Annotated in this window: 57 protein-coding genes, 1 tRNA gene and 1 pseudogene; 44 read left to right on the forward strand and 15 right to left on the reverse strand. The window is 51.0% G+C overall.

Annotated elements, in window-relative coordinates; all coding sequences use genetic code 11:
• Positions 1-168: 168 nt before the first annotated feature.
• A complete protein-coding gene (gene glmS / locus ACM5Q9_RS13600) occupies positions 169-2001 on the reverse strand; it encodes a glutamine--fructose-6-phosphate transaminase (isomerizing) (RefSeq protein WP_418145274.1) in 1833 nt (610 codons plus the stop codon).
• 170 nt (positions 2002-2171) lie between these two features.
• Here glmS and ACM5Q9_RS13605 point away from each other — a divergent pair, with 170 nt between their 5' ends.
• Positions 2172-2636, forward strand: coding sequence for an Lrp/AsnC family transcriptional regulator (locus ACM5Q9_RS13605; RefSeq protein ID WP_418145275.1), 465 nt, complete (start codon positions 2172-2174; stop codon positions 2634-2636).
• Here the strand turns inward: ACM5Q9_RS13605 and ACM5Q9_RS13610 are convergent.
• The 6 genes from ACM5Q9_RS13610 to ACM5Q9_RS13635 form a co-directional block, all read right to left on the reverse strand.
• Positions 2623-3687: a glycosyltransferase family 4 protein gene (locus ACM5Q9_RS13610; RefSeq protein WP_418145276.1), complete on the reverse strand. Its 1065-nt coding sequence runs from the start codon at positions 3685-3687 to the stop codon at positions 2623-2625. The genes ACM5Q9_RS13605 and ACM5Q9_RS13610 overlap by 14 nt on opposite strands.
• Before the next feature lie 156 nt (positions 3688-3843).
• Positions 3844-4632, reverse strand: a complete 789-nt coding sequence (locus ACM5Q9_RS13615) for a glycosyltransferase family 2 protein (protein WP_418145277.1) — start codon at positions 4630-4632, stop codon at positions 3844-3846.
• 8 nt (positions 4633-4640) lie between these two features.
• Positions 4641-6041, reverse strand: coding sequence for an MFS transporter (locus ACM5Q9_RS13620; protein ID WP_418145278.1), 1401 nt, complete (start codon positions 6039-6041; stop codon positions 4641-4643).
• Positions 6038-7414, reverse strand: a complete 1377-nt coding sequence (gene glmU / locus ACM5Q9_RS13625) for a bifunctional UDP-N-acetylglucosamine diphosphorylase/glucosamine-1-phosphate N-acetyltransferase GlmU (protein ID WP_418145279.1) — start codon at positions 7412-7414, stop codon at positions 6038-6040. The genes ACM5Q9_RS13620 and glmU overlap by 4 nt, the downstream gene beginning before the upstream one ends.
• A gap of 98 nt (positions 7415-7512) precedes the next feature.
• Positions 7513-8148: a PhaM family polyhydroxyalkanoate granule multifunctional regulatory protein gene (locus ACM5Q9_RS13630; RefSeq protein WP_418145280.1), complete on the reverse strand. Its 636-nt coding sequence runs from the start codon at positions 8146-8148 to the stop codon at positions 7513-7515.
• A 19-nt stretch (positions 8149-8167) separates the two neighbouring features.
• A complete protein-coding gene (locus ACM5Q9_RS13635) occupies positions 8168-8983 on the reverse strand; it encodes an NUDIX hydrolase (protein ID WP_418145281.1) in 816 nt (271 codons plus the stop codon).
• Positions 8984-9202: 219 nt separating this feature from the next.
• Here ACM5Q9_RS13635 and coxB point away from each other — a divergent pair.
• The 5 genes and pseudogenes from coxB to ACM5Q9_RS13660 all read left to right on the forward strand — a co-directional run.
• Positions 9203-10003, forward strand: a pseudogene (gene coxB, locus ACM5Q9_RS13640) (cytochrome c oxidase subunit II); the annotation flags it as partial.
• A 94-nt stretch (positions 10004-10097) separates the two neighbouring features.
• Positions 10098-11693, forward strand: coding sequence for a cytochrome c oxidase subunit I (gene ctaD / locus ACM5Q9_RS13645; protein ID WP_418145282.1), 1596 nt, complete (start codon positions 10098-10100; stop codon positions 11691-11693).
• A gap of 27 nt (positions 11694-11720) precedes the next feature.
• Entirely contained in the window at positions 11721-11828 is a 108-nt protein-coding gene (locus ACM5Q9_RS13650) for a cytochrome oxidase small assembly protein (RefSeq protein WP_418145283.1), read from the forward strand.
• 16 nt (positions 11829-11844) lie between these two features.
• Positions 11845-12069, forward strand: coding sequence for a DUF2970 domain-containing protein (locus tag ACM5Q9_RS13655; RefSeq protein ID WP_418145284.1), 225 nt, complete (start codon positions 11845-11847; stop codon positions 12067-12069).
• Between the two features lie 36 nt (positions 12070-12105).
• Positions 12106-12981, forward strand: a complete 876-nt coding sequence (locus tag ACM5Q9_RS13660; RefSeq protein ID WP_418145285.1) for a cytochrome c oxidase subunit 3 — start codon at positions 12106-12108, stop codon at positions 12979-12981.
• Between the two features lie 69 nt (positions 12982-13050).
• On the opposite strand, the gene ACM5Q9_RS13665 is transcribed toward ACM5Q9_RS13660, so the two are convergent.
• Positions 13051-13254: a twin transmembrane helix small protein gene (locus tag ACM5Q9_RS13665; RefSeq protein ID WP_418145286.1), complete on the reverse strand. Its 204-nt coding sequence runs from the start codon at positions 13252-13254 to the stop codon at positions 13051-13053.
• 27 nt (positions 13255-13281) lie between these two features.
• Here ACM5Q9_RS13665 and ACM5Q9_RS13670 point away from each other — a divergent pair, with 27 nt between their 5' ends.
• The 6 genes from ACM5Q9_RS13670 to ACM5Q9_RS13695 all read left to right on the forward strand — a co-directional run bounded on the left by ACM5Q9_RS13670 (position 13282) and on the right by ACM5Q9_RS13695 (position 18477).
• Positions 13282-14070 (forward strand): SURF1 family protein, encoded by a 789-nt coding sequence (locus tag ACM5Q9_RS13670; RefSeq protein WP_418145287.1) that lies wholly within the window; start codon positions 13282-13284, stop codon positions 14068-14070.
• Positions 14060-14695 carry an SCO family protein gene (locus ACM5Q9_RS13675; RefSeq protein ID WP_418145288.1) on the forward strand — a complete coding sequence of 212 codons (636 nt, stop codon included), beginning with the start codon at positions 14060-14062 and terminating at the stop codon, positions 14693-14695. Before ACM5Q9_RS13670 ends, ACM5Q9_RS13675 begins: the two co-directional genes overlap by 11 nt.
• Positions 14696-14698: 3 nt before the next feature.
• Positions 14699-15715 (forward strand): COX15/CtaA family protein, encoded by a 1017-nt coding sequence (locus ACM5Q9_RS13680; RefSeq protein ID WP_418145289.1) that lies wholly within the window; start codon positions 14699-14701, stop codon positions 15713-15715.
• Positions 15712-16611, forward strand: coding sequence for a heme o synthase (cyoE, locus tag ACM5Q9_RS13685; RefSeq protein ID WP_418145290.1), 900 nt, complete (start codon positions 15712-15714; stop codon positions 16609-16611). Before ACM5Q9_RS13680 ends, cyoE begins: the two co-directional genes overlap by 4 nt.
• 10 nt (positions 16612-16621) lie before the next feature.
• On the forward strand, positions 16622-17248 hold the full coding sequence (locus ACM5Q9_RS13690) for an SCO family protein (RefSeq protein WP_418145291.1): 627 nt from the start codon (positions 16622-16624) through the stop codon (positions 17246-17248).
• A gap of 407 nt (positions 17249-17655) precedes the next feature.
• Positions 17656-18477 carry an OmpA family protein gene (locus tag ACM5Q9_RS13695; protein ID WP_418145292.1) on the forward strand — a complete coding sequence of 274 codons (822 nt, stop codon included), beginning with the start codon at positions 17656-17658 and terminating at the stop codon, positions 18475-18477.
• Positions 18478-18823: 346 nt separating this feature from the next.
• On the opposite strand, the gene rpoH is transcribed toward ACM5Q9_RS13695, so the two are convergent.
• Positions 18824-19702, reverse strand: coding sequence for an RNA polymerase sigma factor RpoH (gene rpoH, locus ACM5Q9_RS13700; protein WP_418145293.1), 879 nt, complete (start codon positions 19700-19702; stop codon positions 18824-18826).
• Between the two features lie 143 nt (positions 19703-19845).
• Positions 19846-20685, reverse strand: coding sequence for an S-formylglutathione hydrolase (fghA, locus tag ACM5Q9_RS13705; protein WP_418145294.1), 840 nt, complete (start codon positions 20683-20685; stop codon positions 19846-19848).
• A gap of 118 nt (positions 20686-20803) precedes the next feature.
• Between fghA and ACM5Q9_RS13710 the strand changes: the two genes are divergently transcribed.
• Positions 20804-21505 (forward strand): hypothetical protein, encoded by a 702-nt coding sequence (locus ACM5Q9_RS13710; RefSeq protein WP_418145295.1) that lies wholly within the window; start codon positions 20804-20806, stop codon positions 21503-21505.
• Positions 21506-21588: 83 nt separating this feature from the next.
• Positions 21589-23082, forward strand: a complete 1494-nt coding sequence (glpK, locus tag ACM5Q9_RS13715) for a glycerol kinase GlpK (protein WP_418145296.1) — start codon at positions 21589-21591, stop codon at positions 23080-23082.
• 34 nt (positions 23083-23116) lie between these two features.
• On the opposite strand, the gene dbpA is transcribed toward glpK, so the two are convergent.
• Positions 23117-24496: an ATP-dependent RNA helicase DbpA gene (gene dbpA, locus ACM5Q9_RS13720; protein WP_418145297.1), complete on the reverse strand. Its 1380-nt coding sequence runs from the start codon at positions 24494-24496 to the stop codon at positions 23117-23119.
• Positions 24497-24787: 291 nt separating this feature from the next.
• On the opposite strand from dbpA, the gene ACM5Q9_RS13725 reads away from it, so the two are divergent.
• The 22 genes from ACM5Q9_RS13725 to tatC all read left to right on the forward strand — a co-directional run bounded on the left by ACM5Q9_RS13725 (position 24788) and on the right by tatC (position 45541).
• On the forward strand, positions 24788-29536 hold the full coding sequence (locus ACM5Q9_RS13725) for a glutamate synthase-related protein (protein WP_418145298.1): 4749 nt from the start codon (positions 24788-24790) through the stop codon (positions 29534-29536).
• An 18-nt stretch (positions 29537-29554) separates the two neighbouring features.
• Positions 29555-31021, forward strand: a complete 1467-nt coding sequence (locus tag ACM5Q9_RS13730; protein WP_418145299.1) for a glutamate synthase subunit beta — start codon at positions 29555-29557, stop codon at positions 31019-31021.
• A 136-nt stretch (positions 31022-31157) separates the two neighbouring features.
• Positions 31158-31994 carry an ABC transporter ATP-binding protein gene (locus ACM5Q9_RS13735; RefSeq protein WP_418145329.1) on the forward strand — a complete coding sequence of 279 codons (837 nt, stop codon included), beginning with the start codon at positions 31158-31160 and terminating at the stop codon, positions 31992-31994.
• On the forward strand, positions 31991-32767 hold the full coding sequence (gene mlaE / locus ACM5Q9_RS13740; RefSeq protein WP_418145300.1) for a lipid asymmetry maintenance ABC transporter permease subunit MlaE: 777 nt from the start codon (positions 31991-31993) through the stop codon (positions 32765-32767). The genes ACM5Q9_RS13735 and mlaE overlap by 4 nt, the downstream gene beginning before the upstream one ends.
• Positions 32768-32829: 62 nt before the next feature.
• Entirely contained in the window at positions 32830-33306 is a 477-nt protein-coding gene (mlaD, locus tag ACM5Q9_RS13745) for an outer membrane lipid asymmetry maintenance protein MlaD (RefSeq protein ID WP_418145301.1), read from the forward strand.
• 86 nt (positions 33307-33392) lie between these two features.
• Complete coding sequence (locus ACM5Q9_RS13750; protein WP_418145302.1) at positions 33393-34211, forward strand: VacJ family lipoprotein; 819 nt, start codon at positions 33393-33395, stop codon at positions 34209-34211.
• Between the two features lie 208 nt (positions 34212-34419).
• Positions 34420-35034 (forward strand): MlaC/ttg2D family ABC transporter substrate-binding protein, encoded by a 615-nt coding sequence (locus ACM5Q9_RS13755; RefSeq protein ID WP_418145303.1) that lies wholly within the window; start codon positions 34420-34422, stop codon positions 35032-35034.
• Positions 35035-35096: 62 nt separating this feature from the next.
• Positions 35097-35882, forward strand: a complete 786-nt coding sequence (locus ACM5Q9_RS13760) for an ABC transporter ATP-binding protein (RefSeq protein WP_418145330.1) — start codon at positions 35097-35099, stop codon at positions 35880-35882.
• Positions 35882-36667 (forward strand): ABC transporter permease, encoded by a 786-nt coding sequence (locus ACM5Q9_RS13765; RefSeq protein ID WP_418145304.1) that lies wholly within the window; start codon positions 35882-35884, stop codon positions 36665-36667. Before ACM5Q9_RS13760 ends, ACM5Q9_RS13765 begins: the two co-directional genes overlap by 1 nt.
• Position 36668: 1 nt before the next feature.
• Positions 36669-36911, forward strand: a complete 243-nt coding sequence (locus ACM5Q9_RS13770) for a BolA family protein (protein WP_418145305.1) — start codon at positions 36669-36671, stop codon at positions 36909-36911.
• Positions 36904-38160 carry a UDP-N-acetylglucosamine 1-carboxyvinyltransferase gene (murA, locus tag ACM5Q9_RS13775; RefSeq protein WP_418145306.1) on the forward strand — a complete coding sequence of 419 codons (1257 nt, stop codon included), beginning with the start codon at positions 36904-36906 and terminating at the stop codon, positions 38158-38160. The genes ACM5Q9_RS13770 and murA overlap by 8 nt, the downstream gene beginning before the upstream one ends.
• A 1-nt stretch (position 38161) precedes the next feature.
• A complete protein-coding gene (hisG, locus tag ACM5Q9_RS13780; RefSeq protein ID WP_418145307.1) occupies positions 38162-38827 on the forward strand; it encodes an ATP phosphoribosyltransferase in 666 nt (221 codons plus the stop codon).
• An 82-nt stretch (positions 38828-38909) separates the two neighbouring features.
• Complete coding sequence (hisD, locus tag ACM5Q9_RS13785) at positions 38910-40208, forward strand: histidinol dehydrogenase (RefSeq protein ID WP_418145308.1); 1299 nt, start codon at positions 38910-38912, stop codon at positions 40206-40208.
• Between the two features lie 18 nt (positions 40209-40226).
• Positions 40227-40814 (forward strand): imidazoleglycerol-phosphate dehydratase HisB, encoded by a 588-nt coding sequence (gene hisB, locus ACM5Q9_RS13790; RefSeq protein ID WP_418145309.1) that lies wholly within the window; start codon positions 40227-40229, stop codon positions 40812-40814.
• A 14-nt stretch (positions 40815-40828) separates the two neighbouring features.
• On the forward strand, positions 40829-41509 hold the full coding sequence (gene hisH / locus ACM5Q9_RS13795; RefSeq protein WP_418145310.1) for an imidazole glycerol phosphate synthase subunit HisH: 681 nt from the start codon (positions 40829-40831) through the stop codon (positions 41507-41509).
• Between the two features lie 166 nt (positions 41510-41675).
• Positions 41676-42425 (forward strand): 1-(5-phosphoribosyl)-5-[(5-phosphoribosylamino)methylideneamino]imidazole-4-carboxamide isomerase, encoded by a 750-nt coding sequence (gene hisA / locus ACM5Q9_RS13800; RefSeq protein WP_418145311.1) that lies wholly within the window; start codon positions 41676-41678, stop codon positions 42423-42425.
• The gene (gene hisF, locus ACM5Q9_RS13805) at positions 42422-43225 is read left to right on the forward strand and encodes an imidazole glycerol phosphate synthase subunit HisF (protein ID WP_418145312.1); all 804 of its coding nucleotides are present in this window, start codon (positions 42422-42424) and stop codon (positions 43223-43225) included. Before hisA ends, hisF begins: the two co-directional genes overlap by 4 nt.
• Positions 43222-43614, forward strand: a complete 393-nt coding sequence (hisI, locus tag ACM5Q9_RS13810; RefSeq protein WP_418145313.1) for a phosphoribosyl-AMP cyclohydrolase — start codon at positions 43222-43224, stop codon at positions 43612-43614. Before hisF ends, hisI begins: the two co-directional genes overlap by 4 nt.
• Complete coding sequence (locus ACM5Q9_RS13815; protein WP_418145314.1) at positions 43611-43964, forward strand: phosphoribosyl-ATP diphosphatase; 354 nt, start codon at positions 43611-43613, stop codon at positions 43962-43964. The genes hisI and ACM5Q9_RS13815 overlap by 4 nt, the downstream gene beginning before the upstream one ends.
• A gap of 96 nt (positions 43965-44060) precedes the next feature.
• Positions 44061-44285: a Sec-independent protein translocase subunit TatA gene (gene tatA, locus ACM5Q9_RS13820; protein WP_418145315.1), complete on the forward strand. Its 225-nt coding sequence runs from the start codon at positions 44061-44063 to the stop codon at positions 44283-44285.
• 69 nt (positions 44286-44354) lie between these two features.
• On the forward strand, positions 44355-44765 hold the full coding sequence (gene tatB, locus ACM5Q9_RS13825) for a Sec-independent protein translocase protein TatB (protein WP_418145316.1): 411 nt from the start codon (positions 44355-44357) through the stop codon (positions 44763-44765).
• On the forward strand, positions 44765-45541 hold the full coding sequence (gene tatC / locus ACM5Q9_RS13830) for a twin-arginine translocase subunit TatC (protein WP_418145317.1): 777 nt from the start codon (positions 44765-44767) through the stop codon (positions 45539-45541). The genes tatB and tatC overlap by 1 nt, the downstream gene beginning before the upstream one ends.
• Before the next feature lie 74 nt (positions 45542-45615).
• On the opposite strand, the gene ACM5Q9_RS13835 is transcribed toward tatC, so the two are convergent.
• Positions 45616-46842, reverse strand: a complete 1227-nt coding sequence (locus tag ACM5Q9_RS13835) for a S1C family serine protease (RefSeq protein WP_418145318.1) — start codon at positions 46840-46842, stop codon at positions 45616-45618.
• Positions 46843-46855: 13 nt separating this feature from the next.
• On the opposite strand from ACM5Q9_RS13835, the gene ACM5Q9_RS13840 reads away from it, so the two are divergent.
• Complete coding sequence (locus ACM5Q9_RS13840; RefSeq protein WP_418145319.1) at positions 46856-47632, forward strand: Nif3-like dinuclear metal center hexameric protein; 777 nt, start codon at positions 46856-46858, stop codon at positions 47630-47632.
• Positions 47633-47685: 53 nt separating this feature from the next.
• Here the strand turns inward: ACM5Q9_RS13840 and mscL are convergent, their stop codons facing one another.
• Positions 47686-48147, reverse strand: coding sequence for a large conductance mechanosensitive channel protein MscL (mscL, locus tag ACM5Q9_RS13845; RefSeq protein ID WP_418145320.1), 462 nt, complete (start codon positions 48145-48147; stop codon positions 47686-47688).
• Positions 48148-48269: 122 nt separating this feature from the next.
• On the opposite strand from mscL, the gene petA reads away from it, so the two are divergent.
• From petA to ACM5Q9_RS13875, 6 genes are all read left to right on the forward strand, one after another.
• Entirely contained in the window at positions 48270-48911 is a 642-nt protein-coding gene (gene petA, locus ACM5Q9_RS13850) for a ubiquinol-cytochrome c reductase iron-sulfur subunit (protein ID WP_418145321.1), read from the forward strand.
• Between the two features lie 53 nt (positions 48912-48964).
• Entirely contained in the window at positions 48965-50353 is a 1389-nt protein-coding gene (locus ACM5Q9_RS13855) for a cytochrome b (protein WP_418145322.1), read from the forward strand.
• 13 nt (positions 50354-50366) lie between these two features.
• Entirely contained in the window at positions 50367-51218 is an 852-nt protein-coding gene (locus ACM5Q9_RS13860; RefSeq protein ID WP_418145323.1) for a cytochrome c1, read from the forward strand.
• Between the two features lie 138 nt (positions 51219-51356).
• Positions 51357-51968 (forward strand): glutathione S-transferase N-terminal domain-containing protein, encoded by a 612-nt coding sequence (locus ACM5Q9_RS13865; RefSeq protein ID WP_418145324.1) that lies wholly within the window; start codon positions 51357-51359, stop codon positions 51966-51968.
• 4 nt (positions 51969-51972) lie between these two features.
• Entirely contained in the window at positions 51973-52392 is a 420-nt protein-coding gene (locus ACM5Q9_RS13870) for a ClpXP protease specificity-enhancing factor (protein ID WP_418145325.1), read from the forward strand.
• An 88-nt stretch (positions 52393-52480) separates the two neighbouring features.
• Positions 52481-52556: transfer RNA gene (locus ACM5Q9_RS13875), tRNA-Thr, on the forward strand.
• A 91-nt stretch (positions 52557-52647) separates the two neighbouring features.
• On the opposite strand, the gene ACM5Q9_RS13880 is transcribed toward ACM5Q9_RS13875, so the two are convergent.
• Both ACM5Q9_RS13880 and ACM5Q9_RS13885 read right to left on the reverse strand, forming a co-directional pair.
• The gene (locus ACM5Q9_RS13880; protein ID WP_418145326.1) at positions 52648-54048 is read right to left on the reverse strand and encodes an ATP-binding protein; all 1401 of its coding nucleotides are present in this window, start codon (positions 54046-54048) and stop codon (positions 52648-52650) included.
• Between the two features lie 15 nt (positions 54049-54063).
• Entirely contained in the window at positions 54064-54759 is a 696-nt protein-coding gene (locus tag ACM5Q9_RS13885) for a winged helix-turn-helix domain-containing protein (RefSeq protein ID WP_418145327.1), read from the reverse strand.
• 263 nt (positions 54760-55022) lie between these two features.
• On the opposite strand from ACM5Q9_RS13885, the gene ACM5Q9_RS13890 reads away from it, so the two are divergent.
• A partial coding sequence (locus ACM5Q9_RS13890; RefSeq protein WP_418145328.1) for a tripartite tricarboxylate transporter TctB family protein occupies positions 55023-55410 on the forward strand: 388 nt, incomplete at its 3' end.

Consider the following 55410-nt stretch of genomic DNA (forward strand, 5'->3'; position numbering starts at 1 on the left):
TCGCAGCAACCAGCCAGCATACACAAACTCGTTCCAAACGCTCCCGCGTGGGAACGAGAAAAATCGGATTGATGAACTGTAGCCACATAATTGGGCGCCCGCTGTATCCGAGTAAAAATATAATGGCCGCTAATGCGGCCATGTCAATGTGTGTTTACAGAACCCGGCTTACTCCACCGTCACGCTCTTGGCCAAATTCCGTGGCTTGTCCACATCCGTGCCCCGCGCACAAGCGGTATGGTAAGACAGCAGCTGCAGCGGAATGGTATGCAAAATGGGCGACAGCTTTCCATAGTGCTCTGGCATGCGAATAACATGCATGCCTTCACTGGCGGCAATTTTGGAATCATTGTCGGCAAACACATAAAGTTCGCCGCCCCGGGCCCGTACTTCCTGCATGTTGGACTTCAGTTTTTCAAGCAGTTCGTCTTTGGGTGCAATGGTTACCACCGGCATATGCTCGGTTACCAGGGCCAGCGGCCCGTGTTTCAGTTCACCGGCAGGGTATGCTTCGGCGTGAATATAACTGATTTCTTTTAATTTTAAAGCACCTTCCAGGGCAATCGGGTAATGCATGCCACGGCCCAGGAACAGGGCATTCTCTTTGCGGGCGAAGCGGTCGGCCCAGCCCATGATTTGCGGTTCAAGGGCCAGTACGGCACTGATGGCGGTGGGCAGGTGACGAAGCTGTTTCAGGTAATCGGCTTCTTTTTCTTCGCTAATGCGGCCCTTGACCTGGGCCAGTGCCAAGGTGAGCAGGAACAGGCCAACCAGCTGGGTGGTAAAGGCCTTGGTCGACGCAACGCCAATTTCCACCCCGGCACGGGTAATGAAATTAAGCTTGCACTCACGAACCATGGCGCTGGTTTGTACGTTGCAGATGGTAAGCGTGTGTTCCATGCCCAGTGAACGGGCATGTTTCAGGGCTGCCAGCGTATCGGCGGTTTCACCGGATTGGGAAATCGTGACCACCAGGGTTTTGGGGTTGGGGACGCTATCGCGGTAGCGGTATTCGCTGGCAATTTCCACATTGACTGGAATTTTGGCAATCGATTCAATCCAGTATTTGGCCGTCATTCCGGCGTAAGAGCTGGTGCCGCAGGCAAGAATCAAGACATTGTCGATCTCACTGAAAATCCGGTAGGCCTGGTTGCCGAACAGTTCAGGGGTGATGCTGTCGATATCTTGCAGGGTATCACCCACCGCACGTGGCTGCTCAAAAATTTCTTTTTGCATGTAATGGCGGTAAGGGCCCAGTTCGGCTGCACCGGTATGGGCCTGAACCGTATGTACCTTGCGCTCAACGGGTTTGCCATTGGCATCAACAATCCATACTTTGGATAGTTGCAGGTCTATCACATCACCGTCTTCCAGGTAAATGATCTGGTCGGTGGTGCCGGCCAGTGCCAGGGCATCCGATGCCAGGAAGTTTTCATGGTTGCCAATGCCCACGATAAGGGGTGAACCCTGGCGTGCTCCCACGATGCGGTGCGGCTCATCACGGCAGAAAATGGCCAGGGCATAGGCACCGGTAAGACGTTTCACGGCCTGCTGTAGGGTTTCAAAAAGATCACCGTTATACAGGTGGTTAATCAGGTGCGCAATTACTTCGGTGTCGGTCTGGCTTTCAAAGGTGTAGCCAAGGGCTTTCAGTTCTTCACGCAGTTCATCGTGGTTTTCAATAATGCCGTTGTGCACCAGGGCAATGCGCGGTTCGCCTTTGTCCTGGCCCGAGAAATGGGGGTGTGCATTGTGGGTGGCTGGGGCGCCGTGGGTGGCCCAGCGGGTGTGGGCAATGCCGGTAAAGCCGCTTAGATTGTCTTGCTTGATTTGTGTTTCCAGCTCAGCCACGCGTTGTGTGCTGCGGGTGCGCCGCAACTGGCCATTAATATGCAGGGCAATACCGCATGAGTCATAGCCACGGTATTCGAGGCGCTTGAGGCCTTCAACCAAGACAGGGGTAATATCTCTTTGCGCAACAGCACCTACGATCCCACACATGTGAACACTCCGTTCGGATAAGTAAAAACTGTATTTTGCACCGTAATGAAAGAAATTAAATTTCTAAATTGATATATTAATAAAAGGATATTTCATATAATTGGTGAATATTAATATTATTCCATTTAATATATAAAAATGGAATTAAATTTCAAAAAAAAGGAGGTGTTATGTCAGAACTGGATGAACTGGACAGGCGCATATTGCAGCAGCTGCAAAAAGACAGCTCCATAACGAATCAAGAGCTGGCGGAAAAAGTCCATGCCTCTGCCCCTACCTGTTTGCGGCGGGTGCGCAGTTTGCATGAAAGTGGCGTGATCCAGAAGCAGGTGGCCATTATTGACCCACAAAAAATAGCCAGCACCCTGACAGCCATTGTTGAGGTAACCCTGGATGTCCAGACGGCGGAAGCCAATACGGCTTTTGAGAAAGAGGTCAATGAAGAAACGGCGGTGTTGCAATGCTACCGCGTTTCAACAGGCCCGGATTTTATCCTGGTGATTCAGGTGGCAGACATGCAGGCCTATCATGAACTGGTCCATCGTTTGTTCACGGCACGTAAAAACGTGCGTAATGTGCGCTCGTTTTTTTCGGTTAACCGTAGCAAGTTTGAAACGTATGTCAATGACTTGTAGCAAGCAGTTTTTCGTAAGCCTGCAGGTAGCGTTGCCCCATTTTTTGCACATTATGTTCGTCCATCACGTAGGCGTAGGCTTTTTCCGTCATGATCCGGGCGTCTTCAGGGTGGTTCAGTAAGGTATCAATGCCTTTGGCCAGTGCTTTGTCATCGCCAATGTCGCAAAGTATGCCACGGCCATCGGCAAGCACTTCTTTTAGGCCACCTGCGTTGGTGGACACCACCGGTACGTGTTGCAGGAAAGCATCCAGAACGCTGCTGCCCAGTGCTTCATGACGGCTGCTCATGACAAAAACTTTCAGCAGGCTATAGTAATCTTCAACCTGTTCGTGAAAGCCAGCCAGCAGATAGGTGTTTTCCAGATGCAGTTCCGTGATTAATGCTTTGGCCGCAAGGGTTTGGTCACCATCGGCACCAAAGTGAATGAAGATGAAATCCTGGCGTTGCTTGTGTAAATGTGCAATCGCCCGAATCAGGGTGAGGGGGTCTTTTTCTTTGGTAAGGGCGGCTGCGGTGCCCAGTATGATGCGGTTGTCAGGATTAAGTTCAAGGCGCAGGGTGTTGGCCCGTTGTGAATTGACGGGGCGAGGCTGAATCGCGCTGGGAATAATAATGGTTTCAATGCCAAGCCTGCGGGGCTCTTGGGCAGCTGCCTGGGCAATAGAAACGAATAAATCGGCTTTTTTCCATTTGAATCGGGTCATGCGTTCTTTTTTGGCCGCAATGGGAAACGCCGTTCTACGCGTAAAGACAACTTTGGCAGGCGAAAAGAGTTTGGCCAAAACTGCCCAGGTAAGCGTATTGGCAGTTTGCGAATGAATGATATCGAACTGTTTGCCGTGACGTATCAGGAAGGGCAGCTGTTGCCAGGCTTTTTGCCGTGTGTAAACCGTGAAGCCTTCGGCAATGGCCTGTTTGGCAAGCTCATTGTTCGCGCGAGTCAGCAAGGCGACTTCATGCCCCGCCTTGCGGAATTCCTGCATGCTGAACAAGGTCTGGCGCTCACCGCCACGCCAGCCTTTTTCAAAATTCATTTGTAGTATTTTCATGTCAATAACTTGGGGTGAGTAAGCATTTTATTCTGCCTGAAACCATGCCGGATGTCGTCATGACGGGACGGTGTATGGCACTTTCCGGAAAGCAGGTTTTTGATTGCAAAAGGGTCAAAGGGCGATGACATCGGCAGGTACCGCTTGATGTGTTTATTAGCTGCCGGTTTTGTCTTTTTCCCGGTTTTTCAGCCATAAAATGGCATGCTTGTTAAATACGGACTGCACTGACAGGACGGCAAGCAGCAGGCCGGCCTTGCCATCCAGAAAGCCGCGCTTGATAAAGTAAGTCCTGAAAAAACGGCCAATTGAATGGATCAGGACCGAGGCCAGGCTGTTTTGCTTGCCCTTGCGGAAACGCTGCTCGGCCCAGGCTTCGGCGTAGTTGGCTGATTTAACCAGATATTCGTGTAGATTGTTATAGGTGTAATGTAGCATGTCGCCCTTGAGCTGTTTAACCTTTGCACCGGCTGGCAGCATGACATTTTCATGAACCAGCGCATCATCAAAACGGGTCAGGGCAGTGGGGTAAAAGCGCTCGACATAGCCGGGATACCAGCCGCTGTGATGAATGAACTGGCCAAAGGCCCAGCTTAGGCGGGCCACTTCAAAAATGGTGTTTTCAGGCGGGTTGGCGAGTACTGCCCGGATGCTGGCTGCCAGCTCGGGCGTGACCTGTTCATCGGCATCAATCCACAAGATCCAGTCGGCAGTAACGTATTGCTGGGCAATCTGGCGCTGGCGGCCAAAGCCCGGCCAATTGGCATTGACATAAAATTTGTCGGTATAACGGCGGGCAATCGCTTCGGTGTCATCGGTACTGCCCGAGTCAAGAATGATGATTTCATCGGCAATATCCTTGACCGAATCCAGGCAGGCAGCCAGCATGCGGGCTTCGTTCTTGACGATCATGGCAACAGCCAGGGTGGTTTTCTGAGAGGTCATGAGGGCATTCAAATAACGGCGGTATCCAGTTTTTTGAAATAACGTATTAGGTTGATAAGAACAGCGATGACGGTAATGACAACCGATGCGGCCAGCGCATAAATGGCCCCTTCATTCTGGCTGATGGAAAAACACAAGGCGACTATTGCACCACCAACGCCCTGCCCAAAGAGTCGGGTAGTTGCTTGTGCACCACCGGTGGCACTGCTGCGGTGGATGGGTGTGGATAGTAGCATGGCTTTGTTATTGGGTGTCTGGAAAAAACCGAAGCCCATTCCGGCCAGGAACATGCACAGGCTGATCAGGGTCAGTGGACTTGGATTGGGTAATAAAAGCAAACCGCCCAGGCCCGCAAACATGATGGCAGCCCCGATTCCTGAGAGCAATGAAGCGGGAAAGTGTGAGGAAAGACGGGCCGCCAGAGGGGCAATAACAATACTGCCAATGGGCCAGGTGCTGAACATGATGCCTACTGTTGCCAAGGGTAGCCCAAGGACATTTTGAAAGTAAAACGGCAGTGCCAGCATGGCACCGGTGGCAGACATGAAAGTCAGGGCAGATACCATAATGGCATAGCTGAACGTCGGAATGCGGAACAGGTCAATGGGTACCAGTGGCGCAGTTTGTGGTGCCGAGCGCCGGATCAGTAAAACGGCAAAAAACAGGGACAGTAACAAGCCGATAGCGGCAATACCCGGTTTGTTTCCCGATTCATCAAGTGCCCAGATAAACAAACCAAAAGCAAGCATGTTCAGAAGCGCACTGATGTAGTCGAAAGGCGCCGAGATTTTAGGGATACGCGGTAAAAAACGAGCTGCATACAGGGCCACGAAGCAAAATGGAATGGTAAAAATAAAAATCCACTTCCATGGTGCAATAGTGATGATAAAGGCCCCGATTGAAGGGCTTAAGACTGCCATCAAGCCCACCGTCATGGCATTCAGGCTGATACCGGCTGCCAGTTTATGCGGTGGGTAAATATTGCGCACCAGGCCACCAAACAGGCACATGACAGAAGATGAGCCCATGCCTTGTATGATTCTGCCCAGCAACAACAGGCCCAGGGAGTCTGCCATTGAGCAAACAATGGCACCTGCAATGAAGATAGAGATTCCGATCCGGTACATCAAGGTAAAACCGATGCGCTCGGCAATCGCTGAAAAGGGTAACAGCGTGGCAATGATGGTAATGGTATAGGCATTTACAATCCATATTGACGTGGATGGCAGAATGCCCAAATCATTGGCGATGGTGGGCAGGGCAATATTGGCAATGCCTGAATCAAGAACGGTAATGCTGATCGCAAGCAACACGCCGAGTGCGGCCCAATAACGGTCTGGTGTGGGCAAACCGCCTGGTTTCGGCGTCAAGGAGGAGGAGGCCGGTGTTACCGGCTTGGTTGCATTCATGCTTTTTTATCGGGACGTTTCCAGTTTTGCCTGCTTTCCTGTTTTTTGGTGGTTAAGGTAAGGGTATCTGCAGGAGCGGCCTTGACCAGTGTGGTGCCGGCAGCCAGGGTTGCGCCTTTATGAACGGTGACCGGTGCCACCAGTTGAGTGTCGGAGCCAATGAAGGCGTCATCTTCGATAATGGTTTGGAATTTGTTGACGCCATCGTAGTTGCAGGTAATGGTGCCTGCACCAATATTAACGCGTTGCCCGATTTGGGCATCACCCAGATAGCTAAGATGGTTGGCCTTGCTGTTGGCACCCAAGGTGGTTTTCTTCAGTTCAACAAAGTTGCCTACATGTGAGTGTGCGCCTAATTGGGTGCCCGGGCGCAGGCGTGCATAAGGGCCAATCACGGTTTGTTCTGCCGCTTCGGCTTCCTGCAGGTGGCTGAAAGCCTCAACCCGGGTGCCTGCGCCCAGCTTGACATCACGCAATACGCAATGCGGGCCAATCCTTACGCCGTCGGCAAGTTCTACCTTGCCTTCAAAAACGCAACCGACGTCAATGAACACATCCCGACCGCATGTCAGCGCGCCACGCAAATCGAAGCGGGCCGGATCGGCCAGGGTGACTCCGGCTTCCAGGAGGCGTTTAGCCTGCTCGGCCTGCCATGCCCGTTCCAGTTGGGCTTGTTGAACGCGACTGTTGACGCCCAGTGTTTCCCATGGGTAATCGGGTTGGGCAGCACTGACCGTTACGCCATCCTGTACCGCCAGAGCCACCACATCGGTAAGATAGTATTCGCCCTGGGCATTGTTGTTGTCAATGCGGCCAAGCCAGTTTTTTAATAAACCGGTGGGGGCGGCAAGGATACCGGTATTGACTTCATTAACCGTACGTTCTGCATCGCAGGCATCCTTGTGCTCAACGATCCGGATCACGTTGCCTGCCGGGTTGCGAATAATACGGCCGTAGCCACTTGGGTCTGCCAGGGTTTCTGTCAAGACGGCCACACCTTGTTCGCGGGCTTGCAGCAGGCGTTGCAGGGTTTGTGCCTGAACTAGCGGTACATCGCCATACAGGACAAGCGTGGTATCTTCAGGGGTGTCGCCACCTACCAGGAAAGGAACTGCCTGTTGAACGGCGTGGCCGGTGCCAAACTGGGGTTGCTGAAGTGCAAATTCAATGCCGGGTATATGGGCAAAACCGGCTTTGACTTTTTCGGCGCCATGGCCCACGACAACGGTAATACGGGCTGGATCCAGTTGCATGGCACTTTCTATGACATGCGCCAACATGGGTTTGCCGGCCAGGGTATGTAAAACTTTGGGTAGGTCCGACTGCATGCGTTTGCCCATGCCGGCGGCAAGAATGACGATATTGAGTGACATAGTATTGTGTGCTTATGCGTGATGAGTAATGAGTACCGAATTATTGCTTACTTTAACCGGAAACCACAGCTGGGAAGGGTGGTTTCTGGTGTGCTGGATCATTTTTTTGCAGGGGTTGTGGTTTTTCTGGCGGCGGTTTTGCGTGAGCTGGTTTTGGCGGCGGTAGCCGCTGGCTGAGTGCTTGCGTCGGGGTTGGTTTCAGCGGTGGGTTCGGTGCCTGTCTGCATGGTGGCGGCGGTTGCCTGGGCTAGCTGGTTGAACTGGTTTTGCAGCATATTCCACCAGGCCGTGGCGGCGGAGCTGAGTGCATCACTGCCGGAGGAAGCGCTTTCCTGTTGGCTGGCCGCTGTTTCTTCTGCCGCCTTTGGCTTTAAGCCAAGCACTTCGTCAAGCGTGGCCTGGCCTTTATGCTGTTCGGCAACCGCGCTGACAAATGAATGCATGGTGGCGATGCTGGCGCGCTGGATTTCCATGCCCTGGATCGTGCTGGAAAGCATAGATAGGTTAAGTTTCAACCAGTTTTCCACGGTTTTCAGTTCCTGGATGCGTTTATCCAGTTCTTCGGGGTTAAGCGAGGTGCCTGCCATGGGGAAAGCGGAAGGGGTACCGGTTTGGGCAAACGCCTGCCATGCCTTGCCCATCATTTCCATGCTGCTGATCAGGGGATTGCCTGCCGCGATGCCATCCTGTCCAAAGCCGGGAAGAACAAAAGGGTTGGTGTTTTGTGAACTCATGAGTGGTCTCCTTGGTGAATTAAGGCAGTTGGTGCAACAGTTGTCTGGCGGACTGGTTTATCAGTCCTTCAAGAATAACAATGGCCGCTTCAATCGTGATGACCCTGCGGGTAATCATATCAAGCACTTCTTCCTGTTCAAATATCCTGATTTCAGAGACTTCACCGTCACGGTTGGCAGGTTGGGTTTCCGGCAGGATAATGCAGTCACTTACCATGATATCCTCAACCTGATAGCCTTCGGGCAAGCGGCGGTGCATTTGCAAAATGGTACGTAATGGCGTGCGGATTTGCAAATCGGCTGCTTCCAGTCCGGCCTCTTCATCACTTTCACGCAAAAGGGCTTGCTCGAGATCTTCAATGCCGTTGGCTAGGCCACCGACCAGGGTATCCCACATGCCGGGGTCGGTCGCTTTGGTGAGTGCGCGTTTTGCCAGGTAAAGCTTCAGGTCCGGGGTCCAGGCATTTAAATGCACGGCACGGGTCAACAGGCCAAGGGGACGCATGGCTGCCCGTTCTATGACGCCAATAACCTGTCCTTCGGCATAAACGTTCAGCAGTTCATTACGCCATGCCCTGGCACAGTTGGCTTGGTAAAGGCAGGTGGCAATACTGGCTAGCAGCATGTCCAATTCAGGCCGGGAAATTCCCGGACCTGCAATATGGAATTCGTTTGTGGTGTGGCGGACTTGCGGGTGATTACGCAAGGCTTCCTGTGCCTGGGCGGTGATGAAGCCTGCCGGTTTTCCGGCAATAAGCAAAGGAAGGGAATGTCTATGAGGGAATTCCTGTATTTCCTGCTGGAGCCCTTGATAAAGTTCAGTTAATTGCTTCAAATGAGTATGGGTTACGTATCAAACATGCAACGATTGTAGCCTTTATGCTTTGGATACAGTAACTTTAATTTGTGTTTATATGGTTAAATGAATGCACTATGATGTATATCAATGCATTGTAGAAAATTTGTGCCACTAAATAATAAATCTGTACCTGAATATTCAGCGTAGTAGATAGTAATAAAAAATGATATTTGGGTGCAACCGCAAGAGGTCAACATGAAAAAGTTGAGAGGGTTGCTAGGCATTACCGCAGTTATTGGCAGTACATCGGCATATGCCCAAACAGGAGACATGCCAGGAGGACCCCAGGTAGCGCAGGTTAACCTGCACCCGGGGGTGACCGAAATTGCCGCGGATATTTACTGGTTGCACTGGATGATGCTCATCATCTGTACGGTGATTTTTATCGGTGTGTTCGGTGTCATGTTCTATTCCATCTGGGCCCACCGAAAATCAAAGGGCCACAAGGCGTCTAGCTTTCACGAACATTTGGGTGTGGAAGTGGCCTGGACTGTTATTCCTTTCATTATTGTGATTGCCATGGCGTTGCCGGCGACTAAAACGGTAGTCGCGATGAAAGACACGTCCAGCGCCGATTTAACGATCAAGGCAACCGGGTACCAGTGGAAATGGGGGTATGAGTATCTTGATGGTTCCGCCAAAGGGGTCAACTTCCTCTCGAATCTGTCAACGCCTGTCGACCAAATCATGGGTAATGCCGAAAAATCAATTACTTATCTGATGGAAGTGGACCGTGAAATGGTGGTGCCTGTCGGTAAAAAGGTACGGCTGGTCCTGACCGCTTCTGATGTTATTCATTCATGGTATGTGCCAGAGCTGGGGGTCAAGCAGGATGCCATTCCGGGCTTTTTGCGTGATACGTGGTTCCGGGCCGACCAGACCGGAACGTTTCGCGGGCAATGTGCCGAGCTATGTGGGCAAAATCATGCTTTCATGCCGATTGTCGTTCGTGTCGTGTCCGAAGAGGATTTTGCGACCTGGTCCAAAGAACAAAAAACGCTCGCTTCCAAATAACAGCCCAGGATTTATTCAGAGACTCATTTAACCGGTCACCGTCATAGACGGGGACTATGCAGGTAAGGAGGACAGTATGACTAGCGTAGCAGTCGGTCACGCCCAGGATCACGTTCACGATGATCACAATGCCAAGCCCAGCGGTTGGCGTCGGTGGCTATTTGCCACCAACCATAAAGATATCGGGTTGATGTACCTGATCTTCTCGTTTGTTTCCTTGATGGAAGGCGGTACCCTGGCACTGTTGATACGGATTGAGCTTTTTGAGCCGGGCGTCCAGTTCTTCCAGCCTGACCTGTTCAACCAGTTCACCACCATGCATGGCCTGATCATGATTTTCGGGGCCATCATGCCGGCGCTGGTGGGTTTTGCCAACTACATGATTCCTTTGCAGATTGGTGCCTCGGACATGGCTTTTGCCCGCATGAACAATTTCAGTTTCTGGTTGCTGCCGGTGGGTGGCATTTTGTTGACCGCCTCATTCTTTGTGCCTGGCGGCGCCAATGCGGCTGGCTGGACCATGTACGCACCCCTGTCGCTGCAAATGGGGCCAGGCATGGATATGGCCATTTTTGCCATTCATATCCTGGGTGCTTCTTCCATCATGGGGGCGATCAATATTATTGTAACGGTGCTGAATATGCGTGCACCGGGCATGACCCTGATGAAAATGCCGCTGTTCTGCTGGACCTGGTTGATTACCGCTTACCTGCTGATTGCCGTGATGCCTGTGCTGGCTGCTGCGGTAACCATGCTCTTGACCGATCGTCATTTTGGGACCGGGTTTTTCAATGCGGCTGCCGGGGGTGATCCGGTGCTGTACCAGCACGTGTTCTGGTTCTTCGGGCATCCTGAAGTCTACATCATGATTCTGCCGGCATTTGGCATTGTTTCCGCCGTGATTCCCACCTTCTCGCGCAAGAAATTGTTTGGCTATGCCTCCATGGTGTACGCCACCTCGGCAATTGCCATCCTGTCATTCATTGTGTGGGCGCACCATATGTTTGCTACGGGTATGCCGGTTACCGGGCAGTTGTATTTCATGTATGCCACCATGTTGATTTCCATTCCGACCGGGGTGAAAGTATTCAACTGGGTTGCCACCATGTGGCGCGGGTCCTTGTCTTTTGAAACCCCTATGCTGTTTTCAATCGGTTTTATTTTCGTGTTCACCATTGGCGGTTTTACCGGGCTGATTGTAGCGGTGGCCCCGATTGATATTGCCGTGCACGATACCTATTACGTGGTGGCGCACTTCCATTATGTGTTGGTGGCAGGTTCCCTGTTTGCGCTGTTTTCAGGCACTTATTACTGGTTGCCAAAGTGGACGGGCTATATGTATGACGAGAAGCTGGGCAAGATTCATTTCTGGTCAACCATGATTTCTTTCAACATTACTTTCTTTCCGATGCACTTTTTGGGGCTGGCCGGCATGCCGCGCCGTTATGTGGATTATGCAACGCAGTTTACCGATTTCCACCAGATCGCCACGATAGGGGCTTTCTGGTTCGGGTTTTCACAGTTGCTGTTCCTGTATATCGTGATTAAGGCATACCGTGGCAAGGGGCAGAGAGCAACCGCACAGGTATGGGAAGGTGCCGAGGGTCTTGAGTGGACATTGCCTTCACCCTTGCCGTTCCATACTTTCGAGACACCACCGGAAGTGAAGTAAACCGGTTTTCATTTACAGGTATAAACAATGACACCCGAGCAACGTAGCAGAAACATAAGGGCAGGCCTCATCCTGGCAGCAGTGGTGGTGGTCCTGTTCCTCTGGACAATAGGCAAAGGCCTGAAGATTGTCTGATCAAAGGGCAAATGGAATGAGTGACGATATCAAAGAACTGGCACAGCGGAAATTGAATTTTTTCCAGACCTTGAAGGCCATATTATGGGCCTTCCTGGGCATTCGCAAAGGTGCGAGTTATCAGGAGGACATTTCAAAGCTCAATCCGGTCCATATTATTCTTGCCGGTATCATCGGAGTGCTTGTTTTTGTTTTTATATTGGTAATGGTTGCGCGCTGGGCCATTTCAGGGCTGGCCTGATTTCAATAGAACGTATTTGTACCAAAGGAGAAAGCTATGGGTGCAAGTCACTCCGTTAACGGGAAGGAGGCGCCATATTATTATGTGCCTTCATTTTCGGGCCATCCGGTCAGAACCAGTGTGGCGATTTTTATCATGCTGGTTGGGGCAGTGGCCTGGATTAACCATGTTCCCTACGGCAACTGGGTTTTCATGGTTGGTTTGCTGGCATTGTTTATCATGCTTTTTTTCTGGTTTGGCGATGCCATCCGGGAGTCCGAGAGCGGGCTTAACAGCCAGCGCATTGATGCTTCTTATCGCTGGGGCATGGGCTGGTTTATTTTTTCCGAAGTCATGTTCTTTGCGGCTTTTTTTGGTGCGCTTTGGTATGCCCGTGAAGTCACTACTCCCTGGCTGAGCAATCAGGATCACCGTCTGATGTTGTGGCCGGGTTTTTCGGGGCAATGGCCCAATTTCGGGCCCGCAGGGATTGTGTCGCATTTTGAAACCATTGGGCCTTTCTGGTTGCCTACCATCAATACGATCTTATTGCTGACGTCCGGGCTGACACTCACCATTTCCCATCATGCTTTGCGGGCCAGCAAGCGGGGCAGCAGCATTTTCTGGCTCTTGCTGACGGTCGTCCTGGGCTTTACTTTCCTGTATTTTCAGGCTGTTGAATATACGCATGCCTACTCAGACCTGAACCTGCGGTTTGATTCAGGAATTTATGGCTCTTTGTTTTTCATGCTAACCGGATTTCACGGTTTTCACGTGTTGCTGGGGGCCACTATCCTGACGATTATTTTGTTGCGCCTGATCCGGGGGCATTTTACCGCTGAACATCACTTTGGTTTTGAGGGTGCTGCCTGGTACTGGCATTTTGTTGATGTGGTCTGGCTTGGGCTTTACCTGTTTGTGTATTGGTTCTGAGGGATCGGCCACCGTGCAATAAGGGCCGGTTTGTACCGGCCTTTTGCCGTTAAGGTGGCCATGTGTTGGCTAGGGCCTGAAACCGGTGCTGTGAATCCAGCCCATGTAGTTGGCAAACAGGACAAAGACCAGCAGGGCAATTGAAAGACCAATGCGCAGGGTCAGGGCGTTGACGGTTTTGTTGCTGGAGCCCTTGTCACGCATCAAATAGAAAAAAGCAACTGCCAGGCTGGCGATAATGGCCAGAAACGCTACCCCGATGAATACATGCATGATGGACACCCCGATGGGAAATACCGAATGAAAAACCGTCAACCCTTAAAGAAAAAGTACTGGCTGGCATTAGCGCTTTTGGCCATGCTGGTCGTGATTTTTATTTTATTGGGTCGATGGCAATTGCAGCGTGCCGATGAACGACGGGCCATTCAGGTCGCGATCGAAAACGGGCAACAGCTGTCCTCTTTGTCATTGCAAAATAATACACCTGAAACTGAATTGCGTGAATGGCGAACGGTAACCGTGACAGGGGTGTGGCAACCGCAGTTTAGTGTGTTGCTGAACCGCAATTACCTTGGCAGGCCAGGGTATTGGCTGGCAACCCCCCTGTTGCTGGATCATGCGCCCAATCATAAGGCCGTCCTGGTGTTGCGCGGCTGGTTTGAGCGTCGTCTTGCGCCCGTCCCGGTTCCCGATTTCCCGGTTCCTGCAGAAACCGTCACCATTAGCGGACAGTTGTTGGAACATGTGCCACGCCTGTTTGAACTCAGGTCTTTGACGGGGGAAAAACTGGCGCAATTGCCTGCCCGCCTGCCTTTGCCCGGGCCGGGCTTGCCAGAAGTACAAAATCTTGATTTGCCAGCGCTGGCACAGGCAAGCGGACTGGTTTATTTGCCGGTCGTGGTCCAGCAAACCGGTGTGATTAATGACGGGCTGGTACGGGAATGGGCAACGCCGCCTGTCGATCATCACAAGAATACGGGCTATGCCATGCAATGGTTTGGGTTTGCCCTGATAGCGCTGCTTGCCCTGCTATTTGTAGGATACAGGATGATGCGATATGGAAAACCAAGGAGTAAAAATGAAGGGTGATGTATTGGCAACAAAAAAACGGTCCCTGGCGCCTTTGTACCTGATTCTGCTAAGTTGCATTATTCCTGTGGTGGCCGCTGTCCTGCTTTACTATGTGCCTGGTTTAAGGCCTGCGGGGGCGACCAATTACGGCTCATTCGTTACGCCACAGCGCACCATGCCATCGGCAGCCGAGCTGCCGTTAAGCAGTCTTGATGGCAGCCCGTTTGACCTGGAGTCCCTGAAAGGTCGTTGGGTGCTGGTTAGCACCGATGGCGGTGCCTGCCCCGATTCCTGCGCCACCAAGCTGCATTACACACGTAATGCCCATGCCAGCCAGGGCAAGAATGTTGAGCGCCTGGTACGTGTCTGGTTTGTGACTGATAATGAAACCATTCCCCAGAAGGTACTTGATGCCTATAAAGGCACCCTCATGCTGCGGGCTGACCCGGTAGTGCTGAGCGCTTTTTTACTGGGTCCCGACGTAAGGGTGGATGTAGCGGGACTGGAGCAGGAAATGGATAAATACCTGTGGATTATTGATCCGCTTGGCAATTTGATCATGTATTACCCAGGCCAGGAAACCGATCCCGTCCGCTTTCGGAATGATATTGCCAAGCTGTTGCATGTTTCCGTGATTGGATAAGCCATGGCAACCCGGGTGCGTTCCGTTTATCGCCGGCTTGTTTTCCTGACCTGGTTTTTTACCCTGGACCTGATCATGTTTGGCGCTTTCGTCCGGCTTACCGATTCCGGCCTGGGTTGCCCGGATTGGCCGGGCTGCTATGGCAAGCTCACGCCGTTTGGCGCCTCGGGACAGATTGCCGATGCGCTGGTGCAGCAGCCATATGGGCCGGTTTCCATGTCAAAAGCCTGGATCGAAATGATTCACAGGTACTGGGGTAGCGTGCTGGGCATGCTGATTATTGCAATTGTGTTCATGGCATGGCGTTACCGTCGGCAGATTGGCAGGCCGGCAGGGCTTGCCACTTTGTGCCTGGTTGCGGTTTGCCTGCAGGGCGCTTTTGGAGCCTGGACGGTGACGCACAAATTGATGCCAGCCATCGTAACCGCTCATTTATTGGGTGGCATGCTGCTTTTGGCGCTCATGAGCTGGCTTGCCGCGCGTGAAAAAGCGCATGATTCTATTCCTGGCTGTCTGGCGGTTTTCCGGCCCTGGATGTGGTTTGGCCTGGTTATCCTGTTTGTGCAAATTGTGCTTGGAGGCTGGGTCAGCACCAATTATGCCGCGCTGGCATGCATGGATTTTCCCACGTGCCATGGGCAGTGGGTACCTGAGATGGATTTTGCCGGGGGATATTCAATTGTTCGTGGCCTGGGTGAATCGGCCACTGGGGAAATCATTTCGCAGCAGGCCCTGACGGCCATTCACTGGGCGCACCGGAATTTTGCGATTTTTGTCTTTGTGTTTTTGTTTGCCATTGCCTTGCGCCTGCGTAAAGAGCAGGGTTTACGCGCTCCCGCGCAATGGCTGATTTTGCTATTATTGATTCAGGTTTTAACCGGACTGACCACGATATTTTTCCAATGGCCATTACTGATTGCCGTTTTGCATAATGGTGGTGCCGCAGGTTTGGTTATTGCGGCAGTAACGATACTTGTACGATTGAATCGTGCAGGAACTGACTATAAGGTATTGCCATGACGATAGCCTTGACTGCACAAACCCGTTTTTTTCAACAGTACTGGGTACTCACCAAGCCCCGCGTAACCCAGTTGGCTGTTTTTTGTGCCGTGATTGGCATGTTCCTGGCGTCAAACGGGCTGCCGCCGGCCAGCGTGATTGTGGCAGGCACGCTTGGCATATGGCTGTTGGCTGCGGCCGCGTTTGCCATCAATTGCCTGATCGAGCAGGAGATTGACGCCCGCATGTTAAGAACCCGGCGCCGCGCAACGGCACAGGGCACGATTACCTCACTCCAGGTGGTGCTGATGTCGGGCATGGTGGGTGGGCTGGGCATGCTGGTGCTGTATTGGTTCGTCAATCCCCTGACCATGTGGCTGACTTTTGCGACATTTATTGGCTATGCCTTGATCTATACTATTGTATTAAAACCGCTTACCCCCCAGAATATAGTCATTGGTGGTTTGTCGGGTGCGATGCCGCCAGCGTTGGGCTGGGCTGCCGTGGCAGGTTCGGTTCCGGCTGAAGCGTGGTTGCTGGTGCTGATCATCTTTGCCTGGACCCCCCCGCATTTCTGGGCGCTGGCCCTGTATCGCAGCCATGATTACCAAAAGTCCGGTTTGCCCATGTTGCCAATAACGCATGGCAATGCTTTTACCCGCTTGCATATCCTGTTGTATACCTTCATGCTGGTGGTGATTACGCTAATGCCTTTTATTATTCGCATGAGCGGACTGTTTTATCTGGCCGCGGCCCTGTTTTTGGGAGCCTGGTTTATCAAGCATGCATTCAGCCTGTATAAGGCCTATAGCGATGAACTTGCCCGGAAAACGTTCCGGTTTTCGATTCTTTATCTTGCGCTGTTGTTTGGTGCATTGCTGGTAGATCACTGGATTATGATTCTGATGCAATTGTAGGTGTTTAGTAATGAAAAAATCATATAAGGCCAGAAAGCTGGCAGTCAGTCTGGGATTGGTATTTTCCATGGCATTCGGTTTGTCTGCCTGCAAGCAGGAAATGCTTGATGTGGCGAATGCCCAGTCATTGTCTTTTATCGGCTCGGATATTACTGGCACCGGTTTCGGTAAAAATGTCAGCGGCATCAATCAGGATGGCAAGCCAGCCTCCTTTGAAGATTACAAAAACAAGGTTGTGGTCGTGTTTTTCGGTTTTACGCAATGTCCTGATGTATGTCCCACGGCCATGGCTGAATTGTCGCAGCTGATGGCAAGGTTCACCCCTGAAGAGGCAGGGCAAGTACAAGTGGTCATGGTTAGCATAGATCCTGAACGTGATACGCCAGAATTGCTCAAGGCTTATGTTTCCGCATTCGATGAGCGGTTCAATGCTATTACCGGTACCCCGGAGCAAATCGCGCAATTGGCCAAGTCATTCAAGGCGTTTTACAAGAAAGTGGCCCATACCAACGGTTCATATTCAATGGAGCACAGCTCCAGCTTGTATGTCCTGGATAAAAATGGTGAATCCCGCATTCTTTTCAAGCCGGGCACACCTTTGGAAGATATGGAAAAGGATATCAGAAGCTTGTTTTGATTTGATTGTGCCTTGTTTCATTTACACATCCGGCTTTTAAGCCGGATGTGTGTTTTCAGCTGAAGGTATTGAGCATGCGGGGTTGGATTTGCTCAGGGGGCGGCCACGATAATTGGAAGATGAGGTCATTGGGCATATATAATTCTTAATTTGTATCTTAATATTTTCATTTGTTATTTAAATGTTATTTATTAAGCTGTATGTTGTTTATTTAAAACAGCGATTTACCGTTAATGATTAAAATGCAGGCATTTAATTGAATGATTGGCTTTCTTTCTTGGCTGCCCGGCTTGCGTTTGATTTAATAACAGGCGGTATGAGTTTGATCGTTCATGGCAAGCGGTTTTTATAAATATGAAACGAATTCTTGGCCTGAATTTGTTTTGGACAAAATTGGTTGGAGTAAGATGAATTTCCCCAGAGTAATTGTGACAGCATTGGCAGGCGCTTCCCTGGCTGCCTGCGGGTCACTAAGCAATGTCATGCCCGACGGCACAACTGATAATCCGGTGTTTCCAGAAATCCGCAATATTACTTATGATAATGGAAGGGGAATTGTCCCTAACCCTGAAAATCTTGCCCTGGTTCGTTCTGGTATTACCAAAGACCAGCTTTATTATTTGCTGGGTCGTCCTCATTTTTCAGAAGGCTTTGCGCCGCGTGAATGGGATTTCCTGTTTTACCTGAATACCCCCGGCAAAGGCACCAATAATGTGTCCTCCTGCCAATACAAGATATTGTTTGACAAGGATATGCTGGCTCGCAGCTTTTACTGGAAACCGGTAGGTCCTGATGACGTTTGCACAACAGAGCCCCTGGAAAAAGTAGCCGAGCAAGCCAGAAAAGTGACTCTAGAGGCTGACGGATTGTTTGCTTTTAATGGTGCAGGCCTTAACGATTTGCAGCAGCGGGGCAAGTTGCGCCTGGAGGCCCTAAGCCAGGAAATTCGAAACCAGCCTGGTGTCAAATCGGTGGTTATTGTTGGCCATACCGATCGTCTGGGCCCTGAAGCTTATAATCAGCGCTTGTCAGAAAGGCGGGCCAGCAGCGTAGCCGGGTATTTGATATCCAACGGTGTGCCTTCTTCCCTGATTACCGTACAAGGGCAGGGTGAGTTGCAGCCGCTGGTTCAGTGTGAAGGTATTGGCAATCGCCAGGAACTGATCAGTTGTCTGGCTCCCAATCGCAGGGTTGAAGTGCTGGTTAATCTTGAAGAAAACCAGGGTTAGGTTCATATCGGGTGCAGGCCTGGTCTGCCAGCCCTGCATCCACTCATAAAAAGATAGCGCAAAAAAAAGCACTTCATGTCATGAAGTGCTTAAATCATCCGTCTCAAAGGGAGGGGAAAGAGGAGAAGCCGAAACGGATGTCAGACCCAAGCCTGCATTGCGCAGATATTGCCAGGGTCCATAATAGTTAGTCTTTCTTTCCCGGCAGTAGTTCAATAAATTTTCGGCTGAATTGTTTCGGCGGGTAACTGTGCAGCCTGATCAATAAAATGTTATCAAAAAAGCGTCATTCCCTTATGCGGAAATGACGCCTTGTGCAGGTGTGTGCAGAGCCGAATAGCAAAAATTATTCGCTAAGTGCCTTGCGCATTTTTTTCAGCGATGCTGCTTCAATTTGTCGGATTCGTTCGGCCGATACGCCAAATTCGGCAGCCAGGTCATGCAAGGTGGCACCGCCTTCATCTTGTAGCCAGCGGGCTTCAATAATGCGGCGTGCGCGGTCATCAAGCAAGGTAAGCGCCTGGGAAATACCTGAACTTTGCAGGGTATCGTAAGCATGTTTTTCAATCACGGTAGTGGGTTCGTGATCGCCCTCGTCTGACAGGTAAGAAATGGGGGCGAAGTCTTCATCATCGTCGGTTTGTGATTCAAACGACATGTCGCGGCCTGAAAGACGGACTTCCATTTCGCTGACATCTTCTGGGCGCACATTCAGTTTTGCGGCAATGCCTTCAATGTGTTCCGGGTCAAGGGTCTGGCCATCGGGCCGCATGCTGCGCAAATTGAAAAACAGCTTGCGTTGGGCCTTGGTGGTGGCAATTTTGACCATGCGCCAGTTGCGGATGATGTATTCATGGATTTCCGCCTTGATCCAATGAACGGCAAAGGAAACCAGGCGGACGCCACGGGAAACATCAAAACGCTTGACCGCTTTCATCAGGCCAATATTGCCTTCCTGAATAAGGTCTGCATGTGGCAGGCCATAACCCAGATATTGGCGGGAAATGGAAACCACCAGGCGCAAGTGAGACATGATCAGGTCACGAGCCGCGTCCAGGTTACCTTCTTTTTGTAGTTGCTCAGCCAAATTCTTCTCCTGTTCTGCGGACAGGATTGGTAAACGGTTCACTGCGCTAATGTATGCCTCTATGGTGCCCAATGCTCCGGGATTGGAGATGGCCATGGCTACATTGGAATTTGACAGTGTAAGCGCTTGATTTGACATAAGTTTTGTTTGACTCCGTTGAAATAATATTTTCGTTCTATATATTAGCACTCAATTTGAAAGAGTGCTAATAAGATCTCGAAATCAGGAAAAAGTTCCTGATTCAATCCGGTTTTTACGCTTTTCAGCGTTATGGTTTATGTTTAAAGGCGCTCGGCATGAAAGCGGATATGGTCTTCCATGAAGGTGGAAATAAAATAATAACCGTGGTCATAATGCTCGTGCCGGCGCAGGACCAGTGGCTGGTTAGCCTGTTGACATGCCGCTTCGAACACATCAGGATAGAGCTGCTCTTGCAGGAAGCTGTCTTTCAGGCCCTGATCCACCAGAATGCCATGGGGGAACGGATTGTGCAGGTTTTGCATCAGGCAGGAGGCATCGTAAGCTTCCCATTGTGTCTGGTCGTTACCTAAATAACCGGAAAAGGCCTTTTGTCCCCATGGACATTTAACCGGTGCGGCAACCGGTGCAAAAGCAGAGACGGATTTGAACAGCTGGGGATTTTTCAGGGCTAGCACCAGTGCGCCATGGCCGCCCATCGAGTGTCCAAAGATGCCAATACGGTCTTTGGCTGCACCCAGTTTTTCGGCAATCGCATAAAGTTCCTGGGTAATGTAGCTGTACATCCGGTAGTTCCGGTTCCAGCCGGGTTCGGTTGCATCCAGATAAAAACCGGCACCGGTCCCAAAATCCCAATGCTCGTCTTCGCCTTCTATGCCGGCTCCTCTTGGGCTGGTGTCGGGGGCAATCAGCATAATGCCATGTTCTGCCGCATAACGCTGGGCGGCTCCTTTGGTCATGAATGTTTCTTCAGTGCAGGTCAGGCCTGCCAGATAAAACAGGGCGGGAAGGGGGCCATTTTTAGCCTGGGGTGGGATGAATACGGAAAAACGCATGGGAAGACCGATCTCATTGGACTGGTGCCGGTAAAAGCGCTGTACTCCGTCAAAACAGGCATGTTCACTGATTATTTCAAGATTCATGTCGTTGACCTCAGAATGGGTGGAATAAAAACAAGTTGACTCAAACCTAATGATTGTACCTGTAGATATGCATGTTTTTCGCTACAATTTGTCTTGTCTATTCTTTGATTGACTTATCATGGCCCGACTTCCCCGCCTGTATGCGCCCCGTATCGCACAATTGGTGCATGCAAGGCTTGTCCATTCCTTCAATACGGCTCCCGATGCCGGACAACTCATGAATCAGGTGCAAGCCTGGCTGGCAGATCTGGTGTATGTCCATAAGGTTGCCTTGCACGGCTGGACGCTGGTTGATGACAGTATCCTGCTGCTGGCAACCCCTGAAAACGAACAGGGTGTTTCGCGGGTCATGCAATCGTTGGGCAGGAATCTGGCGGCATCGCTGCGTTCCGGCCCCGTTTTTTTGGGTCGTTACCGTTCGGCCCTGCTGGAACCCGGTCAATGGGTACTGCCGGCCATGGTCTGGCTGGAATCTTTTACCAGCCGGGAAAAAGGCATGGATGCACCCGAATTGTGGCCCTGGTCATCGGCGGGCATTCACACCGGAGCCAGTTTGGGCACGGTGTCCTGGCTGACAGATCATGAAGATTATTGGTTAACCGGCAATACACCGTTTGACCGGCAGGCCAGTTACCGGGAAATTTTTCATCATGGCCTGTCCATGAACGAGAGTGCCCGGATAGCCGCCGCTTTATCCGGCCAATGGGCCCTTGGCAGTGATGAATTCCTGCGCTCGCTGTCTGCCAGTGCGAGCCGGCGTGTCAGCCCGGGAAAAAGAGGGCGTCCCCGCAAAACCCCGCCTGATACCCAGGTGAAATAGGCACTTTTTCATTTGCCATCCTTGTTTTAGCTTAAGATAGAAACCGATATACTGTTCAAATATAAAAATTGAAAAGGATGGTTATGGACTATTTACTGGCCATTGATCAGGGGACTTCAAGTTCACGCTGCATCTTGTTTGACCGCCAGGGGAATATTGTCGCCATGGCACAGCAGGAGTTTCCCCAGTATTATCCGCAATCAGGCTGGGTGGAGCATGAGCCGCAGGAAATCTGGCAATCACAGCTGGCCACCCTGCAAGAGGTCATTCGCAAGTCAGGCGTCAGTCCAAGCCAGATCGCAGCCGCAGGCATTACCAATCAAAGGGAAACCACGCTGGTCTGGCATCGTAAAACCGGACAGCCTTTATGCAGGGCGATTGTTTGGCAAGACCGGCGCGGAGAAGCCCTCTGCAGCACGCTTAGGGAAAAGGGGCTGGCGCCTTTTATCCAGGAACGTACCGGCCTTAAGCTGGATGCTTATTTTTCTGCCACCAAATTATGCTGGATTCTTGAAAACGTGCCGGATGCCCGCCGCTTGGCCGAGCAGGGCGAGCTGGCATTCGGTACGGTGGATACCTGGCTGCTGCGGCAGTTAAGCAAAGGCCGGGTTCATGCAACGGATATCAGTAATGCATCCCGTACCATGCTGTTCAATATCAGGGAAAATCGCTGGGATCCTGAATTGCTGGATCTATTCGGTATCCCGGCCAAGATGCTGCCAGAAGTACTGCCCTCAAGTGCCCGCTATGGCCAGATCGATGCAAGCATTGCCGGTCATGCGATTCCTATTGGCGGTGTGGCGGGTGACCAGCAAAGTGCCTTGTTTGGCCAGGCCTGCTTCAAGGCTGGGATGGCCAAGAATACCTATGGGACGGGTTGCTTTGCCCTGTTGCATGCGGGCGGGCATTTTTGTGTGTCGGAAAATGGCTTGTTAACGACCCGGGTGGCCCAGCATCAGGACGTGCTCGAATATGCCCTCGAGGGTAGTGTGTTTATTGGCGGCGCGGTGGTGCAATGGCTGCGTGACGGCCTGGGAGTCATTGGCCAAAGCGCTGAGGTGCAGCCCTTGGCCGATTCGGTGCCCGATAGTGGAGGCGTCTTGTTTGTACCTGCTTTTACCGGTTTGGGTGCTCCTTATTGGGATGCCAATGCCCGGGGAACCCTGACCGGCCTTACCCGTGCTACCACGGCAGCACATATTGCCCGTGCAGCGGTTGAAAGCATTGCCTATCAAAGTGCCGCCTTACTTGACGCCATGAGCCAGGATGTGGGGGTGGGCAATGGTGAGGCATTGCAAGAGTTGCGGGTGGATGGTGGGGCTTGTGTGAACAATTCTTTGATGCAGTTTCAAGCGGATTTGCTGGGAATTCCAGTGGTCCGTCCCCGAATAATTGAAACCACTGCCCTAGGTGCGGCATATCTGGCCGGCCTGCAGGCTGGCATCTGGTCCGGGACTGATGAACTTTCTTCATTATGGCGTGAAGATCGCCGTTTTGAACCCGCTATTGGTCGGGATGAGGCGTGCGGCCTGATGGAAAAATGGAACCGGGCGGTACGTCAGACCATGGCTGTTTGATGGCCATGGTTTGACGGTATTTTCGTAAAACGGACTATTCCATGAATCGCATCTGCAACTGTTTGCCTTTGATGGTGCGTTGCCGGAGTTGCGTAATAGTGGTGTCGGCTACCTTGCGCTCAATGGCCACAAAGGAAACAAAATCATAAATATTGATTTTTCCTACCTGGCTGGCAGTCAGGCCAATATCCTTGGTGAGGGCACCCAGCAGGTCACCCGGACGGATTTTGTCTTTTTTACCGGCTCGCAGGCAAATGGTTTTCATGGGTGCTTGCAAAGAACGGGCATTGGCCTTAACCGCTGGCAAGTCTTGCCAGTCCAGGGGCGCTTCAATTGCCTTTTCAATTCTTTCCGCCCTGAATTTTTCGGCTGGGCTGCATAAAGTCAGCGCCAGCCCCCTGGCTTCACTTCTGCCTGTACGTCCAATCCGATGGATATGCGTTTCCGCATTGGGAGAGATGTCCACGTTGATGACAGCGTCAAGGGTCTGGATATCCAGGCCGCGGGCAGCCACGTCGGTGGCAACCAATACCGAACAGCTTTGGTTGATGAACTGGACCAGTACGTCTTCACGCTCACGCTGCTCCAGATCGCCATGTAAAACAAGTGCCCTTATCCCTTGTTGCTGCAGCGCTTCGGCCAAGGCCTCGCATTGCGCCTTGGTATTGCAAAATGCCAGGGTGGAGACCGGCCGGAAATGGTTCAGCAGGATGGCGGTTGCCGTAAAACGCTGCTCGGGGTTGATTTCATAAAAAATCTGTTCAATCTGGCTTTGGCTGGGCAGGGATTCCACCTTGATCCTTTGGGGATCGATCATGAAGCCTTCACTGTCTTTCAGGATTTGCGCAGGATAAGTGGCTGAAAACATAAGGGTCTGGCGTTTGAGCGGGCATGCGCGGGTAATGGCACAGATATCATCATAAAAACCCATGTCAATCATGCGATCGGCTTCGTCAAGCACCAGTGTTTTGACGGTACCCAACTCAAGCTGGCCACGTTCAAGCAAGTCCAGAATGCGTCCGGGGGTACCAACCACAATATGTGCACCATGTGAAAGCGATTCTATCTGGGTGCGCAAGGCTGCGCCACCACACAGGGTCAGGATTTTGATATTGCCCAGTGCGCGGGCCAGTTTTCGCAGTTCACGTGAGACCTGGTCGGCCAGTTCACGGGTGGGGCATAGCACCAGGCCCTGGATGCCAAAAAAGGCCGGGTTGATTTTCTGCATGATACCCAGGCCGAAAGCCAGGGTTTTGCCACTGCCGGTTTGGGCCTGGGCCAGAACATCCCGGCCGTCCAGGATCAGGGGCAGGCTTTCAGACTGTATGGGTGTCATGGTGGTGTAACCCAATTCCGACAGATTGTGTTGTTGTTCGGCGGAAAGGGGCAGGGAGGAAAAAGAGGTGGCGGTCATGACGGGTGTGTTGTATTCAGGTAGGAATAATAAAACAGAATTGTAAACGTAATCGGGTTTGGACTCTGGTTTTTATGAGGGAAATGAAAATTTTAATGGTTTGGAAAAATCTGCTTATTTCCAATAAAAACAAAATCTTAATTGATGCGTCCCTTTTTTTTAAAGATAAAAACAATGGTTTAAATAAATGGGGTTTGACCCTTTTTATTTTTATTGCAAGGCAAGATTTTTGTCTTTATTCTTGAAGGCTGAAAAGTACTCGATTTAGCCCGAACACATTGCGGAGCATGTATGTCTATCCTGATTAACGAAAATGTTGTGACAGAAGCGATTGTAGACGCCTCTGCCATTGGTTTAATGCCGCACCGGCAGCCTGAGTCCCAGGGCTTGTATGACCGGCAAAATGAACATGATGCCTGTGGTGTCGGGTTTGTCGCCAACATCAAGGGTCAAAAAAGCCATGCGATTGTCCAGCAGGGCCTGAAAATCCTTGAAAACCTGGATCACCGTGGCGCAGTGGGGGCTGATAAATTAATGGGTGATGGCGCAGGCATACTGATCCAGATTCCCGATGCCCTGTATCGGGATGAAATGGCGCGCCAGGGTGTGACGCTTCCTCCCGAAGGAGAGTACGGGGTGGCCATGGTTTTTCTGCCAAAAGAAACCGCTTCACGGCTGGCTTGTGAAAAAGAACTGGAACGCGCAGTGCGCGATGAGGGGCAGGTGTTGTTGGGTTGGCGTGATGTGCCGGTAGACAGTGAAATGCCCATGTCACCGGCGGTACGCGCTTGTGAGCCGGTTATCCGCCAGCTGTTTATTGGCCGTGGCCCCGATGTCATGGTGCCCGATGCCCTTGAACGCAAATTGTATGTGATTCGCAAAACGGCCAGCCATGCCATTCAGGCCATGAACCTGGCTCACAGTACCGAGTATTTTGTGCCTTCCGCTTCAGTGCGTACGGTCGTTTACAAAGGTTTGCTGCTGGCAGACCAGGTAGGCACCTACTACCGTGACCTGGCCGATACCCGCACCGTTTCCGCCCTGGCAATGGTACACCAGCGCTTTTCCACCAATACCTTCCCGGCCTGGCCCCTGGCTCACCCTTACCGGATGATTGCACATAACGGCGAAATCAATACGGTCAAAGGTAACTTCAACTGGTTGCGCGCCCGTGAAGGCATGATGGAATCCGCGGTTTTGGGCAATGACCTGCAAAAACTTTATCCTATTGTTTATGAAGGACAGTCGGATACGGCAACCTTTGACAATTGCCTGGAGCTGCTGGTGACATCGGGTTATTCACTGGCCCATGCCATGATGATGATGATCCCCGAGGCCTGGGAGCAGCATACCGACATGGATGCCAACCGTCGTGCTTTCTATGAGTACAATGCGGCCAAAATGGAGCCCTGGGATGGGCCTGCTGCGGTGGCATTTACCGATGGCCGCCAGATTGGCGCAACCCTGGACCGCAATGGCCTGCGTCCGGCCCGTTACCTGATTACCGATGACAATATGGTCATCCTGGCTTCCGAAGCCGGTACCCTGACCATACCCGAGCACCGCATCCTGAAAAAGTGGCGCTTGCAGCCTGGCAAGATGCTGCTCATCGATCTTGATCAAGGCCGGATTATTGATGATGAAGAAATCAAGTCCCAGTTGGCCAACAACCGCCCTTACCGGCAATGGATCGAGCGCTTGCGGGTCCGCCTGGATGACTTGCCGGCGACCGATACGGTCCACACCGCTGATTACATGAGCCATGCCTCATTGCTGGACCGCCAGCAGGCCTTTGGCTGGACCCAGGAGGATATCAAGTTCATTCTTGAGCCGATGGGTAAAAATGGTGAGGAGGCGATTGGCTCAATGGGCAATGATGCACCGCTGGCCGTGCTGTCCAGCCGCCCCAAGTCGTTCTACAACTACTTCCGCCAACTGTTTGCACAGGTAACCAATCCGCCGATTGATCCTATCCGCGAGCAGTTGGTGATGTCGCTGGTTTCCTTCATTGGCCCCAAACCCAATCTGTTGGATATCAATAACGTCAATCCGCCACAACGCGTAGAAGTTTCCCAGCCGGTGCTGGACAGCATTGGCATGTCCCGCCTGCGTGAAATCGAGCGTTATACCGATAATAAATTCCGTTGCCATGAGCTGGATATTACTTATCCGGTCAGCTGGGGTACGGAAGGGATTGAAGCTTGTATTGCCGCTTTGTGCGCCAGTGCCGTGGATGCGGTTAAGAGCGGCTACAACATCTTGATTATTTCAGACCGCAAGGTTGATAGCGAGCATGTTGCCATTCCGGCCTTGCTGGCCACTTCAGCCATTCACCAGCATCTTATCCGTTCCGGCCTGCGAACCAATACGGGCCTGGTGGTGGAAACCGGTTCAGCCCGTGAGGTGCATCATTTTGCCCTGTTGGGCGGTTATGGTGCCGAAGCGGTTTATCCTTATCTGGCCATGGAAACCCTGATTGCCATGGACGAGACCGGCAAAGCGGTCAAGAATTATGTCAAGGCGGTGGGCAAAGGCCTGAACAAGGTCATGTCCAAAATGGGTATTTCAACTTACATGTCCTATACCGGTGCACAAATTTTTGAAGCCGTGGGCCTGAAAAGCGACTTGGTCCGCAAGTATTTTACCGGTACGCCTTGCAATATAGAGGGCCTGGGTGTTTTTGAAGTGGCTGAAGAAGCATTCCGACTCCACCGGCAGGCTTTTGGCAATGATCCGGTACTGGCCGATCAGCTGGATGCGGGGGGAGATTATGCCTTCCGTATCCGTGGTGAAGAGCATATGTGGACACCGGATTCCATCGCCAAGCTGCAACATGCGACACGTGCCAACAATTACCGTACCTACAAGGAATATGCCCAGCTGATCAATGACCAGTCGCGCCGGCATATGACTTTTAGGGGATTGTTTGAGTTTAAAGTAGATCCTGCCAGGGCGATTGCGCTGGAAGAAGTGGAACCTGCCAAGGAAATTGTCAAGCGTTTCGCCACCGGTGCAATGTCGCTGGGCTCGATCTCTACCGAGGCGCATGCCGTGCTGGCGGTAGCCATGAACCGCATTGGCGGGAAGTCTAACACCGGTGAAGGTGGTGAGGACGAGTTGCGCTACCGTGCCGAAATGCAAAGTGGCAAAAGCAAGATCAAGACGGGCGATACCCTGGCTTCGGTGTTGGGTGCCGAGCGGGTTGTTGCCGAGGTGCCGTTACTCAAGGGCGATTCGCTGCGTTCAAAAATCAAGCAGGTTGCTTCCGGTCGTTTTGGTGTCAGTGCCGAGTATTTAAGCAGTGCAGACCAGATCCAGATCAAAATGGCCCAGGGTGCCAAGCCCGGAGAAGGCGGGCAGCTGCCTGGTCATAAAGTATCTGAATATATTGCCAAGCTGCGATACTCCGTACCGGGTGTCGGTCTTATTTCGCCACCTCCGCACCATGATATCTATTCCATCGAGGATCTTGCCCAACTGATTCATGATTTGAAGAACGTCAATCCGGCCGCTTCCATTTCTACCAAACTGGTCTCTGAAGTGGGCGTGGGTACGGTTGCCGCCGGTGTGGCCAAGGCCAAGTCCGACCATATCGTGATTGCCGGTCACGATGGTGGCACCGGAGCCTCGCCGATTGCCTCGATCAAGCATGCCGGTACTCCGTGGGAACTGGGCCTGTCTGAAACCCAGCAAACCCTGGTATTGAACAAGCTACGCAGCCGGGTGCGAGTCCAGGCGGATGGCCAGATGAAAACCGGACGTGACGTAGTGATTGGCGCCTTGCTGGGGGCGGATGAATTCGGTTTTGCCACCGCGCCCCTGGTGGTCGAAGGTTGCATCATGATGCGCAAGTGTCACCTGAATACTTGTCCGGTAGGCGTCGCCACCCAAGACCCGGTCTTGCGCCAGAAATTCCAGGGCAAACCCGAGCATGTGGTGAATTACTTCTTTTTCGTTGCCGAAGAGGTCCGGGAAATCATGGCCCAGCTAGGCATTCGCAAATTTGATGATCTGGTGGGTCGTGTTGACCTGCTGGACATGCGTGCCGGTGTGACGCACTGGAAAGCCAAAGGACTGGATTTCTCCCGTGTGTTTTACCAGCCGGAAACCGAAACCGGCAAACATCATACGGAAGAACAGGATCATGGTCTTGACAATGCCCTCGACAAGCAGTTGATTGAACGCAGCAAGAGTGCGATTGAGCGGGGCGAGAAGGTGTCTTTCATTATCCCGGTACGCAACCGTAACCGTACGGTGGGTGCGATGCTGTCAGGCGTGGTGGCCAGGAAATATGGTCATGAAGGCCTGCCTGATGACACGATTCATATCCAGTGCAATGGCGTCGCCGGCCAAAGTTTTGGCGCCTTCCTGGCGCATGGCATTACCCTTGACCTGGTGGGTGAGGCCAATGATTATGTGGGCAAAGGGCTGTCCGGAGGAAGGATTTCCATTCGTTCACCCAATGATTTCAGGGGTTACGGTCCTGAGCATATTATTGTGGGCAATACTGTCCTGTACGGTGCACTGGGCGGTGAGGCCTATTTCAATGGCGTGGCAGGCGAGCGTTTTGCCGTACGCAATTCTGGCGCCGCAGCCGTTGTCGAGGGCACCGGGGATCATGGCTGTGAGTACATGACGGGCGGTACCGTGGTGGTGCTGGGGGAAACAGGGCGCAACTTTGCTGCCGGCATGTCTGGTGGCGTTGCCTATGTCTGGGACCCCGAGGGCAAGCTCAGGCAGCGCTGTAACCTGAGCATGGTTGAGCTGGAAACGGTTGCCCCCCAGGTTGAGCAGGAAAAAGAAGCCCGCTTTGAGCTGTGGCATACCGCCAAACGTGGTGACCAAAGGCAGACCGATGAAGCTATTTTGCGTTATCTGGTTGAAGAGCATTTTCGCCTGACAGGCAGTTTCCGGGCGCGCGACCTGCTCAGCAATTGGGATAAATCGCGTGGCGAGTTTGTGAAGGTCATGCCGGTGGAGTATCGTCGGGCGCTGTCTGAGATGTGGCAGTCAGAACAATCCGGTCAGAAAGTGGCTTAAGGGTTTTTAGGAAAAATCATGGGAAAAACAACAGGTTTTCTGGAATTTGAAAGAGTAAGCGAGTCGTATGAGCCGGCCAGTACGCGGATTAAGCATTACAGGGAGTTCGTGCTGGCGCTGGACGACAAGCAGGCGCAGCGTCAGGGCGCGCGCTGCATGGATTGTGGCGTGCCTTTCTGCACCAATGGCTGTCCGGTTAATAATATTATCCCCGACTGGAATGATCTGGTTTACCGGCAAGAATGGAAGCAGGCGTTGGCTACGTTGCATTCCACCAATAATTTTCCGGAGTTTACCGGACGTATTTGCCCCGCTCCTTGTGAGGCTGCCTGTACCCTGAATATTAATAATGATGCGGTAGGCATCAAGTCAATTGAGCATGCGATTATTGACAAGGGATGGGAAAAAGGTTGGGTGGTGCCCCAGCCGCCGGCAAAAAAAACCGGCAAACGGGTGGCCATCGTGGGGTCTGGTCCGGCAGGACTGGCTGCCGCACAGCAGCTAAGCCGTGCCGGGCACAGCGTGACGGTTTTTGAAAAGAGCAACCGGATTGGTGGTTTGCTGCGCTATGGCATTCCTGATTTCAAGCTGGATAAAAGCCTGATCGACCGTCGCATGACGCAAATGGAGGCCGAAGGGGTGGAGTTTCGCACTTCTACCTATATTGGTGCCCCTGGTGATAAAGTGGAAGACGGGCTTACCATTATGACCACCAAAGAGTTGCAGCAGGAGTTTGATGCCATTGTGCTGGCAGGAGGCGCTGAAGTGCCCCGTGATTTGCCGGTCCCCGGCAGGGAGCTTAATGGGGTGCATTTCGCCATGGACTTCCTGCGTCAGCAGAACAAAGTCAATGCCGGGCATCGTCTGACCGGGCAAATCGTGGCCAAAGGCAAACATGTGATCGTGATTGGCGGCGGCGACACCGGATCGGATTGTGTGGGTACCAGTAACCGCCAGGGAGCGGCTTCGGTTACCCAGATCGAATTGATGCCCAAATTGCCTGAAGAAGAAAATCGGGCGCTGACGTGGCCGTATTGGCCAGCCAGATTACGCACTTCTTCTTCTCACGAAGAAGGCTGTCACCGGGACTGGGCCATCGTGACCAAATCGTTTCAGGGAGAAAAAGGCAAGGTTGCAAAACTGGTGGCTGCCCGTGTCGAATGGTTGCGCGATGAAGCCACCGGCCAATTGAAAATGACAGAAATCGAAGGTTCCGAGTTTGAATTGAAAGCAGATCTGGTATTGCTGGCCATGGGATTTGTGGCGCCAGTACCCGCCGTGCTGGATGCTTTTGGTCTGGACCGGGATGCCCGTGGCAATATTCGCGCCAATACCGAAGATTATCGTACCAGTGTTGATAAAGTCTTTGCTGCGGGTGACATGCGCCGGGGCCAATCACTGGTGGTGTGGGCAATCCGCGAAGGACGGCAATGTGCCCGTGCGGTAGATCAGTATCTAATGGGTGAGACGGTTTTGCCAAGATAAACAATCATTTGGCTGGTTATCCAAAATACAACAGAAACCCCGTAAAATGCTTTTTCGGGGTTTCCTCTTTTTGGCATAAGTTGATGTGGCGTAAACTTTGATCAGTTACAATGGCTCTTTTGGATTTTTTAGGGTTATCCCGTTGAACGATCATCTTTCCGATTCAGATATCATACTGCGATTTTCCGACGTGTCACTCGGTTACGGAGAGCGGGTGATACTTGATGACCTCAATTTACAGGTGAAAAAAGGTCAGGTTGTCGCGCTGATAGGTGGCTCTGGTTCAGGCAAGACAACCTTGTTGCGGGCTGCGATTGGCCAGCTTCTAGCCAAAAAAGGGGTGGTTACCGCCTTTGGCCAGGATATTGCCAAGGTCAGTCCAAACAGCCTGCGTGATATCCGTCAGCGCATGGGGGTCCTGTTTCAGCAAGGCGCCCTGTTCACCGATTTAAACGTTTTCGATAACGTGGCTTTTCCCTTGCGCGAGTTAACCAACGACAGCGAAGCGGTTATCCTCGATAAAGTGCTGGACAAGCTGGATGCGGTTGGCCTGAAAGCGGCCGCCCACCTGGCCGTTTCCGAAATTTCCGGTGGCATGGCACGGCGTGTCGCGTTAGCCCGGGCCATCGTGCTCGAGCCCGAGCTGGTGCTTTACGACGAGCCTTTTGCCGGACTGGATCCGATTTCGCTTGGCATGACGGCCCAGCTGATCCGTAATCTCAGTGATCGCCTTGGCTGTGCTTCGGTGCTGATTACCCATGACATCGACGAGTCTTTTCAAATTGTTGATCAGGTCTACATGGTTGGGCATGGCAAGTTGCTGGCATCCGGTACGCCGGAAGATTTGCGGGCAACTGAAGACGGCTATGTCAAACAGTTTCTTCAGGGCTCGCCCGAAGGCCCCGTGGTTTTTGAATATCCGGATACGCCAGCATTTTCCAGCTGGCTGTCAAAACGCAAAGAGGGCTTATGATTTTCAAGAGTATCAGTGCATTGGGGGCATTTGTCATTAATGTCATCAGTGGCCTGGGTGTATTCAGCAAATTTACCTGGGAGCTATTCTGCAAATCCGGTATTGTGTTCCGTCGTCCACGACTGGTTATCGAGCAGGTGCATTTCATCGGCAATCATTCCCTGCTCATTATTGCCGTATCGGGGCTTTTTGTGGGTTTTGTCCTGGGCCTGCAGGGGTATAACACCCTGTCTATGTATGGCTCAGAAGAAGCCTTGGGTTTGCTGGTAGCCCTTAGTTTGGTGCGTGAACTGGGCCCGGTTGTTACTGCCTTGCTGTTTGCCGGCAGGGCAGGTACATCAATTACCGCTGAAATCGGCCTGATGAAGGCCGGAGAGCAACTGGCGGCCATCGATGTCATGGGCATTAGCCCTTTGCGCCGGATTCTTGCCCCGCGCCTGTGGGGTGGGGTGATTGCCATGCCGGTCTTGGGGGCCATTTTCTCGGCCGTGGGTATCATTGGCGGCTGGGTGGTGGGTGTCCTCATGATCAGTGTCGATGCCGGCTCTTTCTGGGCTCAAATGCAGAACGGGGTGGATGTTTTTTCCGATGTGGGTAACGGCCTGATCAAAAGTATCGTCTTTGGTTTTGCCGTGATGCTGATTGCCCTGTTTGAAGGTTGGTATGCCAAGCCGACACCCGAAGGGGTTTCCAGGGCTACCACAAGAACGGTGGTCCGAAGCTCCTTGGCGGTGCTGGGGCTTGATTTCCTGTTAACTGCAGTAATGTTTTGATCAATAAATGAAAAATGTATCAGGCAGGCTTTTGTGTCGTGCCGATATCAGGATGAATGACAATGTGTAAGAAAACCGATTTTCTGGTAGGTTTGTTTGTGTTGCTGGGTGCCGTGGCGCTCATGTTCATGGCATTGAGGGCAGGTAACTTAAGTTCTTTCAGTTTTGAGCCCACCTATACCGTTAGTGCCAAATTTGATAATGTGGGGGCACTTAAAGCACGTGCTGCCGTCAAAAGCAATGGAGTGGTGGTGGGCCGGGTAAAAAATATCCGCTTCGATAACCAAGAGTTCAAGGCTGTGGTTGAGTTAAGCCTGGAGTCCCGTTATCAGTTCCCCATGGATTCCTCTGCCTCTATTATGACAGCTGGCCTGTTGGGTGAGCAGTATATTGGCCTTACACCAGGGGCCGATGAGATTAACCTGGAAAATGGCAGTGAAATCATGTTCACGCAGGGAGCGGTCGTGCTTGAGGAATTAATCAGTAAATTCCTGTTTTCAAGTGCAGAAAAGGAAGGTTCGGCCAATAATGGCAAGTGATGCTTGCAGGTGTTGCCGTGTCGTGTTCAGACAAATTTTTCGTGGTAAATTAGCGTAATCCACAGCCGTTTAAAAGAGATAACTACATGTTAAATAAAAATAATGTACGAGGAACCCTAAGCCTTGTCGGGTTAGGGGCTCTCCTGACTGGATGTGCATCAGTTCCTAATCCCAGTCCCGATGATCCTTTGGAAAGTTATAACCGTAGCATGTTTCAGGTCAATGAAGCGGTGGATAAGGCAGTGTTCAAACCGGTGGCTCACGGATACCGGGCTGTTGTGCCTAATCCGGTCCGTACCTGTGTCAGCAATATTTTTGGCAACTTTGGTGACGTCTGGTCCGCCATCAATAGCATGCTGCAAGGAAGGGCCCTTGATTCCATCAATACGTTTGGACGGGTGTTGTTCAACTCTACCATGGGTATCGGTGGCTGTATCGACGTGGCTACCATGAATGGTGCCAAGAAAATCCCGAATGATTTTGGCACCACCTTGGGTGTTTGGGGAGTTGGTAATGGTCCCTATGTGGTATTGCCCCTGTTTGGCTCCAGTTCCGTTCGGGATGGGGTTGGGTTGGTGGGTGATACTGCCGGCAGCATTGCAACGTTTACGGCGCCAGGGGCGATTCATGATGTACCTGTACGTAATATTGTTATTGGCCTGGAAGTGATCAAGTCGCGTGAAAACCTGCTTGACGCTGATGACTTGGCAGAGGATGTATCCCTGGATAAATATACTTTCGTGCGCGATGCCTATATGCAAAACCGCAAGGCCTTGCTGGAAAGCAAACTGCGCCCTGAGGTGCAGGACAGTGCGGCGGGCGATTTGTCGGTCCCTGTTTATGATGATCCCGAGCAGTCAGCTAATGGCGCATCTGTACCACAGTATGAAGATCCCGGTGAATAAACGGGTTGTTGCGTAAAATCCCCAGGAACTGAAAAACCGCTTGTTTCAAAACAGAGGTTTTTCAGTTGGTTTCAGTCTACCCCCATTTGTTAACGCTTTCTGACAAATCCTTAAATTACTTAATGTATTTGGGGCTGGTTTGTGTTTACATTGACACGGTCGTTTAATTATTTATTGTTTCGTTTTTTGTGAATATTCAGGAGAAATCATGAAGCCCCAATCGGTATTTCTGTTGGTACGGCGTTTTGCTGCCATGGCTTTCGTGTCGGCAGGCTTGCTTGGTACGGCACAGGCTGCCCAAAGCCCAACGCAATTTATCGAGCAGATTGCCAATCAGACCCTTGATGCCGTCAAGCAAAGTAATGCGGCACGCAGTGGCAATATCAATGCCATCAACGAGATTGTCAATCAGAAGTTGATGCCCCATATCGATTTTCAGAAAACCACTCGGTTGGCTACTGGACAACCCTGGCGTCAGGCAACACCCGAGCAGAAATCAGGTTTGGTCGAGGCTTTCAAAAGTACGCTGATACGTACCTATAGCGGTGCTTTTAAGCAGGTATCAGCCAAGACGAAAATCGAGATGCTTCCGTTTCGCGGTAACCCCAACGCCAATGATGTGGTCGTCCGTTCGAATATTCTTGCCGATTCTGGACCGGTGTCTCTTGATTACCGTTTGGCAAAATCAGGTGACGGCTGGCAGATTTATGATTTCAGCGTTGAAGGCATCTGGTTAATCCAGAATTACCGTAACCAGTTTTCTGCACAGATCGCACAAAATGGTATTGATGGCCTGATAAAAGCGTTAAATCAACGAAAGTAACGTGTAAACGGCTATAATCAAGGGTCTGCTTCGTGTTAGAAGCAGGCCTTTTTTGTATGAATATGTCAGCCGTCAAAATAGAAAATATATCCAAAATCTACGCGCCTTCCCTTTCTTTAAGGCAAAGGTTGCTGTCCGCCGCCCCTGCCCGCAAGGGATTCCAGGCACTCAATGAGATAAGCCTCAATATCGAGCAAGGCGAGTTTTTTGGCCTGCTTGGCCCCAACGGTGCGGGAAAAACATCGCTGATTTCCATTTTGGCCGGTTTGTCGCGACCAACCAGTGGCAAGGCCAGCATCTGTGGTTACGATGTGGTGGCCGATTATAAAAATGCCAGGCGCTCTTTGGGTGTGGTTCCCCAAGAGTTGGTCTATGACCCGTTTTTTACAGTCCGTCAAACCTTGCGTAATCAGTCCGGTTATTACGGTTTGCGACATAACGATGACTGGATCGACGAAATTCTTCTGAATCTTGGCCTGTCCGACAAGGCCGATACCAATATGCGAGCCCTGTCAGGGGGTATGAAACGCCGGGTGCTGGTTGCCCAGGCACTGGTGCATCGCCCACCAGTCATCATTCTTGACGAGCCAACGGCCGGCGTTGACGTCGATTTGCGGCGCAGCCTTTGGGACTTTATTTCAAGACTGAATAAAGAAGGCCATACCATTTTGCTAACCACCCATTACCTTGAAGAAGCGCAAACGCTTTGTGGCCGCATCGCTTTTCTCAGGAAGGGCAAAATGATCGCCCTCGACACCACACAGGCCCTGATGGCCAAATTTGGCAGTGAAGATCTTGAGGAAACCTTTGTGCAAATCATGCACACCGGAAGTGAGCAGGCAGCGTAATGAATCCTTTGCAACAAAATATCAAATTCGGCTCCGGTTTCCCCACCTTGCTGCGCAAGGAAATGCTGCGTTTCTGGAAGGTATCCCTTCAGACCGTGGCGGCGCCGGTCATGACCGCTTTGCTGTATTTGCTGGTTTTTGCCCAGGTGCTCGAGGGGCGTGTACAGGTTTATGGCACCCTTTCCTACGTGTCTTTTTTAATGCCTGGCCTCATGATGATGAGCATGATGCAAAATGCCTTTGCCAATCCCTCATCATCGCTTATCCAAAGCCGTATTACGGGTAATCTGGTCTTCGTGTTGTTGCCGCCGCTGTCTTATCTGGAGATTTTCGGGGCTTACGTACTGGCGGCCATTGTGCGTGGAATTTGCGTTGGTCTTGGCATCTGGCTGGTGGCCATCCTGTTCATGCCGTTGTGGCCGGCCCAGATTTTATGGATGGTGCTTTTTTCCGTCATGGCTTGCGGTATTTTTGCCTGCCTTGGGCTGATTGCCGGGCTATGGTCCGAGAAATTTGACCAGTTGGCCCTGTTCCAGAATTTCCTGATCATGCCAGCCACTTTCCTGTCGGGTGTGTTTTACTCCATTCATTCCTTGCCACCGTTTTGGCAGGCTGTGTCACACTGGAATCCGGTGTTCTACATGATAGACGGCTTCCGTTACGGATTTTTTGGTATCTCCGATGTCCCGGTCTGGCACAGTTTTTCTGTAGTACTTTGTTTTTTTATCTTAACTTCATTGCTGGCATTAAAATTGCTGGCTAGCGGCTACAAACTTAGGACATAAAATGTTACCCACTCCTGAACAGATTCGTGAATACATCGCTTCCAACTTGGCCTGTGAGCACATAGAAGTAGTGGGCGACGGTTCCCATTTCCAGGCAATTATCGTTAGCGCAGCCTTTGAGGGCAAACGCCCGATTGCCCGGCATCAACTGGTATATGCGGCATTGGGCGATAAAATGAAGGCTGAAATTCATGCCTTGTCAATGAAAACGCTAACCCCTGAAGAGTATAAAGTGAATGGATAAACTGCGCATTATCGGTGGTCGCCGGCTTTCCGGAGAAGTGACCATATCAGGCGCCAAGAACGCCGCCTTGCCTATTTTATGCGCAACTTTGCTAACGGCCGAACCGGTCATCTTACGCAATGTGCCGGCCTTGAATGATATTCATACCACCCTGAAAGTACTGGGCCAGCTTGGCGTTAAAATCCAGTGGCTGGAAGAGGGTGTGGTACAACTGCAGGCCGACCAGATCAACAGTTACGAGGCGCCGTACGAACTGGTGAAAACCATGCGTGCCTCTATCCTCGTGCTGGGGCCGTTGCTGGCACGCTTTGGCCAGGCCAAGGTCAGTTTGCCAGGAGGCTGTGCCATTGGGCAGCGTCCGGTAGACCAGCATATAAAAGGCCTGGCTACCTTGGGGGCCGACATCCGTGTAGAGCACGGTTTTGTATTGGCCAATGCCCCAAGGCTTCAAGGTGCTTCAATTCATACCGACATGGTAACCGTAGGTGGGACCGAGCAATTTCTGATGTCTGCGGCGTTAGCCAAAGGCACCACCATCCTTGAAAATGCGGCACGCGAACCCGAGGTGGTTGATCTGGCCGAGTTGCTGATTGCCATGGGTGCCAAAATCAGCGGGCATGGTACTGACAGAATTGTTATCGAGGGCGTGGACCAGCTGCATGGCGCCGACTACCGGGTGGTCCCTGACCGTATTGAGGCAGGGACCTTTCTGTGTGCGGTGGGTGCTACCGGTGGCGATATCCTGTTACGCAACGCCGCGCCTGCAACCATGGGCGCCATTCTGGACAAGCTTGAAGAGTCTGGTCTTTCCCTTGAAATCGGACCAGACTGGATTCGTGCCTCAATGAATGACAGGCCCAGGGCAGTAGGGGTTAAGACTTTTGAACATCCCGGCTTTCCTACCGATATGCAGGCCCAGATCATGGCACTTGATGCTGTTGCGAGTGGCACTGCCGTTATCGTGGAAAATATTTTTGAAAATCGTTTCATGCATGTCCCCGAGCTGATTCGCATGGGGGCCGATATCGAGCTGGATGGTCATACCGCCGTGGTGAATGGTGTATCGCAACTGTTTGGTGCCAAGGTCATGGCAACCGACTTGCGGGCATCGGCCAGCCTGGTGATTGCCGCCTTGGCGGCTAACGGTGAAACCATTATCGACCGGATTTACCACCTCGATCGTGGCTATGAGCAAATGGAAGTAAAATTGAAAGGGCTGGGAGCACAAATTGAACGACTGCGTGGGTGATATGTCAAACGAAGATAATGAAATGCTGACGATGGCGCTTTCCAAAGGGCGCATTTTTGAAGAAACCATGCCTTTGCTAGAGGCTGCAGGTATTTCGGTAAGTGAAAGTCCCGAATCCTCGCGCAAATTGATTTTGCCTACCAGCGACGCCAGGCTGCGTTTGCTTATCGTGCGGGCATCTGACGTTCCTACGTACGTGCAGTATGGCGCGGCTGATTTTGGTATTGCCGGTCGTGATGTCCTGTATGAGTACATGCAGGAGCAGCCCGGTGGCCTGTATCAGCCCATAGACCTGAATATCGCCAAATGCCGTCTGGCGGTAGCGGTACGTGAGGGCTTTGATTATGAAGAAGCCGTGAAAAAGGGTGCGCGCTTGCGTGTTGCGACCAAGTATGTGAACGTAGCGCGCGAACATTTCGCCAAAAAAGGTGTTTATGTTGATATCATCAAGCTGTATGGTTCAATGGAGCTGGCACCGTTGGTGGGATTGGCAGATGCGATTGTTGACGTAGTTTCCACCGGGGGCACTTTGCGTGCCAATAACCTGGTGCCGGTAGAAGACGTGATGCCGGTTTCCTCACGGCTTATTGTCAATCAGGCGGCACTGAAAACCAGGGCGGCACGGCTGATGCCCATACTGGAAGCATTCGAAAAAGCGACCGTTTAGGCGGCATTTCGGCCTTATATAAATAAGGGCGCTTCCAGGCCAGACCAGCAGGCCGTTTTTTACTATTTTTGCAAAGAGTGATATGTCTTTAATAAACCGGTTAGATGCCAATGATGTGGATTTTGGCCTGAAGCTGAAAACCCTGCTTGCTTTTGATGCCTCACAAGATGAGCAAATCGAGCAGTCGGTTGCGCAAATTCTTAACGATGTTCGCCAGCGTGGTGACGAGGCGGTCCTTGAGTACACGCAACGCTTTGATCATGTAAAGGCAAACCGTATCCAGGACCTTGAAATTCCGCGTTCCGATTGCGTGGCGGCACTGAATGCCTTGCCTGCGGAACAGCGCAAGGCACTTGAGAGTGCGGCTGACAGGGTTCGTGCCTATCATGAAAAGCAAAAAACAAGCTCCTGGACCTATACCGAAGCCGATGGTACCCTGCTAGGCCAAAAAGTGACGCCCATGGACCGTGTCGGCTTGTACGTGCCAGGTGGCAAGGCCGCCTATCCTTCCTCGGTATTGATGAATGCCTTGCCTGCCAAAGTGGCCGGCGTGCGCGAAGTGGTCATGGTTACCCCCACTCCGGGTGGCAGCCGTAATCCCATCGTGCTGGCTGCTGCCGCGGTGGCAGGGGTCGATCGCGTTATCGCCATTGGCGGTGCACAGGCGGTAGGTGCCCTGGCATATGGTACACAATCAATTACTGGCGTCGATAAAATCGTAGGGCCTGGCAATGCCTATGTGGCCTCAGCCAAGCGACGCGTTTTCGGCACGGTGGGTATTGATATGGTGGCCGGTCCCAGCGAAATCCTGGTCATTTGTGATGGTACTACCCCGGCCGACTGGATTGCCATGGACTTGTTCTCCCAGGCAGAGCACGACGAATTGGCACAGGCCATTTTGTTGTGTCCCGATGCCGCCTATCTGGATGCGGTTTACGAATCCATTGAGCGCCAATTACCGAATATGCCGCGTGCCGATATTATCCGGACCAGCCTGGCCAACCGGGGTGCGCTGATCAAAGTGCGTGATTTGGATCAGGCTTGTGAAATTGCCAATGAAATAGCCCCTGAACACCTTGAGATTTCCACGGAAAACGCTTCGGCATGGGCGGAAAAAATCCGCCATGCCGGTGCGATTTTCATGGGGCGCTACAGTTCGGAGTCACTGGGTGACTATTGTGCCGGGCCTAATCACGTATTGCCCACTTCTCGAACCGCGCGGTTTTCTTCACCGTTGGGCGTATACGATTTCCAGAAGCGCTCCAGCCTGATCCAGGTGTCGCGTGAGGGTGCGCAAACCCTGGGCAATATCGCTGCCACCCTGGCCTTTGGGGAAGGTTTGCAGGCACACGCCGAAAGTGCCCGCTACCGTTTAGATTAAAGACTTGATGAGATGAATATGCGTACAGCTGAAGTAGTTCGTAATACCAATGAAACCAAGATCAAGGTTGCCATCAATCTTGATGGCACCGGTAAACAGTCACTCAATACCGGCGTGCCTTTTCTGGATCACATGATTGACCAGATCGTCCGTCATGGCCTGATTGATATCGACATTACCTGCGATGGAGACTTGCACATCGACGATCACCATACGGTGGAAGATGTGGGCATTACCCTGGGTCAGGCGTTTGCTAAGGCCGTAGGCGATAAAAAAGGTATTTTACGCTACGGCCATGCCTATGTGCCCCTTGATGAGGCCCTGTCACGGGTGGTTATTGATTTCTCTGGCCGTCCCGGACTGGAGTACAACATTCCCTTCACCCGTTCCCATATTGGTCGTTTTGACGTTGACCTGACACGTGAATTTTTCCAGGGCTTTGTTAATCATGCGCTGGTTACCCTGCATATCGACAACCTGAAAGGCTTTAATGCCCACCACCAGGCTGAAACCGTTTTCAAGGCCTTTGGTCGTGCGCTTCGCATGGCGTTAACCGAAGATCCACGTAATGCGGGCGTCGTTCCATCCACGAAAGGCGTATTGTAAGGCTGCTGACTTAAATGAAATCCCCCTCTATTGCAATCGTGGATTATGGCATGGGCAACCTGCATTCGGTGGCCCGTGCCCTGATGCATGCGGCGCCGCATGCCAACGTATACCTGGCCTCCGATATTGCCGGCATCAAGTCTGCTGATCGAATTGTATTTCCCGGCCAAGGTGCCATGCCCGATTGCATGCGCAATCTGGTGCAGTCCGGGCTTGGCGATGCCGTGCTTGAAGCGGCGGCAAATAAGCCTTTGCTGGGTGTTTGCGTCGGCGAGCAAATGCTGTTTGAACGCAGTGAAGAAGGTAACGCTTCCTGCCTGGGTATTTTTCCGGGTACCGTAAAGCGTTTTCAGGGCGAGCGTTTTGCCACTACCGCCCCAGCCAATACGCCACTCGCTGCCATCAGGCACGACACCGAAAAGCTCAAGGTGCCCCACATGGGTTGGAGCCGGGTAAAGCAAACGCGTGCTCACCCTGTCTGGCAAGGCATTCCTGATGATACGTATTTTTATTTTGTGCATAGCTACTATGTTGTCCCCGATGATGACAGCCTGACTGTGGGTACCACACTATATGGAGACGTATTTACTTGTGCCGTTGCCAGGGATAATATTTTTGCCGTACAGTTTCACCCTGAAAAAAGTGCCGGACACGGTTTGCGGCTGTATCGGAATTTTGTCGAGTGGGACATTTAGTTGCGGGACTAAATCCCTAAAATGCGTTATAAATACGGTTGCGGGACTCAAATAACAAAGATACTGTCAACAAAGAGTTACTACGGGGAATGACAAGTCTGCTACTACGGGTTTTGCTCATTCTGTTTTGTTTTTTTCTAATTACCTTTCTAATTAATACAACATTATGCTGCTCATACCAGCCATTGATTTAAAAGACGGACAATGTGTCCGCTTGCGTCAGGGTGACCTAAAAGACGCGACCATTTTCTCCCAGGATCCTCAGGCAATGGCCCGCAAATGGTTAGACCAGGGTGCTCGTCGTCTGCATCTGGTTGACCTGAACGGTGCGATTGCGGGTAAGCCTAAAAACGAGGCAGCCATCCAGGCAATCCTGAAAGAGGTAGGTGACGAAATTCCCGTTCAGATCGGTGGCGGTATCCGGGATCTGGATACGATCGAACGCTATCTTGACCTGGGTATCCGGTATGTCATCATCGGTACTGCCGCTGTCAAGGATCCGGGTTTTCTCCAGGATGCCTGTAGCGCTTTTTCCGGTCATGTAATTGTCGGGCTTGACGCCAAGGATGGCAAAGTCGCTACCGATGGCTGGAGCAAACTCACCAAGCATGAGGTTGTCGATCTGGGCCGCAAGTTTGAAGATTATGGTGTTGAATCCATCATTTACACCGATATTGGCCGTGATGGCATGTTAACCGGTGTCAACATAGAAGCGACGGTTCGTTTGTCACAGGCAGTCAAGATTCCGGTTATTGCTTCAGGTGGCGTTACCAACCTGAAGGATATCGAAGCGCTTTGCGAAGTCGAAGATGAAGGTATTGAGGGTGTGATTTTGGGCCGCAGCATTTATGAAGGCACGCTTGATTTCCAAGAGGCCCAGACGCTGGCTGATGAACTGAACGGGGAAGAAAATTGAGCACTGCCGCCAATGCCGATTCGACGCTGACTAAACGTATTATTCCCTGTCTTGATGTGACGGCAGGGCGCGTTGTCAAAGGGGTGAATTTCGTCGAGTTGCGCGATGCTGGCGATCCGGTTGAAATTGCCCGCCGTTATAACGAGCAGGGCGCTGATGAACTGACATTCCTTGACATCACGGCAACCAGCGATGGCCGGGATCTTATCCTGCCGATTATCGAGCAGGTGGCCTCTCAGGTTTTCATTCCCTTGACGGTGGGTGGTGGTGTTCGCGCTGTTGCCGATATCCAGCGCCTGTTGAACGCCGGTGCTGACAAGGTTTCCATTAACAGTGCCGCTGTGGCCAACCCTGAATTGGTGCGTGAAAGTGCCGATTACTACGGTTCACAGTGCATTGTGGTGGCGATTGATGCCCGCAAGGTTTCTGCCGAAGGCGAGCCCGATCGTTGGGAAGTTTTTACTCATGGCGGTCGCAAGGCTACCGGCATTGATGCTGTTGAATGGGCGATGCGCATGGCCCGTTACGGCGCCGGAGAGCTTCTGTTAACCAGCATGGATCGTGATGGTACCAAATCCGGGTTTGACCTTGAGCTTACCCGTGCCGTTTCCGATGCTGTTTCTGTACCTGTCATTGCTTCTGGTGGCGTGGGTAATTTGCAGCACCTTTGTGATGGCGTTACCAAAGGGCGTGCCAGTGCCGTGTTGGCGGCCAGTATTTTCCACTATGGGGAATACACCATCGCGCAGGCCAAGCAGTTCATGGCACAACAGGGTATTAATGTCCGGGAAATTGCATGAGTTGGATTGATGAAGTGAAATTCGATGAGGCCGGTCTGATTCCTGCCATTGCGCAGGACTGGAAAACCGGCCGTATTTTAATGGTTGCCTGGATGAATCGCGAGTCATTGCAGGAAACCGTGGCTACCCGCAAGGGTGTGTACTGGTCACGTTCGCGCCAGAGGTTATGGCGCAAGGGCGAAGAGTCCGGCAATACGCAGCAGGTTCATGAAGTCCGGCTCGACTGCGATGCCGATGTGGTGCTTCTTAAAATCGAGCAAAATGGGGGCGTGGCTTGTCATACTGGCAGGGAAAGCTGTTTTTTCCGTTTGTTGAACGGCAGTGACAATAGCGCCCAATGGGAAATTACCGACGAGGTCTTGCAAGATCCGGAGCATATGTACAAATGAGCACAGAATCCAATATTGAATTGTCTAGCGTACTCGGCCGCCTGGCCGATGTATTGCAAACCCGCCTGCCTGCTAATGGCGGTGATCCTGCCTCTTCGTATGCCGCCAAGCTTTTTGCCAAGGGCCCTGACGGTTTTCTGAAAAAAATTGGTGAGGAGGCCACAGAGTTGGTGATGGCTTCAAAAGATGGCCAGAATGACCGGATCATTTCGGAAACTGCCGACCTCTGGTTTCATTGCCTGGTGGCGCTTACCTACTACGGGTTGCGTCCCGAAGATGTATTTGCAGAATTGGCGCGCCGGGAAGGATTATCAGGCCTGGTTGAAAAAGCCAGTCGGCATCAATCTTGAATTAATATATTGTTAGCACAATTCAGTATGAACATTGCAGGCAGTTCCTGATATAGTAGAAATTGATTTGGAATTGTCATTTTAGGAGTTGGTTTTATGGGTAGTTTAAGTATATGGCACTGGCTGATCGTCCTGGTGATTGTTGCGCTGGTCTTTGGTACAAAGAAAATTCGCAATATCGGTGAAGACTTGGGTGGTGCAGTCAAGGGCTTCAAGAAAGGCATGAACGAGGCTACCTCGGAAGGTACCGAAACAACCGACAAAAAACCGGCAGGCACAGAAACCATTGATGTGCAGGCAAAAGAAAAATCAGATTCCTGAAATCCAGCAGATCCCTTTTGCATTGGTCTGATTGCCGGTAAAGCGGTTCTGTTTTTTTAAAGCGTATTTATGTTTGGTTTAAGTTTCGGCGAGCTGTTTATCATTGGCATGGTTGCCCTGATTGTCATAGGTCCTGAGCGTTTGCCTAAAGTTGCCCGTACGGTAGGCCTGCTTGTCGGCCGGGCACAGCGTTACGTCAATGACGTTAAAAGCGATATCCAGCGTGAAGTCGACATTCAGGAAATCAGTCAGATCAAAAATGATATGCAATCCTCACTTCAGGATATGAAAACCTCATTTGAGGATACGGCAAAGTCTTTACGTAATCCGGTTGAGCAACTGGGTCAGGAATTGACCGGTGCGGGAAACCAGGTCAAGGATGCTCTGTTACCTGAAAAAAAAGACGCTACCGAAGAAAATGGCCCTGTCAATCACAGTAACAAGCCCGAGAATAAAAACGGTTCAGGAACCCAGGTCTAATGCAGAACTCATCACCTAATGAACATAATGGCGAGAAAGAAGAAAGTTTTTTCTCTCACTTGATAGAATTGCGCTCGCGCCTGATTCATGCTGTTGTGGCCGTATTGGGGGTTTTTGCCATTTTGTGTATTTACCCTGGTACTGGTGCCATCTATGATTTCATTGCGCAGCCAATGATCGAAACCCTGCCGGCTGGCAACAAAATGATCGCCACTGGCGTCATTACGCCATTTCTGGTGCCCCTGAAAGTCACCTTGTTATTTTCGTTTGTGCTGGCCCTGCCCTATGTGCTTTTCCAGGCATGGGCATTTATTGCACCGGGCCTGTACCAGCATGAGAAGCGCCTGGCCATCCCTTTGGTGATTTCCAGCACCTTGCTCTTTTTAGTCGGCATGGCATTTTGTTATTTCATTGTTTTCCATACCGTTTTTCATTTCATTTCCATGGTCTCGCCCGAGTCCATCAATTTTGCCCCTGATATCGAGGCTTATCTCAGCTTTGTAATGACCATGTTTGTTGCATTCGGCATTACCTTTGAGGTGCCTGTTGTGGTCTTGGTACTGGTAACTACCGGCATGATGACACTTGAAAAGCTCAAGGCGGCCAGGGGTTATGTAATTGTGGGGGCTTTTGTCATTGCTGCTATCGTTACCCCTCCTGATGTGCTCAGCCAGTTGTTGCTGGCCATTCCCCTGTGCCTGTTGTATGAACTGGGCCTGTTGGTTGCGCGTTTTATCAAGCCCAAGGACACAGTCACCGAGGAAGTTGACAGCTAAAGCGGCTTATGCCGGTATTCGCCGGCCTGAGTCGCACCGCCAAAAACCGGAAAGTGTTTGGCGCGAATAAATGTTTATTTCTTGGTGGTGGTTCCGGGGCGCTGTCCCAAAGTGACCGTGAGGTCTTGGGGTTTGCCTGCACGTAAAATCTTGAATTTAACTTCGGTTTTGGGTGGAAAGCCGGCAATTTCATTCAGCATCTGGTCTGTATCAATAATTTCCCTGTCATTCATGCCCAGCAGGATATCTCCAACCAGCAGGCCGGCCTGACCGGCCGGGCCATTGGGAATCAGCGAGGCAATAATAATTCCTTTGGTACTGTCCAGGTTGAAGGCTTTGGCAAGGTCGCTGGTAATGTCTTGAGGTTCAATACCTAGCCATCCGCGCGATACAGTGCCGGTCTCAATAATTTCCTGCATGATCTTCAGGGCGGTTTGGGCTGGTGTGGCAAATCCTATGCCCAGTGAGCCACCCGCCTCGGATTCGGAATAAATGGCGGTATTAATCCCGATCAGGTCACCGTTGACGTTAATCAGAGCACCACCCGAGTTGCCGGGGTTGATAGCGGCGTCGGTCTGGATGAAGTTTTCGTAGGTATTGATGCCCAGTCCAGTGCGACCGAGTGCCGAGATTATGCCCATGGTTGTGGTTTGTCCAACGCCAAACGGATTGCCGATGGCCAAGACAACATCACCCACATTAAGCTGTTGTTTGCTATCGGGGTGAATGGCAACCAGATCGGGCAAGTCAATTTTAAGTACAGCCAGATCGGTATCAGGGTCGGCGCCAATCAGTCGTGCGCTGGATTTGCGACCATCGGTCAGGGCAACTTCAATAGAGTCTGCAGCTTCAACAACATGGTAGTTGGTCAGGATATAACCGTCTGCAGAGGCAATAACGCCAGAGCCCAGGCTGGTCGTGTTATTAAGCATCTGCATGTTTTCCTTCTGTTCCTGGATAAATGGCCGCAGTGCGGGAACATCGGGCAGATTCTTGAACGGAGATTCTATGTTCTTGCTGGTGTAAATATTCACGACAGAGGGTGCGGCAACCTTAACTGCACCTGCATAGGATGTGATAATGGTGATTAGCCGTTCTGGCTCTTTTGTTTTTTCGGCTTTGGTTGCGGTTTCTTTGGGTGGTTCTGCTGGTTCTATCTTGACTGTCGCGGTAGGTACGGACGCGGGAATAGGCGCCTGTTTTTTAAAATCAAGCCAGTCTGGTCGTAATGTAGTAACCGTAAACAGGATTGCGAGAAAAACAGTTACGGTTTGAGAGAAAATTAACCAATAGCGATGCATAAAGGAAAATGAAGTGAGTGAAATTTTTACACAAGACTTGGTAAAGTGGCTTGATGAAAACCTGAAACCACATTTATATCAAGATTATGCACCAAATGGACTCCAGGTGCAGGGAAGGCCGGTAATAAAAAAAGTAATTACAGGTGTAACTGCGTCTTTGGCCTTGCTTGAAAAAGCGATTGAATATCAGGCGGATGCGGTTATTGTGCATCACGGATGGTTTTGGAAAAATGAAGACGTGCGCATTCTGGGTACCAAATACCAGCGAATTGCCCTGGCAATCAAGCATGATTTGAACATTATTGGCTACCATTTGCCCCTGGACGCCCATCCTGAGTGGGGGAACAACAGGCAATTGGCCAAAGTGCTCGATTTACAGCCTTTCTATGAAGATGACCAGCCCCAGACGTGCGGCAGGGGAGGGCTGGTTTGGTTGGGTTCTCTTGTTACAGGTGAAACAACATTGTCAGATTTGGGTGTATTAATTTCACAACGTTTGGAAAGAAAACCGTTGTTAATCGGAGACACTAATAAGCTGATCAAAAAAGTGGCATGGTGCACAGGTGGGGCGCAAGGCATGTTTCAGGATGCGATTGATGCCGGCGTGGATGCTTTTATTACTGGAGAGGCTTCGGAGCCTGTTTATCACATGGCCCAGGAAAGTGGGGTGGCCTTTATTGCGGCCGGTCATCACGCCACCGAACGTTATGGCATTCAGGCACTGGGAAATGCAATGGTGGACCGTTTTGGCATCGCATCAACCTTTGTTGATATACCTAATCCGGTTTAGGGGACTTCGCTGAAACAACCAACCCGCCATGAAGGCGGGTTGGGGTAGGTTGATCAGTTTTTGTTTTTCAGCAGGTCCCGGATTTCCGTTAACAGGACGACATCAGCCGGGTCAGGCGCGGCAGCGGCCTGCGCTTCTTGTTCTTTCTCCATGGTAGCACGGGCTTTAGCGATGACTTTAACTAGACAAAAAACAACAAAAGCCAGCAAGATGAAGTTAATCAGAATGGTCAAGAAGTTACCATAGGCCAGTACATTGGCACCCGCATTGGTCATGTCAACATAGGTTTCAGGCCCGGTATAGCCCTCTGGTTTTGATAAGACAATGAATTTATTGGAAAAATCAACAGAGCCACCCAGGATGAAATTGATGAACGGCATCATTACGTCCCTGACCAGTGAATCGATGATTTTGCCGAAAGCGGCGCCGATAATCACACCTACTGCCAGATCAATCATATTGCCTTTGACGGCAAATTGTTTAAATTCGTTGATAAAACTTTTGGCTTTACTCATAAGAAATCCTTTTTTCCACTGTCCATAACCGGACACAGTATATAATAAGCGGTTGCTAAGCTTTATACATATAAATTTATGTAATTTTTTGAGTACCTTAGTTGTATCAATAAGGATAGATAATGAGTCAGGATTCAATACAGCATGACAATGAAGGCACTGCATCGCCTGCAGTCCTTCCACCCGATCCATCACGTCGTTTCTGGTTGGGTACTGCCTGTGCGGTTGGTGGTGTGGCCGGTGTCGCAACAGCGGTTCCGTTTGTTGCATCCATGTCACCATCAGAACGCGCCAAGGCGGCAGGGGCACCCGTTAAAGTAAATCTTAATGCGATTGCTCCAGGCACGATGCTTACTGTCGAGTGGCAGGGCAAGCCCGTGTGGATTTTGCATCGTACGCCGGAAATGATTGATGGCCTTAAACGCAATGATCCCTTTTTGGCCGATCCGTTCTCTGAACGTCCAGGCTTCACGCCCGAGTTTGCTAAAAACATAGACCGTTCACGCAAGCCTGAATGGTTTGTTTGCGTTGGTATTTGTACGCATCTGGGTTGTTCTCCATCTCCACGCTTTGCTGTTGGTGGTGGAGATGGCTTGCCCTCTAATTGGGATGGCGGTTTTCTATGCCCGTGCCATGGTTCTATGTTTGATTTGGCCGGTCGGGTATTCAAGAACCAGCCTGCTCCAGATAATCTGGAAGTGCCACCGTATTATTATATTGATGATAATAATATTATGGTTGGCCTTGATAAAGCAGCGGGCTAGTAGCCGAGGCTACTGTAATTAGTATCTTGCCAAGTTAGAAAAGGAGCCTCTACATGGCTAGCGAAAAAGTTGTCGAAACGACAGGGTTATTGGGGTGGGTAGATAAGCGTTTCCCGCTGACATCCCTATGGAAAGCGCATTTATCAGAATATTATGCGCCCAAGAATTTCAATTTCTGGTATTTCTTCGGTTCACTTGCATTACTCGTGTTGGTAATTCAAATTGTGACCGGTATTTTCATGGTCATGCACTACAAACCCGATGCTGCCCTGGCGTTTGCATCGGTCGAGTACATTATGCGTGAAGTGCCTTATGGCTGGATTATCCGCTATATGCACTCTACAGGTGCATCCATGTTCTTTGTCGTGGTCTATTTGCACATGTTGCGTGGCATGCTTTACGGTTCATACCGCAAGCCTCGTGAGCTGGTGTGGATTTTCGGTGTTGCCATTTTCCTGTGCCTGATGGCAGAGGCTTTCTTTGGTTACCTGTTGCCATGGGGTCAAATGTCTTTCTGGGGTGCCCAGGTTATTGTTAACCTGTTTGCCGCGATTCCTTTCGTTGGCCCAGAATTGTCAGTCTGGATTCGTGGTGACTTCGTGGTATCTGATGCCACACTGAACCGCTTCTTTGCATTCCACGTGATTGCTATTCCGTTAGTGCTGATCGGCCTGATCGTGGCTCACGTTATTGCGTTGCACGAAGTGGGTTCAAACAACCCCGACGGTATCGAAATCAAAGATAAAAAAGATGCGAATGGCCGTCCCCTCGATGGTATTCCGTTCCACCCTTACTACTCTGTCCATGACATCATGGGTGTGGCAGGGTTCCTGTTCATTTTTGCTGCAATCATGTTCTTTGCACCAACCATGGGCGGTTACTTCCTTGAAGCCAACAACTTCCTGCCGGCAGACCCATTCCAGACCCCTGCGCATATTGCACCGGTTTGGTACTTCACGCCGTTCTACTCTATGCTGCGTGCTACCACTGACGAGTTTACTTGGGTGATGGTTGCATTGGCGCTGATTTTTGCGGTTGGCCTGCTCCTGAGCAAGAATGTTAAAGGCATTTGGAAAATTATTTGGCCGGTTGTCCTGATTGGCGTTGCCGTTGCGCTGCGTGTATTTGATGCCAAATTCTGGGGCGTTGTCGTGATGGGTGGTACCGTTGTTATCCTTGGTTTCCTGCCATGGCTTGATCAATCAAAGGTTAAATCAATCCGTTATCGTCCTACATGGCACAAGCTGTTGTATGTGATTTTCATGATTGATTTCGTCGTCCTGGGTTACATTGGTACGCAACCACCAACCCCTGTATTGAATATCATTTCACAGGTTGGCACGCTGATTTATCTGGCATTTTTCTTCTTTATGCCAATCTGGAGCCGTTTGGGTACATTCAAGCAGGTACCTGATCGTGTGACTTTCCATCCTCATGCGTAAATCAGGAATGAACATGATTAAGAAACTTTTAGGCGCGTTAGTTTTGATGTTTGCCGTATCAGGTACAGCTCTGGCTGCGGCAGGTGGTTATCCGTGGGATCGCGCCCCCGAGCGGATTACTGATCTGGCTGCTTTGCAGAATGGTGCCAAACTGTTCGTCAACTACTGTCTGAACTGTCATAGCGCCAATGCCTTGCGCTATAACAAGCTGATGGATCTTGGCCTGACTGAAAAAGAGATTGAAGAAAATCTGCTGTTCACAGGTAACAAGGTTGGTGACAAGATGACCGTTGCCTTGAGTCCTAAAGATGCCAAGCTGTGGTTGGGCGTGGCACCGCCGGATCTGTCCGTCATGGCTCGTGCCAAGGCGGCCAACTTGGGCCAGCCTGGTACCGATTACATTTATACCTACCTGCGTACGTTCTATCGTGATGTTACCCGTCCACTGGGCTGGAACAACCTGGTATTCCCCAACGCCGGTATGCCTAATGTTTTCTATGAGCAATCAGGCCCCAGTGAGTTGACCACGGTTACTGTTCATCCGGTCGAAAAAGATGGTCAGGTGCAATGGTTCAAGACAACCACACTGGTTGATGCAGAGGGCTTTACGAGTGTTGTTAGCGATGAGGTATTGCCTGACTACAAAGGTACTGGTTCTGTCGAGCAAACCCTGAAATATCTGGATCCAGCCAAACAGGCCGAGTTTGATAACAATATGGCTGATCTGGCTGCCTTCCTTGGCTGGATGGCCGAGCCCGACCAACAGTTCCGTAAACAATTGGGAACCTGGGTTCTGCTGTTCCTGGCACTGTTCTTTGTGATTGCATGGCGCTTGAACAAGACATACTGGAAGCATGTTAAATAAGCTGTAGAAGGGCAGGCGGACAAAATTTACCTTTAAATAGAGTACAATCAGTCAGTCTGCCAAAATCCTTTTCATAGGGTCAGTGCTTTTTGTGGGCACTGGCCTTTCTTTATTTTCTTCAGTGGGAGTCCGCACAATATGATGGTGCTTTACTCTGGAACAACATGTCCATTTTCACAACGTTGCCGCTTTGTCCTTTACGAAAAAGGCATGGACTTTGAGGTGCGTGATATAGATTTGTTTAATAAGCCAGAAGACATTTCTGTCATGAATCCTTATGGCAAAGTGCCTATTCTCGTTGAACGTGATCTGATTCTCTATGAATCAAATATTATCAATGAATATATTGATGAGCGCTTTCCACATCCCCAACTGATGCCAGCTGATCCTGTCATGCGTGCACGTACACGCCTGTTCTTGCATAACTTCGAAAAAGAATTGTTTGTGTCGGTGGGTATTCTCGAGGACCGCAGCTTGCAGGCAGATGAAAAACGTCTTGATCTGGCCCGTCGTACTATCAGGGATCGTCTGTCGCAATTGGCGCCCTTGCTGATAAAAAACCGCTTCATGTTGGGTGAAGAATTCTCCATGCTTGATGTGACCGTAGCGCCATTGTTGTGGCGTCTTGATCATTACGGTATAGAATTGCCCAAAAGCGCGGCGCCGCTTATGAAGTATGCCGAGCGTATTTTCTCTCGCCCTGCTTATATCGAAGCCTTGACTCCTTCAGAAAAAGTAATGCGACGTTAATATCATGACTTCTGTTTCTACCAAACCTTATCTGCTTCGTGCCTTGTATGAATGGTGTACCGATTCTGGCTATACGCCGCATCTGGTGGTCAAGGTGGACCAATATTGTCAAGTGCCCCAGGAACATGTGCGTGATGGCTATATCACCCTGAATATTGGTGCATTGGCAACAGGCAAGTTGTCCATGGAAAATGACTGGATCAGTTTCAACGCGCGTTTTAACGGTGTTTCACGCAGCATTGCCGTGCCGGTCAGTGCAGTTTCGGCGATTTATGCGCGTGAAACCCAGGAAGGGATGCAGTTTGAAACAGAAGAGTATGTACCTGGCCAGGATATCGAGGAAGTCGGCATGCCCGATGAGCCTGATGATGATCCACCAGCCAGCGGAGCCACAAAAGCACCATGGTTGAAGGTAGTTAAATAAGCGGATTTGATTTTTGTGCTTTTTTACAACAAATCAGTTTTTTCTCTGGACAGTAACGCAATAAAACGTATATAATTTTTTTTCTTTAGCCGGCTTAGCTCAGTTGGTAGAGCAGCTGATTTGTAATCAGAAGGTCGAGGGTTCGACTCCTTTAGCCGGCACCATATTCAAAGGCCTGCGTTTTTTAAAACGCAGGCCTTTATTATTTTGTATTCCCATCTTCTGGGGTTGCCTGGATCAGGCATAATCCGCTTATCAGGCTGGTTTACTGTTCTTTTGCTGGGCTTCTTCAAAAAATACGGGTAATTGGATATGCACAATCAAGCCCGGTTGATTGTCGCTGAAGTGCAGTTTTCCGTCATGTAATGAAAGAATGGCGCGCACACTGGCCAGGCCCAGGCCAAAACCGCTGCTGTCCGGATTCAGTTGATGGAAATGCTGGCCGATATTCGGGTATTCATCGGCAGGAATGCCGGGGCCGTCATCCGAGACAAGCAGGCTAATATACTTGGCAGACTTTGTGATTCGCACACAGATATCCTGTCTGGCGTATTTGATGGCATTTTCTATTAACTGTGAAAGCATGCTGGCCAGCAGGTCGGCATCGCCCCATACCATGGCTTGCCCGGTAGATTGAAATTTAAGGGACAGGTTTTTTTCTTCCGCGTAGGCCTCGTACATGTCCACGACATCGTCGGCAATTTGTTCAAGGTCGCATGGCCAGAATCGTTGGCGTTGGATGCCTGATTCGATTTCTGAAATATACAGCAGTTTTTCAAACAGTTTGTTCAGGCTTTCTATTTCATTGATTGAACGGTGAATGACCGCCCGCAGTTCTGATTCATTGCTTTGAAGGTTTTCTACCGAACGCAACTGGTTAAGAATCCGGGTCAGGGGGGTGCGAAGGTTATGGGCAATGGTATTGGAAACATGCCGTACGCCGGTCATTAGTGATTCAATCTTGTCCAGCATCGAGTTGATTTCGCTGCTCAGGAAATAAAATTCGTCTTTAGTGGCGGAAAGGGGGATGCGCGAAGAAAGATTGCCCTCACTGATTTTAACGGCAGTTTTCCTGATGGAGCCAACCCGATAATCCAGTTCCTTGCGAAACATATGCACGCCTACCATGACCAGTAAAAACGCAATGAAGACCGTGACCAGGCAAGCTTGGCCGATTTTCCGGATAATATCCTTCATCGAGTCAAGATCAATGCCGGTCATCAATATGCTTCGGTCGGGCAGCGTGGTTTCAAGCATCCGGGCGGTAGTAGGGCTTCCATAAAGAACCAGAGGGACCTCGGTTTTGTTGGTTTCGGTCAGTTTGGGGCGATATTCAAGATTGCCGGCCAGTTTATGGCCGTTTTCATCCAGCAAAAGGTAAATCCCCTGGCTCTCGTCAATTTGATCCGAGATAGTCATGTTGATGGCTTGGATCAGGCCTTTTCTTCCTCCAATTATAAATTCACCCTCCAGGCGGGACATGGAGGCTGTGGCAAGCTGCGCGGCCTGGGAATGCAGGGTACCAATAACCTGAAGATAGATGAAAGCCAGCAGGACAAGAATCGAGAAAAACGCCAGCAGGCCATAGTTGACCATCAGGCGAAACGAAATCGAGTCCCATGTCTTGCGAATTTTCAAACGGATATATTCATTCATTGGAATGGGATAGTATTAGTTTTCGGGTGCTTGCGTGGACAGGAGATAGCCTGCTCCTCGCACGGTGTGAATCAGGGCAGGCGTAAATCCCGTGTCAATTTTCCGGCGTAGACGGCTGATTTGCACATCAATGACATTTGATTGGGGGTCAAACCGGTAATCCCACACTGCTTCCAGCAACATGGTGCGCGTAACTACATTACCTTCATTAAGCATGAGGTGATGTAAAAGGCGGAATTCGCGTGGTTGCAGGTTGATGTGCGTGCCTGAGCGATCAACCTTGCGTGTGACCAGATCCAGTTTCAGGTCTGCTACTTGTAGTTGTTGCCTGGCTTGATCGCTTCTGGTGGTACGGCGAATCAGCGCTTCCATGCGGGCGTTCAGTTCTGAAAATGAAAACGGCTTGGTCATGTAGTCATCGCAGCCCGATTTGAGCCCCTTGACCTTTTCATCTACGGCAGACAGTGCACTTAATATAATCACCGGGGTTTTATTCCCGGTTGACCTCAGGGTAGAAAGGATGGACAGGCCATCTATATTGCCTGGCAACATGCGGTCAAGAATAATGATGTCCCATTGGCCGCTGAGTGCTTTTTTCAGTCCATCAGGACCATTGTTGCAAATCACCGTTTTATGCTTCAGTTCAGTGAGGCCTTTGGCAATGTAACGGGCGTTTTCGTAGTCATCTTCTACGATCAGGCAATGCCACATTCGCATTTCTCCATCAGTGCTTGTGGTAATAATCAGTCATTATGCAATAAATTCAGTCGCTTAAGCCAGATCTGGTTAGGGTATATACCAATACTTTATGTAAATAATGAGTCATTAAGGGGAATATTTGAAAACATGACCAAATGGTAATGTTTTGTTCATTAATTTAGAGGTCGCATCCTTTACAATCTCGCAGTGCGCTTCTATACGCAAGATTATTAAGCTTGAATAAAAGCAGTTTAGGAGAAAAAGAGGATGGTTACATGTTAATTAAGAACAATCAGGACTTCTGGTCCGGCTTGATGTTCATCGCTTTGGGCGTCGGTTTTTCGCTGTTCGCCACGAGCTATGACATGGGTACGCCTGCCCGCATGGGGCCTGGCTATTTTCCATTTTGGCTGGGGGTTGTCCTGGCTTTGCTGGGTGGTATTGTGACTCTTAACTCCATGCGGGGTAAAGAGGCGGACGATCACCATATTGGCAAGTTCGACTTTGACATTCTGGCCCTGATCATTGGCTCGATTGTGGTGTTCGGTGTCATGCTGGATAACCTGGGTCTGTATATTTCACTGGTTCTGCTGGTCATTTTCAGCAGCCTGGCCAGTCATGAGTTCAGCCTTAAAATCGCCATCGGCAATGCCATTTTCCTGC

It is taken from the genome of Advenella sp. RU8, assembly GCF_048381675.1.
In the GTDB taxonomy this organism is placed as follows: domain Bacteria; phylum Pseudomonadota; class Gammaproteobacteria; order Burkholderiales; family Burkholderiaceae_B; genus Advenella.

Excerpts from the sequence above, each read along its gene's own strand:
- glmS (WP_418145274.1), bottom strand. The coding sequence starts at position 2,001 with ATGTGTGGGATCGTAGGTGCTGTTGCGCAAAGAGATATTACCCCTGTC.
- ACM5Q9_RS13605 (WP_418145275.1), top strand. The coding sequence starts at position 2,172 with ATGTCAGAACTGGATGAACTGGACAGGCGCATATTGCAGCAGCTGCAA.
- ACM5Q9_RS13610 (WP_418145276.1), bottom strand. The coding sequence starts at position 3,687 with ATGAAAATACTACAAATGAATTTTGAAAAAGGCTGGCGTGGCGGTGAG.
- ACM5Q9_RS13615 (WP_418145277.1), bottom strand. The coding sequence starts at position 4,632 with ATGACCTCTCAGAAAACCACCCTGGCTGTTGCCATGATCGTCAAGAAC.
- ACM5Q9_RS13620 (WP_418145278.1), bottom strand. The coding sequence starts at position 6,041 with ATGAATGCAACCAAGCCGGTAACACCGGCCTCCTCCTCCTTGACGCCG.
- glmU (WP_418145279.1), bottom strand. The coding sequence starts at position 7,414 with ATGTCACTCAATATCGTCATTCTTGCCGCCGGCATGGGCAAACGCATG.
- ACM5Q9_RS13630 (WP_418145280.1), bottom strand. The coding sequence starts at position 8,148 with ATGAGTTCACAAAACACCAACCCTTTTGTTCTTCCCGGCTTTGGACAG.
- ctaD (WP_418145282.1), top strand. The coding sequence starts at position 10,098 with ATGACTAGCGTAGCAGTCGGTCACGCCCAGGATCACGTTCACGATGAT.
- ACM5Q9_RS13650 (WP_418145283.1), top strand. The coding sequence starts at position 11,721 with ATGACACCCGAGCAACGTAGCAGAAACATAAGGGCAGGCCTCATCCTG.
- ACM5Q9_RS13655 (WP_418145284.1), top strand. The coding sequence starts at position 11,845 with ATGAGTGACGATATCAAAGAACTGGCACAGCGGAAATTGAATTTTTTC.
- ACM5Q9_RS13660 (WP_418145285.1), top strand. The coding sequence starts at position 12,106 with ATGGGTGCAAGTCACTCCGTTAACGGGAAGGAGGCGCCATATTATTAT.
- ACM5Q9_RS13665 (WP_418145286.1), bottom strand. The coding sequence starts at position 13,254 with ATGCATGTATTCATCGGGGTAGCGTTTCTGGCCATTATCGCCAGCCTG.
- ACM5Q9_RS13670 (WP_418145287.1), top strand. The coding sequence starts at position 13,282 with ATGAAAAACCGTCAACCCTTAAAGAAAAAGTACTGGCTGGCATTAGCG.
- ACM5Q9_RS13675 (WP_418145288.1), top strand. The coding sequence starts at position 14,060 with ATGAAGGGTGATGTATTGGCAACAAAAAAACGGTCCCTGGCGCCTTTG.
- ACM5Q9_RS13680 (WP_418145289.1), top strand. The coding sequence starts at position 14,699 with ATGGCAACCCGGGTGCGTTCCGTTTATCGCCGGCTTGTTTTCCTGACC.
- cyoE (WP_418145290.1), top strand. The coding sequence starts at position 15,712 with ATGACGATAGCCTTGACTGCACAAACCCGTTTTTTTCAACAGTACTGG.
- ACM5Q9_RS13690 (WP_418145291.1), top strand. The coding sequence starts at position 16,622 with ATGAAAAAATCATATAAGGCCAGAAAGCTGGCAGTCAGTCTGGGATTG.
- ACM5Q9_RS13695 (WP_418145292.1), top strand. The coding sequence starts at position 17,656 with ATGAATTTCCCCAGAGTAATTGTGACAGCATTGGCAGGCGCTTCCCTG.
- rpoH (WP_418145293.1), bottom strand. The coding sequence starts at position 19,702 with ATGTCAAATCAAGCGCTTACACTGTCAAATTCCAATGTAGCCATGGCC.
- fghA (WP_418145294.1), bottom strand. The coding sequence starts at position 20,685 with ATGAATCTTGAAATAATCAGTGAACATGCCTGTTTTGACGGAGTACAG.
- ACM5Q9_RS13710 (WP_418145295.1), top strand. The coding sequence starts at position 20,804 with ATGGCCCGACTTCCCCGCCTGTATGCGCCCCGTATCGCACAATTGGTG.
- glpK (WP_418145296.1), top strand. The coding sequence starts at position 21,589 with ATGGACTATTTACTGGCCATTGATCAGGGGACTTCAAGTTCACGCTGC.
- dbpA (WP_418145297.1), bottom strand. The coding sequence starts at position 24,496 with ATGACCGCCACCTCTTTTTCCTCCCTGCCCCTTTCCGCCGAACAACAA.
- ACM5Q9_RS13725 (WP_418145298.1), top strand. The coding sequence starts at position 24,788 with ATGTCTATCCTGATTAACGAAAATGTTGTGACAGAAGCGATTGTAGAC.
- ACM5Q9_RS13730 (WP_418145299.1), top strand. The coding sequence starts at position 29,555 with ATGGGAAAAACAACAGGTTTTCTGGAATTTGAAAGAGTAAGCGAGTCG.
- mlaE (WP_418145300.1), top strand. The coding sequence starts at position 31,991 with ATGATTTTCAAGAGTATCAGTGCATTGGGGGCATTTGTCATTAATGTC.
- mlaD (WP_418145301.1), top strand. The coding sequence starts at position 32,830 with ATGTGTAAGAAAACCGATTTTCTGGTAGGTTTGTTTGTGTTGCTGGGT.
- ACM5Q9_RS13750 (WP_418145302.1), top strand. The coding sequence starts at position 33,393 with ATGTTAAATAAAAATAATGTACGAGGAACCCTAAGCCTTGTCGGGTTA.
- ACM5Q9_RS13755 (WP_418145303.1), top strand. The coding sequence starts at position 34,420 with ATGAAGCCCCAATCGGTATTTCTGTTGGTACGGCGTTTTGCTGCCATG.
- ACM5Q9_RS13760 (WP_418145330.1), top strand. The coding sequence starts at position 35,097 with ATGTCAGCCGTCAAAATAGAAAATATATCCAAAATCTACGCGCCTTCC.
- ACM5Q9_RS13765 (WP_418145304.1), top strand. The coding sequence starts at position 35,882 with ATGAATCCTTTGCAACAAAATATCAAATTCGGCTCCGGTTTCCCCACC.
- ACM5Q9_RS13770 (WP_418145305.1), top strand. The coding sequence starts at position 36,669 with ATGTTACCCACTCCTGAACAGATTCGTGAATACATCGCTTCCAACTTG.
- murA (WP_418145306.1), top strand. The coding sequence starts at position 36,904 with ATGGATAAACTGCGCATTATCGGTGGTCGCCGGCTTTCCGGAGAAGTG.
- hisG (WP_418145307.1), top strand. The coding sequence starts at position 38,162 with ATGTCAAACGAAGATAATGAAATGCTGACGATGGCGCTTTCCAAAGGG.
- hisD (WP_418145308.1), top strand. The coding sequence starts at position 38,910 with ATGTCTTTAATAAACCGGTTAGATGCCAATGATGTGGATTTTGGCCTG.
- hisB (WP_418145309.1), top strand. The coding sequence starts at position 40,227 with ATGCGTACAGCTGAAGTAGTTCGTAATACCAATGAAACCAAGATCAAG.
- hisH (WP_418145310.1), top strand. The coding sequence starts at position 40,829 with ATGAAATCCCCCTCTATTGCAATCGTGGATTATGGCATGGGCAACCTG.
- hisA (WP_418145311.1), top strand. The coding sequence starts at position 41,676 with ATGCTGCTCATACCAGCCATTGATTTAAAAGACGGACAATGTGTCCGC.
- hisI (WP_418145313.1), top strand. The coding sequence starts at position 43,222 with ATGAGTTGGATTGATGAAGTGAAATTCGATGAGGCCGGTCTGATTCCT.
- ACM5Q9_RS13815 (WP_418145314.1), top strand. The coding sequence starts at position 43,611 with ATGAGCACAGAATCCAATATTGAATTGTCTAGCGTACTCGGCCGCCTG.
- tatA (WP_418145315.1), top strand. The coding sequence starts at position 44,061 with ATGGGTAGTTTAAGTATATGGCACTGGCTGATCGTCCTGGTGATTGTT.
- tatB (WP_418145316.1), top strand. The coding sequence starts at position 44,355 with ATGTTTGGTTTAAGTTTCGGCGAGCTGTTTATCATTGGCATGGTTGCC.
- tatC (WP_418145317.1), top strand. The coding sequence starts at position 44,765 with ATGCAGAACTCATCACCTAATGAACATAATGGCGAGAAAGAAGAAAGT.
- ACM5Q9_RS13835 (WP_418145318.1), bottom strand. The coding sequence starts at position 46,842 with ATGCATCGCTATTGGTTAATTTTCTCTCAAACCGTAACTGTTTTTCTC.
- mscL (WP_418145320.1), bottom strand. The coding sequence starts at position 48,147 with ATGAGTAAAGCCAAAAGTTTTATCAACGAATTTAAACAATTTGCCGTC.
- petA (WP_418145321.1), top strand. The coding sequence starts at position 48,270 with ATGAGTCAGGATTCAATACAGCATGACAATGAAGGCACTGCATCGCCT.
- ACM5Q9_RS13855 (WP_418145322.1), top strand. The coding sequence starts at position 48,965 with ATGGCTAGCGAAAAAGTTGTCGAAACGACAGGGTTATTGGGGTGGGTA.
- ACM5Q9_RS13860 (WP_418145323.1), top strand. The coding sequence starts at position 50,367 with ATGATTAAGAAACTTTTAGGCGCGTTAGTTTTGATGTTTGCCGTATCA.
- ACM5Q9_RS13865 (WP_418145324.1), top strand. The coding sequence starts at position 51,357 with ATGATGGTGCTTTACTCTGGAACAACATGTCCATTTTCACAACGTTGC.
- ACM5Q9_RS13870 (WP_418145325.1), top strand. The coding sequence starts at position 51,973 with ATGACTTCTGTTTCTACCAAACCTTATCTGCTTCGTGCCTTGTATGAA.
- ACM5Q9_RS13880 (WP_418145326.1), bottom strand. The coding sequence starts at position 54,048 with ATGAATGAATATATCCGTTTGAAAATTCGCAAGACATGGGACTCGATT.
- ACM5Q9_RS13885 (WP_418145327.1), bottom strand. The coding sequence starts at position 54,759 with ATGTGGCATTGCCTGATCGTAGAAGATGACTACGAAAACGCCCGTTAC.